Source organism: Martelella lutilitoris (genome assembly GCF_005924265.1).
Classification (GTDB): Bacteria; Pseudomonadota; Alphaproteobacteria; order Rhizobiales; family Rhizobiaceae; genus Martelella; species Martelella lutilitoris.
This window is the reverse complement of sequence record NZ_VCLB01000002.1, coordinates 400846-458516: the sequence shown is the minus strand read 5'-3', so window position 1 is coordinate 458516 and position 57671 is coordinate 400846. Positions and strand designations below refer to the sequence as shown.

Here is a 57671-nt window from a genome sequence, read left to right as displayed (position 1 = left end):
GCTGAAAACCGGCGGCAATATCGAGGCAATCCTGTCGTCACTGCCGCCCGTCACAAGATGGCCTTAATCTAAATCGTTATAGTTAATTTTTATTCAAATAACGGCCTTGTTTGCATTGCAAAAAGGGGGTCTACTAACCAAGTCGGAAGTAGACTTTACCCCCCTGAAACCAGTCCGAGAGGAGCGGGCAAATGGCAGACAAAGTCAAGACCACCGAATCCAAGGCTGCACGGAAAGATTACAAGCCCGGACCCGAAAAGGTCGCAGGCACCGATGACAGCAAATACGCCGCCGAGATGGCTTACCAGCACGGTCGTCCGTGCGAATCCTCTGCGGTGTTTGAAACCTGGGCCCAGCACTGAGGTTCAAAACCAGGCCCGCCCTCATGGCGAGGCTCTGTTCGACCGGCTGCGGACAGCATTTCCGCGTCGGCAGGTCCGGTTTCTCCGATCACGACCGCCCGGCGCGTCCTGCCGCCGGGCCGGCAATCGGTCTCTGGCGATAAAGCCAGTTGAAAAAAGCCGTCTCCCGCGCCGGTTTATTGCGAACAAATCATCCCTGCCGGCGTTTGACCTGAAGACGGAAAACAAAGGAGGAAAACATGAAACGTTTTGATTGCGGAACGCTCGTGCCCGGTTGCCCCTGGCACACCAGCGCAGAAGACGAAGCCGAAGTTGTCCGCCGCTCCGTCGAGCATCTGCGCACGACCCATGGCGAGACCACGATCCGCGAAAGCATGATCGACAACATCAAGGCGCGGATCAAGGACGAGGAAAAGGCCTGAGGGCTCAGCCCTGACCTTTCATCAACGCATCAATCCGGGCGGCGAGTGCTGCCCGGTTCAGTTCGAAATCGCTTTCCACCCATTGCCTTTCCAGGCTTGCCAGAATTCGCCCCACCTCGGGGCCCGCCGGAACGCCGGCCTTGACGATATCGCCGCCGGAAACCGGCATCTCCGGTTTTTCCCAGCTCTCGGCAACTTCGACCAGGCGCACGTAACCCGCCGCCTCGGCGATTGCGTCGGCATCGCCGCCTGCCGCCCTCGTCCGTGCACCGGCAAGCGAGAGCTTCAGTCGCATCAGAAGACCCTGCTTTCCATGCGTATAAATCAGCCGGCGCAACTGCGCCGCCAAGGTCGAGGCCGTGATGACGGGCGCAGAAGCGAAGGAGAGCATCAGGTCACGTTCGGCATTGGAAAATTTCAGCCGTTCGGCCATTTCCTTTAGCCGCACGTCATAAGGCGGCACGATCGCGGCAAGCCTCAAGAGCGGATCCGGCGTCCAGCCGAAATGCGTCTCTGCGTCGATCAACCCCGCAACCGCGTCGATCCCCCACTTCTCGGTTTCCGGCAAGACGATTGTCAAAACGCCCGTCTGGCGCATCCACAACAAGGCGCGCGAGGGATCATCGGCGGCGAGCAGCTTCTTCGTTTCCGCCCACACCCGTTCGGCCGAAAGCGACTTCAGCCCGTCGCGGTGGCGCACGCTTGCCTTCAACCCGGCCGCATCGGGCCTGCCGCCGCCATACCAGGCAAAGAAACGGAAGAAACGCAGGATCCTGAGATAGTCCTCGGTGATCCGGGTGTCCGCCTCGCCGATGAAGCGGACGGTGCGGGTCTCGATATCGGCAAGGCCTCCCACGAGGTCGATCACACTGCCGTCCCTGTCGGCATAAAGCGCGTTGATCGTCAGGTCGCGGCGTTCAGCATCCTCGGCCCAGTCGGTTCCGAACCGCACCGTGGCATGTCGTCCGAAGGTTTCAACGTCCGCGCGCAGCGTCGTGACTTCGAAGGGCTTGCCCTCGCACACAACCGTCACCGTGCCATGGTCGATACCTGTCGGCACCGGCTTCATTCCGGCTTTCTTCGCCCGCGCGGTCACATCCTCCGGCACAAGCGTGCTCGCCATGTCGATATCACCGACGGCCATGCCCATCAGCGCGTTGCGCACCGCGCCACCGACAACGCGCGTTTCGCCGCCATCGCCGTTGAGCGCGTCCAGAACCTTCTGAAGCCGGTGTTCCTGAAACCATGGATCGTCGCTGACCGTCTTCACGCATAAAGCCTTTCATAAATTGTCCTGACGATGCCGGCGGTAATGCCCCAGATCCGGTGATCGCCGTAATTGATCTCGTAGTAGTGCCGCGTCCTGCCGCCGAGCACGCCGCTGCGATGCTCGTGATTGGCCGGGTCCATGATGAAGCCGAGCGGCACTTCGAAGATGTGATCCACCTCATCCGGGTTGGCCGTGAGCGAAAAACCCGGCCGCACGACCGACAGGATCGGCGTGATCCTGAAACCGGTCCCGGCGAGGTAATCCGGCAGGCGCGCGACCGGCTGGACGAAATGGCGGTCAAGGCCGATTTCCTCCTCGCATTCGCGCAGCGCCGCATCCTCCGGCGAACGGTCTTCCGGATCGATCGAGCCGCCCGGGAAGGCGATCTGGCCGGAATGCTTTCTGAGCTTCGTGGTCCGGCGGGTGAAGATCACCCGCGCCTCGTCGCCATAGTCGACAACCGGAACCAGCACGGCAGCCGAACGCATGTCGAGATCTTCGTAATAGGCGAAGAGATCCGGGTTGAGCGCGTGGTCGCCATGATCGCGCCAGGCATGTTCCAGGGGCTTGCCGCGCTGCCTGAGGGCACGCTGGCGGAAGCTCGCCGCAGCGAAGTGGTGGGCTGATGCGTTCACAGTGCCTTCTCCAGCTTCGCCATTTCCATCACCGGGAAAAGCGCTCCCGCGGAGCGAACCGCAAACATCGCCCGACCGTCGATCTCGACCTCCTCGCCAAGCGCCACAAGGTCATAGGTGAGCGCGCGCGAAAACAGCGCCTCCAACCGCCCTCTGACCCGGACATAGGGCTTCAGCTCCGCATTCTCGCCGGAAACGTTGAAGCGCAGCGGGTGCCCGGCGCCGATTTCCACGACATCGCCCATATTTGTACGCACCGACAGAAGTTGTTCCTCACCCTTGCCCGAGACCGTCATCGTGACGGCGACAAAGGGGGCGTCCTCGACGCGGATGCGAACCTTCTCGACCGGCGTCACCAGATAGGTCTCGCCATCGTCGTCCTTGCGCAAGACCGTCGAGAACAGATGCGCGAGCGCCGCCCGGCCGATCGGCGTCCCTTGGTAGAACCAGGTGCCGTCGCGGCGGATTTCCATGTCGAGGTCGCCGCAAAATGGCGGATCCCATTTTTCCACCGGCGCGGGCGCGCGCTTTCCCCCGCCCTCAAGCTGGCGCGCGATCGCCGAAGCCAGGCCCGAAGCGCCTCCCGTCGATGGTTGTGTCCCGTCCGTCATCTTTCCGTCCCAGTTTCGGGTCGAATATTGTTCGCTCTCGAAATAGTCATTCCAAACCGGCTTGTCAGCCGCCAGCAGGTGATTATCCTTTTCGAATGACGAACCGGCAACCGCCCGGAAACCCCGAACTGGCCCGAGGCCGCGGAGACATGTGCATGGATGCGACTGACACGAATACGACTGAAGCAATCGTGGCAGAGGCCGAAAGGGCGCTTGACGACATCCAGAAGGTGAAGGCCGAAGTCTCCAAGGTCATCTATGGTCAGGAAAATGTCGTGGAAAGCGTGCTTCTGGCCGTGCTTTCCGGCGGGCATGCGCTGCTCGTCGGCGTGCCGGGGCTTGCCAAGACCAAGCTGGTGACCACGCTCGGCACCGTTCTCGGCCTTGCGGGCAACCGCATCCAGTTCACGCCCGACCTGATGCCGTCGGATATTCTCGGCTCCGAAGTGCTGGAGGAAAGCGAGACCGGACGCCGCTCCTTCCGTTTCATCAAGGGCCCGGTCTTCGCGCAATTGCTGATGGCCGACGAGATCAACCGCGCCTCGCCGCGCACCCAGTCGGCGCTTTTGCAATCCATGCAGGAATATTCCGTCACCATTGCCGGCCAGCATTACGACTTGCCGCGCCCCTTCCATGTGCTCGCCACCCAGAACCCGCTGGAGCAGGAAGGCACCTACCCCCTGCCCGAAGCCCAGCTTGACCGCTTCCTGCTGCAGGTCAATGTCGGCTATCCCGACATCGCCTCGGAACGGCGCATTCTGCTCGAGACGACGGGCGCCGCGGAGGAAACCGCAAGCCCTGTCATTACCGGCGAACGGCTGATGGAGATCCAGTCGCTGATCCGCAAGATGCCGGTCAGCGAGAGCGTGCTCGAAGCCATTCTTGACCTGGTTCGCGCAGCCCGCCCCGGCGAAGGGTTTGAGGAAACCGACCGCAATGTGGCCTGGGGGCCGGGCCCCCGCGCCGGCCAGGCGTTGATGCTGACGGCGCGCGCCCGCGCACTCTATCAGGGCCGGCTCGCGCCCTCGGTGGACGACGTGAAGGCGCTTGCCGCGCCGGTGCTCCAGCACCGCATGGCGCTGACCTTTGCCGCCCGCGCCGAAGGCATCACCGTCACCGACGTCATCGCCACCATCGCAAAGCGCGACTTCAACTGACAGGCAGCCGCCCTTGGCCCCGATCGGACAAACGACACCGCCAACCGCCCGCAATTCTGCCCTCGCCGAAGGCAAGCGGCGCGCAAGCCTTCTGCCCGACTGCCTGATCGAGGCGCGCCGGATCGCCAACACGGTGATTGCCGGCTGGCACGGACGCAGACGACGGGGACCGGGCGAGAATTTCTGGCAGTTCCGTCCCTACGCGCCGGGCGAATCGCTGATGCGGATCGACTGGCGACGTTCGGCCCGCGACGACCACACCTATGTGCGGGACATGGAATGGGAGGCGGCGCATACCGTCTGGCTCTTCGCCGACCTTTCGCCGTCCATGCAGTTCCGCTCCGAAGCGGCCCCGGTTTCCAAGGAACACCGCGCCCTCGTGCTGCTGCTGGCCATTGCCGAAACCCTGCTGCGCTCGGGCGAGCGGGTCGGCTATCCCGGACTGATGGAGCCGGTGGCCAGCCGCAACGGCGCCGAAAAACTCGCCCATCACCTGGCCGCGGCAACCGAAATCCCTGCGGTCCTTCCGGATACGCAGATGATGCGCGGCCCCTCCGAACTCATCGTCATCGGCGATTTCCTCGATGATCCGGAAGCGCTGTTTTCAAAGATCGCCCCGCTTTCCGAACGCGGGCTGAAGGCGCACCTTGTGGAAGTGGCCGACCCGGCTGAGGAGAATTTTCCCTATAACGGTCGCACCGCCTTTGCCGATCCGGAAACGGGCCGGGAACTCACGCTCGGCCGAGCCGAGAGCCTGCGGGAGGCCTATCTGGAGCAGTATCTCGCCCGCCGCGACCTGATTTCGCAGACGGCCCGGCGTTCCGGCTGGAGCTTTTTCACCCACCATACCGACAGGCCTGCCTCCGAAGCGTTGACGGCGCTGCATATGCGCCTTTCCGGCATCAGCGGGGGACAGCGCTGATGGGCGGCTTTGAATTCCTGAGCCCGTTCGTACTTGCGGCCCTCGTCGTCCTGCCGGCGATCTGGTGGCTCCTCAAGCTGACGCCGCCGCGCCCGCGCCGCGAGGTGTTTCCGCCGCTCGCCATCCTGCTCAGACTGGCAAGGCGCGACGAGACGCCGGCCAAGAGCCCGTGGTGGCTGACGCTGCTGAGGATGGCTCTGGCCACGTTCGTCATCCTCGCCATCGCCAATCCGGTGATCAATCCGGATCGCACCACGCTTTCGGCCGGCGGACCGCTGGCGCTCCTGATCGACAATGGCTGGGTAAGCGCCGAGGACTGGGAGGCGCGCGCGGCGGCGGCCGATGCGCTGATCGAGGCTGCGGGCCGCGCAGACCTGCCCGTAGCTCTCGCCTTCACCGCCGACAAGTCCGGCGATCCGCGACCGGTCTCGGCAAATGAAGCGCGCCAGAGGCTTGCCGCCGCCGAACCGCAGGCCGCCCGCCCCGACCGGCTGCCCGCAGCTACGGCGCTTGTCGAGGCTCTGGACGGAAAGACGCCCGGCACCATTGCCTTCCTTGCCGACGGATTGTCGGGACCGGATGACCGGGCCGCTTTCGACGTGCTGAACAGCACCGGCGCGGACGACCTTCTGGTGATGCGCGCAAACCGCGCCCTTCCCGCCGCCCTCACCGCGATCGACAATGGCGCTGCAGCAAGCAGGATCACGGCCGTGCGCGCTGAGACCGGGCCGCGCGCGGAACTTTCCGTCAATGCCTATGACCTGCAGGGACGCGTGATCGCGACCGGCCCGCTACTCTTCGAAGCCGGGACGAAGGCGGCGACCGCCGAGATCCGCGCGCCCTTCGAGGTGCGCAATGACTTTGCCCGCATCGCGATCGACGGCGCGTCCAATGCCGGCGCGGTTCATCTTCTCGATGACGGGTTCAAGCGCCGCCGCGTGGCGCTGGTCTCGGGAAGCCCGGCAAACGAAGCACAGCCGCTGCTATCGGCCGCCTATTACCTGCGCCAGGCGCTGTCACCCTATGCCGACCTGATTTCGAGCGACGCCGCCACGCTGCCCGAACAGCTCGACGCGCTGATCGAGCAGAATCCTTCCGTGGTGATCCTGAGCGATGTCGGGACGCTTGGCGAGGATGTCCATGCGCTGCTTCAGCAGTGGGTGGAGGGCGGCGGCACTCTGATTCGCTTTGCCGGACCGCGTCTTGCGTCCTCGGAGGAGGATGACACGCTGCTGCCGGTGCGGCTACGCTCCGGCGCGCGCGCCTTTGGCGGGGCGATGAGCTGGAGCGAGCCGCAAAACCTCGCGCCCTTCCCGCAGGAAAGTCCGTTCTACGGCCTGCCCGTGCCGGACGACATCACCGTATCCCGCCAGGTTCTGGCCGAACCGGCGCCGGACCTGTCCGACCATACCTGGGCGAGCCTCCAGGACGGCACGCCGTTGGTCACCGAAAGCGTCTCCGGTGAAGGGCGGCTGGTGCTGTTCCATACGTCGGCCGATCCCAACTGGTCGAACCTGCCGATTTCCGGCTATTTCGTCGAAATGCTGCGGCGGATCGTCAATCTCTCCCGGGCAAGCCAGGCCGTTGACGCCGACGGCGGGGCGGCGCGCCTTCTCGCCCCCTACCGCCTGCTTGTCGCCAACGGCACGCTTTCCACCGATGTGAGCGGCGCAAGCCCGCTTGCCGATGCCGGCGGACCGTTGATCGCCACGCCGGAAAACCCGCCCGGCCTTTATGGATCGTCCGATGGCTTCACCGCTGTCAATCTCTTCGGACCGCAGGACGCGCTGTCTCCGCTTGACGTCTCGGCGCTTGAGGGGAGCCGTCTGCAGCCGATCGGCGAGACCCGCGCCTTTAGCCTCAAGCCCTGGCTGCTTGCGGCGGCCATGTTGCTCCTGATCGCCGACGGCTTCATCATGCTGGCGATGAACGGCGCATTCTCAAACCTGAAGGCACGACGCTCAGCCTTGCCCTTTGTCCTCGCGGTGTTTCTTGCCGCAACCATGCCCTTTGCGCCCGGCCTTGCCGGCACGGCCCGCGCCCAGATGAGCGATGCGGAAATCACCGATCTGCTCTACGAGACCCATCTCGCCTATGTCGTCACCGGCGAGGACGAGGTCGACCGCATCTCGGAGCGCGGGCTGAAGGGGCTTTCCGACTACATTTCATACCGCACCGCGCTGGAGCCGGGCGATCCGGTCGGCGTCGACCCGGCGGAAGACGAGCTGGCCTTCTATCCTTTGATCTACTGGCCGATCTCGGCCTCCGCGCCGATGCCGTCGCAGCAGACGATTGCCGGCATCGAAGCCTATATGCGCAATGGCGGCACGGTGCTGTTTGATACGCGCGATCAGTATTCGCCGCTCGGCCAGGCCGCCGTTAGCGCCAATACGGCGCGGCTGAGGGCGATCCTCGACAATATCGACGTACCGCCCCTGGAGCCCGTGCCCGAGGGCCATGTGCTGACGCGCTCCTTCTATCTGCTTTCCGATTTCCCCGGCCGTTATGACGGTTCGCCGCTCTGGGTCGAGGCCCGTTCGGGAGCGAGCGCCGACATGGTGACGAGCGGCGGTGACGGCGTCTCGCCGATCATTATCACCGGCAATGATTTCGCCGGCGCCTGGGCCACCAATCCGGATATGACACCGATGCTGCCGACCGTGCCCGAAAGCCCGCTACAGCGCCAGTTCGCCTATCGCACCGGCGTCAACATCGTGATGTACATGCTGACCGGCAATTACAAGGCCGACCAGGTTCATGTTCCAGCACTTCTGGAAAGGCTGGGACAGTAATGGACCTGACTTTCACCCCGCTCTTGCCTCTGACGGCGCTCTTCGCCGCCCTTGCCGCCATTCTCGCGCTGATGGCGCTCGGCTACCTGACCCGCATGCGCGGCACGACGCTGCGCGCGGCGGCCGGGCTCCTTCTGCTTGCGGCGATCGCCAACCCGACCATTAGCCGCGAGGAGCGCTCGCCGCTTTCCACCATCGTGCCGATCGTGGTCGACCGCTCCCAGAGCCAGCTTTCCGAAGACCGCGCCGGCCAGACCGATGCCGCGCTCGAACGGCTTCAAGCGCGGCTCGCCGAGGACCCGACGCTTGAACCCCGCATCGTTGAGGTCGCGACCGCGAATGAAAACGGACGCGCCGAGACGTTGGCTTTTCAGGCGCTTGCCGATGCCGTGCGCGACGTGCCGCCGAGCCGGATGGGTGCCGCCTTCTTCATCACCGACGGCCAGATCCACGACATTCCGGAGGATGCTTCCGCCCTTCCCGCCGGCATTCCCGTCAATGCGCTGGTGACCGGGACGGCGGAAGAATATGACCGCCGGATCGAGATCAACGAGGCGCCGCGTTTCGGCCTTGTCGGCGAAAGCCTGCCGGTGGAGTTCACCGTGGTCAATGACGGACCGGTCAGCGAGGCGGAGGGCGGCGCGGGACCGGCGATGGTGACGGCAAGACTCAACGGCGCCATCGTCGCGCAGATGATGGTCGCGCCGGACATCTCGACCCGCTACGTCTTCGACCTCGACACTGGCGGCGAGAACATTCTCGAACTATCCGTCGATCCGGTGCCCGGCGAACTGACGCAAGTGAACAACCGCGCGGTCCAGATTGTCGAGGGGATTCGCGAGAACCTGCGCGTGCTGCTCGTCTCCGGATCGCCGCATTCGGGCGAGCGAACCTGGCGCAACCTGTTGAAATCCGATCCGTCCGTCGATCTCGTCCACTTCACCATTCTGCGCCCGCCGGAAAAGCAGGACGGCACACCGATCAACGAATTGTCGCTGATCGCCTTTCCGACGCGGGAATTGTTCATCGACAAGATCGACGATTTCGACCTGATCATCTTCGACCGTTACCAGAACCGCGGCGTCCTGCCGCTGCTCTATTATGACAATATCGCGCAATATGTGCTGAATGGCGGCGCGCTGCTGGTGGCCGCGGGCCCTGAGATCGCTGGTCCGGAATCGATCGCCGTGACGCCGCTTTCCGCCGTGCTGCCGGCAATCCCGACCGGCGAGCTGTCAGAAGGCGGGTTCTATCCGGACATCTCGCCGACGGGGGAGATGCATCCCGTGACCCGCGATCTGCCGGGCGGCACGGAAGATCCGCCGGCCTGGGGCCGCTGGTTCCGCTCCATCCCGGTCGGCGACGCGCGCGGCGAGACGGTGATGACGGCAGACGGCGCGCCGCTTCTGGTGCTCTCGCGCGAAGGCCAGGGCCGGGTCGCCGAATTCCTCTCCGACCAGGGCTGGCTGTGGGCGCGCGGCTTCGAAGGCGGCGGACCTTACGTGCCGCTCTACCGGCGCATCGCCCACTGGCTGATGCAGGAACCGGCGCTGGAGGAAGAGGCGCTGACGGCGACGACCGACGGCGAACGGCTGGAGATTACCCGCCAGACCATGGGCGACGCCCCGCGCGAAGCGACCGTCAGCACGCCATCCGGGCGATCGTTGACCGTTCCGCTTGATGAGGTTGAGCCCGGCCTTTTCCGCGGCTCGGCGTCGGTGAACGAAATGGGCCTGTTTTCGATCGAAAACGGCGACCTCACCCGGCTCGTCAATATCGGCGATCCCGATGCGCCGGAGTTCAAGGCAATGATCTCGACCACCGAGAGCCTTCAGCCGCTTGCCAACGAAAGCCACGGGCTGGTGCAACGGATCGCCGACGGCATGCCGCCTGTCAGGGTGACATCCGGGCCGCTCAGGGCCGGCAATGACAGTTTCATGCCGATCGTCGCAACGTCTGACACGCGGCTTGAAAGCATCCGTTCGCTGCCGCTCTTCAACGGGCTGCTCGGTCTTGCCGCGTTGCTGGCGCTGATTTCGGCCACCTGGTGGCGCGAGGGGCGAACAAAACCCTGAACTGGACCACCGGGCGGCCAAACTGAACCGCCCGGTAATAGAGCTTTTTGCTTTACGCATCGGGTTATCTAAAAACCGGATTCCACTTTTTCGCCCGGCGCCCTAATCGGCCCTGAACCGCATCATGCCGACGAGCCGCGCCTCCACGCCGTCCACCAGCGGATCGGCGAGGATGCGCTTCGGATCGACCGGGCCAGGCAGAAGCAGGGTCGGCGGCACGATGGGACGAAAGCCGAGCGGCCCGTAATAAGGCGCATCGCCGATCAGGATCACCACCTCGGAGCCGGCCCCTGCGGCGGCTTCGACGGCAATGCGCACCAGATTGCGGCCGATGCCCCGGTTCTTGTGGGAGGGGCGGACGGCGAGCGGGCCGAGCATGTGGCCGGCGGCCTTGCCGGCCCAGACCGGGGTCAACCGCACCGAGGCAATCACTGCGCGTCCATCCAGGCAGACGAAGGACAGCGCGCGATCATGCGGGCCCTGCTCGCGGATGCGGCTTGCCGTGCGCGCGAAACGCCCGGGCCCGAAAGCCTCGTCGTTGATCTCTTCGATGGCGTTTTCGTGGGAAACCTCTTCGGGGAGGTAGCACAGTTCGCTTGTCATGATTTTGAGCCTGTCGGAATTACGCAAATGAAAGCCGCCGGAGGGGTTCTCCGGTTCTCGATCTTCAATCAGCGTCGTCGCAGGATCCGCATGACAAATTCCAGTTTGTGGGTCGTTCGCCACTAGCAGGAAAACGCAGCCCCGTCCAGCACGCGGACCGCAAAAGCGAAATTTCCGTTGACCCGGAACACAGTGTCAAACGTTTCAGCACTGGCAAAGCTTTATCCGGGCCGTATGTAAAGGACAAAGAGAGGAATGAAAGGAGCATCCGATGGGCATGCTGGAAGACGGCGTCTGGAAGGACGTCTGGTACGACACGAAGAAATCCAAGGGCCATTTCAAGCGCGAAAGCTCGCAATTCAGAAACTGGATCACCGCCGACGGCTCTGCCGGCCCGGACGGCGAAGGCGGCTTTGAAGCCGAAAAAGGCCGCTACCACCTTTACGTCGCCTATGCCTGCCCCTGGGCGCACCGCACCCTGATCTTCCGCAAGCTCAAGGGGCTCGAGGATTTCATTGACGTCTCGGTCGTTGATCCCCTGATGCTGGAGAACGGCTGGGAATTCAAAAACCGCGACGGCGGCACCGATGACCCGATCAACGGCGCTGACTACCTCTGGCAGGTCTATACAAAGGCCGATCCGAAATATACCGGCCGCGTGACCGTTCCCGTCGTATGGGACAAGAAGCGCGAGACCATCGTTTCCAACGAGTCCGCCGAAATCATCCGGATGTTCAATTCCGCCTTCGACCACCTGACCGGCAACGACCTCGATTTCTACCCGGACAAACTCCGCGGCGAGATCGATGACATCAACGCCATCGTCTACGACACGGTCAATAACGGCGTCTACAAATCCGGCTTCGCCACGACGCAGGAGGCCTATTCGGAGCATGTGCAGAAGCTGTTCGAAACGCTCGAAATGCTGGAGAAACGGCTCGGCGAAAACCGCTATCTCGTCGGCGACGCTCTGACGGAAGCCGACTGGCGCCTGTTCACCACGATGGTGCGTTTCGACCCGGTCTATGTCGGTCACTTCAAGTGCAACCTGAAGCGCATCGCTGACTATCCCAACCTGTCAGGCTATCTGCGGGAACTCTACCAGATGGAGGGCATCGCCGAGACGGTCAATTTCGACCACATCAAGCGCCACTATTACGGCTCTCACAAGAACATCAATCCGACGGGCATCGTGCCCGAAGGGCCGATTCTCGATCTCGACGCGCCGCACGGACGAGACAGGGGCTGACGGCAGACAAAGGGGCGCGCCCGCTTGCGACGCGCGCCCTCGCCGTCTATGAGTTTTCCATGTTCAAGCTTGCACATATTTCAGACATTCACCTTGGTCCGCTGCCGCAGCTCTCGCCGCGCGAGCTGGTCTCCAAGCGCATTACCGGTTTCCTGAACTGGCACCGCAACCGCCGCAAGCATCTGGGCAAGAACACGCTTGAAAACCTGCTTCTGGCGATAGCCGACGAAGCGCCGGACCACCTTGCGATCACCGGAGACCTCGTCAATCTTGCGACGACCAAGGAAATCGAGAACGCCGCCGAATGGCTGAAGAGCGTCGGCCCGGCTAAGGACGTTTCTCTGGTGCCCGGCAATCATGATGCCTATGTCGGCGGGGCTTACGCCAAGGTCTCCAAGGCCTGGCACGATTACATGCAAGGGGATGCGGAGCGGCCGCTCAGCGAGACGTCGGATGCGCTGACCTTCCCCTATCTGCGGCGGCGCGGGCCGGTGGCGATCATCGGATGTTCATCGGCCATCGCCTCGCCGCCCTTCATGGCGATCGGCACGTTCGGAAAGAAGCAGGCGAGAGCCACGGCCGAACTATTGCGCCAGGCCGGCGAGGATGGGTTGTTCCGCATCGTGATGATCCATCATCCGCCAGTGCGCGACGCCGCCGCCAGACACAAGAGGCTGCTCGGCATAAGGCGCTTCCGTGCGGCCCTTTCGACAGGCGGCTGCGAGCTCGTGCTGCACGGACACACTCATCTCAACACGGTCAGCTTTATCGAAACGCCCTACGGCAAGACGCCGGTGATCGGCATTGCCGCCGCCGGACAGGGCACCGGTGGCAAGAAGCCGCCATCGGCGTTCAACATGATCACGGTCAGAGGCAAGCCGGGAAAATGGGAAATGCACTGCCAACGGCACGCGCTTGATGCTGCAAGCGGTTTGATCGAACCCGAAGCCGAATTCGCCTATTCCTATGCCGAGCCTGCGGCGGAATAGGCGTCAATCAACCCGTTGATGCTCAAGGACAGCGCTGTCCCCACCTTCGCGCATTCGCCGCCGCCAAGACCGTTCCAGCCCATGGCATTCTTCACGGCATCCGGACAGATCCGGAAATACATCGATTGCCCCATGATGGCGAAGCTGAGCACCCTGGTCTCCTCGGCGTCCGGGTCCCGTCCGCTCGCGCGGCCGAGCAACTGAGCGATATGGGTGTGCAGCGGCTCTGTAACCTGCGCGTAGAGCAGGTCGAAGGCTTCGCTGCGCTGGGTGATAAAGCGCATCATGAAGGCGGAAATCGCATCGGCGTCACTTCGCCCCTTGATCGGCGTCACCATGCGAAGCGCGATCTCGAGAAGTTCCTCGCGCGCGGCTTCGGGCGCAACCTCATCAGGAACCGGCTGGAGAACATCGCTTCCGAGCCGCTCCGAAATCGCCTCGATCACATAATGCGCGCAGGCGATCAGCAGTCCAGGCTTGCCGCCGAAATGATAGGCGATGCTGCCGATATTGGCGCCGGAACGCTCTGCGATCTTGCGTGTCGAGACGGCATTGTAACCAAATTCAGCGAACAGGCGCAAAGCGGTCGAAATGATCGCCTGACGCGTGGCTGCGGCTCCCTGCAGATTATCAGTCATGACCTGTTTGATTTGCCCTCGGTTGGGCGGTGAGCCGCCCGGTTTTCGTTATTCTTCTTCAACGCTATTGTTCACTTGATTGATCCATTCCGCAAGGCCCCGTTCTGCTCCAGCCACATTTCTGCCCCAATTTCTCCTCAGCGAGACCAGAATGCGATCCGACCATGATCATGCCCGAATAAGCCGGTTCGGAGTCGGTTCAGTCTTGGTTCGACAAAGTGAACCCAACCCCTTGTTTCCGGCCCTTACAAGGGGCAATATCCCGCGCGAACTTCGCGCTGTCAGACGTCAAGGACCGGATCCGGTCAAACCATTCTCATTTTCAAGGAAGCGATGGACATCTCCGTCAGAACCAACAAGTCCGGGAATATAGGTGGCAAGAAGCGCAGAAAACGCTGGCTTCCGGCCCTGGCCTGCTGCGGCTTTCTCGGCATCGGCATCGCCGTCGGCGCGACCCTGTCGCGCGATAGCTCCGGCGCTGCGGAGACGGTCGACCTGTCACTGGAACAGTCGACCGACTGGATCGACGATGTCTGCGCCAATTTCCGCATCTTCGGCCGGAAATACCAGCCGATCACGGATATCGGGCCGGAAGACACTGCAGCCGTCACCGATCTCGTCCAGCGCACGACCGGCCTCGACATGAACGTCCCGACATTCGAGGAAGGCGCACGGATATTCGAGGGTGCCCGCATCGTCGCGATCGATCGCACGCCGGGGGTGGAGCTGTTCTACCGCAACAGCGCGGGCGACCTGCTCTCGGTTTTCATCCTCGCGCGCCCGGCGACGCTCGACAACGAGATCACCGATGTTCAGGAGACAATCCGCGACAATCTCACCGTCGCCTGGTGGCAGGGCGAACGCGCGCTTGTCGCCATCGTCGGCCCGTCATCGGACACCGATATGCCGGCGCTCGCACAATCGGCCTATCTGAAACTGTAAGATTGCAATTGAGGGAACGGACGGCGCCAGCCCTGCCGGCGCCGCCATGATGCGGTTACGCGCGCTCGGCGAGGATTTGGTTCGCCGCCGAGACAATCGCCTCCAGCGACGCCGCGACGATATTGGTGTTGATGCCGGCGCCGAACATGCGGCCGCCGTCATACTTCACCTCGACATAGGCAATCGCCTTGGCATCCGAGCCATGGTGGAGCGAGTGTTCGGAATATTCCTCGACCGTCAGCTTGATGCCGAGATAGGCCGACAGCGCGTTGATGAAGCCGTCGACCGGGCCGTTGCCCTTTGCGTCGATCCGCTTTTTCTCGCCATTGTCCGTGATCTCGGCCGTCACAACGCGCACGCCCTTTTCCGCGCCTTGCGGATAGGTGTGGTGATCGACGAACTTGATCCGGCCGTCCGGCTGGTCGACATAGTGCTCCATGAACACGTCATAGATGCGCTTCGACGGCAGTTCGCGTCCTTCCTCGTCGGTGATCTTCTGGATCAGTTCGCGGAAGGCCACCTGCAGGCCGCGCGGCAGGTTGATGCCGTAGTCGCTCTGCATGATATAGGCGATGCCGCCCTTGCCCGACTGAGAATTGATGCGGATGATCGCCTCATAGGTGCGGCCCACGTCCTGCGGATCGATCGGCAGATAGGGCACTTCCCAAACCGGCTTGTTCGCCACGCGGATCGCCTTCATGCCCTTGTTGATCGCATCCTGATGCGAGCCGGAGAAGGCGGTGTAGACCAGTTCGCCGACATAGGGGTGGCGCTCAGGGATCGTCATCTGGTTGGAATATTCGTAGACGTCCTTGATCCGTTCGATCTCCGAGCAATCGAGTTCCGGATCAACCCCTTGCGTGAACATGTTCAGCGCCATGGTGACGATATCGACATTGCCGGTGCGCTCGCCATTGCCGAACAGCGTGCCCTCGACGCGGTCGGCGCCGGCGAGCAGGCCCATTTCGGCAGAGGCAATGCCCGTGCCGCGGTCATTATGCGGATGGACCGAGATCAGCAGGTTTTCGCGGTTGTCGAGATTGCGGCACATCCATTCGATCTGGTCGGCATAGATGTTGGGCATCGACATCTCGACGGTCGACGGCAGGTTGATGATCAGCTTGTTGTCCGGCGTCGGCTTCACCTCGGCGATCACCGCGTTGCAGACCTCCAGCGCCACGTCCAGCTCCGTACCGGTGAAACTCTCCGGCGAATATTCGAAGCGATAGCCGCCGCCGGCCTTTGCCGCCATGTCGGTGATCATCTTGGCCGCATCGACGGCGATCTGCTTGATGCCGGCGACATCCTTGCCGAACACCACGCGCCGCTGCAACTCACTCGTTGAATTGTAGAAATGCACGATCGGCCGGTGCGCGCCTTCCAAAGCCTCGAAAGTGCGGGTGATCAGTTCCGGACGGCACTGCACCAGCACCTGCAACGAGACGTCCTCGCCGACATTGCCGTTTTCAACACACCAGCGGGCAAAATCGAAATCCGTCTGCGAGGCCGAGGGGAAACCGATCTCGATTTCCTTGAAGCCCATGTCCAGCAACAGCTGGAACATGCGCGCCTTGCGGTCGTGACCCATGGGATCGACCAGCGCCTGGTTGCCGTCGCGCAGGTCGACGGAGCACCAGATCGGCGCCTTTTCGATGCGCTTGCCCGGCCACTGCCGGTCGGAAAGATCGATCTGCGGATAGGGCTGGTACTTGGTGGCGGCCAGCGGCATGCCCTTGGCATTGGTGGAATGTTTCGCGTCCATTGTGGTCCTCATATCCGGCCCGCCTTCTGCCGCCTTTGAGGCGCAGTCAGGCTTCGGCCATTCTCGTTGTCTTAAACTGTTCGGGAATGAAGGAGCGCTTGGTGCCAAGCGGCTTTCCGGCCGCCGGGCGCTCCTCAAAGGACCCGGCAACCGCTGTTAAGGCCGAGAAGAAGGAGCGAGTTTGGCGCGCGCATGACGGCGGCGGCGGCGCTTGCGCCACCCGAAAACCTGCCCTGCCGAAATGCGTTCAACGTAATCATGCCGATTTCCATAGCGGCAACAGCCGCCGATTGCAATTCAAAAAAACGCGTCAGCCGCCGGCATGCCTTCTCTTCGCCAGACCTTTGATGCCGGTGATGGCGAGCCCCGCCGCCAGCCCCCAGAAAGCGCCGGAAATGCCGAAAAAGCCGACGCCGGAGGCGGCAACCAGGAAGGTGATCGCGGCTGCCTCGCGCGCGTCCGGCTCCTTGAAGGCGGCAAGGGCGGCGGCGGCAAAAGCGCCGATCAGGGCAAGGCCCGCAACCGCCTCGATCAGAATCGGCGGCGCAAGCGAAACCAGCGCGACGACCAGCCCGCTCATCAGTCCGAAGACCACATAGCCGATGCCGGCAACGATCGCGGCCCAGTAGCGTCGTTTCGGGTCGGCATGGGCGTCCGGCCCCGCGCACATGGCCGCCGTGATCGCGGCAAGATTGACGCCGTGCCCTCCGAAGGGGGCGGCAACAAGCGAGAACAGGCCGGTCAGCGAGAACATCCGGCCGGCCGAAGGACGGTATTCGTTGATGGCAAGGATGGCGACCCCGGGGATATTCTGCGAGGCCATGGTGACGATGAACAGCGGAAGCGCCACGGAGATCGTCGCCTGCAGGCTGAAGGCGGGCGTGACCCAGACCGGCAACGGCGCCGCCTCGCGCCAGACATTGCCCCAGCTGCCGGCAGGAAGATCGACGCCCAAAACCAGAACCAGCACCAAGGCGCCAAGGGCGGCCGGCACGGCAAGAAGCCGGTTGAAGGCGCCGGCAACGACGAAGGCGATGATGATCGGCAGGCCCAGCAGCGGATCGAACTTCACCGCCTCGACCGGCGCAAAGCAGAGCGCCAGCAGGACGCCGGCCAGCATGGCATTTGCGAGCGGCGCGGGAATGGCGGAAATCGCCCGGCCGACCGGCTTCAGCAGGCCAGCGGCGATGATCAGGAGGTTGGCGACGATGAAGGCGCCGACCGCTTCGGCAAAACCGCCCGGCAGCGTTCCGGCCGTCGCAAGCAGCGCCGCCCCCGGCGTCGACCAGGCAATCGAGACGGGCATGCGCGTGACGGCAGAGATGACGATACCGGCGATACCCATGACAATCGACAGCGCCATGAGCCCGGAGGCCGATTGCGCCGGACTTGCGCCGATGCCCTCAAGTCCCTGCAGCACGACGGAAAACGAACTGGCAAAGCCAACAAAGGCGACCAGCAGCCCCATGAACAGGCTTTGCGCCGAAAAATCCTTGAGCATGTCCCCTCCGACCTGCGAAAGCCATTGCAGTATATAGGGGACCGGCCTCCAGGCAGCCGCCTTTCCCCTCTCCGCGCGTTACCCTCGGGTTCCGGTTTAGCCATCAGTCGCGTTTCCCTGATGGTCATTCTGCCCTCCACCCGCGTCATGCTCGGGCTTGACCCGAGCATCCAGGCGATTCAAGTCACTGAATTCAGGAAGAATTCTGCTGCCATTTGCCGTGCAGCATGGATCCTCGGGTCAAGCCCGAGGATGACGCATTGGGAGCGCGGTTGGCGTCCATCATGCGCCGGACCAAAGCCCGACGCCGGAATGGCGTCCCTTTCGCTCAGATCTCGTCCTGCGCGGTCACGATCCGCGACACGAGGCCGTATTCGATCGCCTCCTGGGCGGAGAGCCAGTAGTCGCGGTCGATATCCTTGGCGATCTTTTCCGAGGGCTGGCCAGTGGCGTCGGAGAAGATCTTGATCAGGCGCTCGTTCATCTTGATGATCTCGCGGGCCTGGATCTCGATATCGGATGCCGGACCGCGGGTGCCGCCGGAGGGCTGGTGCAGCAGGAAGCGCGTGTTCGGCAGGCAGATTCGCTGCTCCTTCGGCGCGGCGGCATAGATCAGCGCGCCGGCGGAGGCGACCCAGCCCGAACCGATCATGACCACCTTTGGCTTGATGAACTTGATCATGTCGTGGATCGAATCGCCCGATTCCACGTGACCGCCCGGCGAATTGACGAAGACGCGGATGTCCTCGTCGGAGACAGCGGCCATGGCCACGAGCTGCGAGCAGACGCGCTGGGCGAGTTCCTGCGTGATCGGGCCGTAGATGAAGATCGACCGCGACTTGAACAGATTGGCTTCGGCTTCCTTGCCCAGGGGCATTTCGGTCTTCTTGTCGTCTTCTTCGTCGCTCATTCGGCATCTCCAGAGGTAAATGTTCTGCTACCCGACTTAATGCGAATGTCGCGGCAATACAATGTCCCCTTCCCTTGCGGTCGCCCCGCAAATCTTTCGGCCGCCTTGAAAGGCTGCCGGGCTGTCACCACGTCAGTTCGGTCAATTCGATATCCGGGCTCTGCGCCCGGCGCATTTCTCTTCGGTTTTCCCAAGCGCAGCCGGACGCCGGCAACCGGAAAGCCGTCAATCACATCAAATGAAAAGGCAGGACCATGCGTTACAACCGACTTGGGAATTCAGGCCTGAAAGTGTCCGAACTCTGTCTCGGCACCATGACCTTCGGCGGCAAGGGCTTCTGGACCGCGATCGGAGAGCTCGATCAGGGAGCCTCGGAAGAACTGGTCAAGGTCGCGATCGATTCGGGCATCAATTTCATCGACACCGCCAATGTCTATTCGGAAGGCCTGTCGGAGGAGATCACCGGACGGGCGCTCAAGAATCTCGGCATACCGCGCGACGAGGTGGTGATCGCCACCAAGGTGTTCGGCGGCATGGGTGAAGGGCCGAACGGCCGCGGCTCGTCGCGTTACCACATCATGGAACAGGTGAAGGGCAGCCTTTCTCGGCTTCAGACCGACCATATAGACCTCTACCAGCTCCACGGCTTCGACAACACGACGCCGATCGAGGAAACGCTCGAGGCCCTCGACACGCTCGTGCGCCACGGCCATGTGCGCTATGTCGGCGTCTCCAACTGGGCGGCCTGGCAGATTGCCAAGGCGCTCGGCATCTCCGAGCGCAAGGGGCTCGCCTCCTTCCAGTCGCTGCAGGCCTATTACACCATAGCCGGCCGGGATCTTGAACGCGAGATCGTACCGATGCTGAAATCCGAAGGCGTCGGGCTGATGGTCTGGTCTCCGCTTGCCGGCGGGTTCCTCTCGGGCAAATATGACCGCAACAACCAGTCTGACGGCGAGGGCCGTCGGGTCAATTTCGATTTCCCGCCGGTCGACAAGGAACGCGGTTTCGCAACAATCGACGTGATGCGCGAAATCGCCGAAGCCAAGGGCGTTTCGGTGGCGCAGATCGCGCTTTCATGGCTGCTCTACCAGCCCGCCGTCACCAGCGTCATCGTCGGCGCCAAGCGGACGGACCAGTTAAAGGACAATATCGAGGCGACCGACGTGGAACTGACGGCGGAAGAGATGGAACGTCTCAACGACGTTTCCGCACTGCCGCGCGAATATCCCGGCTGGATGCTGGAGCGTCAGTCCGGCGGCGAGACCGTTTCGCCGCCGCGCGTGCCGAAATAGGCGACGCGCCGACCTTCCTGAACCTGAGGCCGCCCCGCTTTCGCCGGGCGGCCTTTCCGTTATCGGCCTGCTACGTCATTTTCCGTGTGGACACCGGCCAATCGGCGGCGATAGTCTGAACCCGTTGATTTCATGCAGCGCCTCTGGCGCACTCACCAAAAGAGGGAACAATGTTCAAGCGCATCGCCAAAAGCGCCGGCCTGTCCGCCGGTCTTCTTCTCGCAGCCGCAGCACCGGCCTTTGCCCATCTCAATCCCGCCGAGCACGGCTCCTTCATGGCCGGTTTCTCGCATCCGCTTTTCGGCGCGGATCATATCCTGGCAATGGTTGCAGTCGGCATCTGGGCTGCGATGATCGGCGGACGCGCGATGCTCGTGGTTCCGGCATCCTTCGTCATCACCATGAGCATCGGCTTTGCACTGGCGCTTTCCGGCGTGTCGCTACCCTTCGTCGAGCCGGCCATTCTAGCCTCGGTCGTTGGTCTCGGCCTGCTGGTGGCGCTTGCGGTCAAGGTTCCGACCCCGGTTTCGGCCGCTGTCGTTGCCGTGTTCGCGCTGTTTCACGGCTTTGCCCACGGCACGGAACTCGGCGGCGCCGGCGCCATGACCTTCGGCCTCGGCTTCATGGCCGGCACAGCGCTTCTGCATGCCGCAGGCGTCGGCCTCGGCATCGGTCTCAACCGTTTCGGCGGCATGACGCTGTCGCGCCTCCTCGGTGCTGCCACAGCTCTTGCCGGCCTTGCGATGATGGCCGGCTGAGACGACAAAGTGGCTGGACAGAATGCCGAGCGGCCGGGTCTTTCCCGGCCGTCTTGCGTTCAGTCGATCCGCACCCGCACCCCGTGCGGCTTGACGCCTTCCGGCTCCACATGGATGGCAAGCGTTGAACCCGGGATTGCCTTCTTGATCGCCCCTTCCAGCCGGTCGCAGATATCGTGCGCCTCGCCGACGGTCATGTCTTCGCTGACCACCAGGTGAAAATCGATGAAGGCGGCGGAGCCCGCGCGGCGGGTCTTCAGGTCGTGGACGTCGGATGAACCATCGGCATTGTCGAGGATCGCCTTGCGGATCGCGTCCTCCTCGTCGCCCGTCAGGGCCGCATCCATCAGCCCGCCGACGGATTCGGCAATCAGCTGCCAGCCGGCAAAGAGGATGTGCGCGGCAACGGCGAGCGCGATCAGCGGATCGAAGATCGGATAGCCTGTCGCAAGCGCAATGCCAAGGCCAATGACGACGCCGACCGAGGTGACGACGTCGGTGCGGATGTGCTTGCCGTCGGCCACCAGCGCCGGCGAGCGCATCGACCGCCCGGCCGAAATCAGCACATAGGCCCAGACACCGTTGACGAGGCTTGCGAAAATGTTGACGCCGAGGCCCAGGCCGACATCAGTCGGCATGGACGGGTCAAAGAGTTCGCCGATGGCTTCCTTGAAGATCAGGAGCGCGGCAACGACAATCGCCACGCCCTCGATGACAGCGGAGATGTATTCTGCCTTGTGATGGCCGAATTGATGATCGTGGTCAGCGGGCTTGGCGGCATAGACGATCGCAACGAAGGCGGCGATTGCGGCCACCACATTGACGATCGATTCCAGCGCGTCCGACAGAAGCGCCACGGAGCCGGTCAGATGCCAGGCGAGAAGCTTGATCCCGAGCACGAGAAGAGAGAGCGGTATCGTCCAGAATGCCAGTGTCCGCGTACGACCTGCGCCGCCGCCTTTTGCTTGCCCACCAGTCATCGGAAATTCCCGTCTTGCTCAACGACAGGCCGGATCAGCCGTCCGGCGCTGTCGATCTGCTACCCCCTCTACGCGACAATGGCAAGACAGACTTCAGCCTGCCGCCTTTTTGCTCCCCAGAGCTTCGCCGGAACGGTCTACCAGCTTGCCCACCACGTTCTCGATGATGCGCATGCCGGCATCGCCGCCAAGCGTCATGATCGATTCGGGATGGAACTGCACGGCGGCAACCGGCTCATGCGCGTGCTCGATGCCCATGACGATGCCGTCATCGGTCTCCGCCGAGATGGCGAATTCGCTCGGCAGTTGCACCGCATCGGCGAAGATCGAATGATAGCGGCCGACGGTGATCTCCTTCGGCAGGCCATCGAAAAGACGCCCCGGTTCGAGGATACGGATCCGCGACGGCTTGCCGTGCATCGGCACTGCAAGCTGCCGCAATGTGCCGCCATAGGCTTCCGCCAGCGCCTGCAGGCCGAGGCAGACGCCAAAGATCGGCAGGTTGCGGCTGCGCGCCTTCTTGATCGTCTCCTTGCAATCGAAATCTTTCGGCATGCCCGGTCCCGGCGACAGGACAACGAGGTCCGGCGCGATCCGGTCGAAGGTTTCATCTGCCACCGGCGAGCGCACGGTCGCAACCTCCGCCCCGGTCTGGCGGAAATAATTGGCGAGGGTGTGGACGAAACTGTCTTCATGATCGACAAGCAGGATCTTCAGCCCCGCGCCGATCTTCGACACCGACCGCGCGGCAGGTTCAAGTTTTTCTGCATCCGCCTCGCGGATGGCCGCAAGCATGGCTGAAGCCTTCAATTCGGTCTCCGCTTCTTCCTCATGGGGATCGGAATCGTAAAGCAGGGTCGCCCCGGCGCGCACTTCCGCCGTGCCGTTCTTGACCCGGATCGTGCGCAGCGTCAGACCGGTATTCATGTCGCCATTGAAGCCGACCATGCCGATGGCCCCGCCGTACCAGGCGCGCGGGCTCTTCTCATGGTTCTCGATGAAGCGCATCGCCCAGAGCTTGGGCGCGCCGGTCACCGTCACCGCCCAGGCGTGGCTGAGAAACGCATCGAAGGCGTCCATGTCAGGGCGCAGACGCCCCTCGATATGGTCGACCGTGTGGATAAGACGCGAATACATCTCGATCTGGCGGCGGCCGATGACCTTGACCGAGCCCGGCTCGCAGACCCGGCTCTTGTCGTTACGGTCGACATCGGAACACATGGTCAGTTCGGATTCGTCCTTCTGCGAGTTCAGCAGCTTGAGTATCTGCTGGCTGTCCGCAATCGGGTCCTCGCCGCGCTTGATCGTGCCGGAGATCGGGCAGGTCTCGATCCGACGGCCGGTCACGCGCACGAACATTTCCGGCGATGCGCCGATCAGATATTCCTGGTTGCCGAGATTGATGAAGAAGGAATAGGGCGACGGGTTGGTCGTCTTCAGCCGCTTGGAGATCGCCGAGGGCTTGCTGGCGCAGCGTTCCATGAACTGCTGGCCGGGCACGACCTCGAACAGGTCGCCGCGCACGAAGCTTTCCTTCGCCTTGGTGACGAGTTCGGCATATTCGCCCTTGTGGTGGTCGCTGCGGGGCGGCAGGCTGTTGGAGGGGCGGAACGGATCGGACGCGATGTCCTCGCCCTTGCCCTCCGTTGCAATCCCGTCCTTTTCAAAGTCATAGCGGTCGATCCAGGCCTTGGCGGCGTGGTTGTCGACCATCAGCACCTCGTCGGGCAGGAATAGCACCATGTCGCGCTGGTCGGCCGGGCGCTCCAGTTTCAGCTTCACGGCGTCGAACTGGAAGGCAAGGTCGTAACCGAAGGCGCCATAGAGCCCGAGGCTCGCATCCTCATCGGAATGGAAGAGATCGACGATGGCGCGCAGCACGGTGAAGACGGTCGGGGCCTTGGAGCGCTCTTCCTCGGTGAACTGACGGTCGGGTTCCGCCACCTGAAGATCGATCCGGCGGGCCGTGCGGCCGGTTATCGTCACCGGTTCCAGCGCTTCCACGACCGGGAGGATGAGCGCAAGCAGGGCCTCGCCGCGTCCGTTGAAGGCCTCGATCCACATGGTGCGGCCATTGCAGGAAATGGCGGCCGGCGGATCGATGACGGCGGTGTCCCAGCGCGTATAGCGGCCCGGATATTCGTAGTTGGACGAAAAGACCGCGCCGCGACGCTCGTCCAGCCTGTCGATATAGCTCGATACGGAATCGCCATAGGGCACGAAACGGCGGGTGCGCGTAATCGTCACGCCGCCCTTCGTCTCGTAGCTTTCCCCGCCATCCGGCCGTTCATGAAGGCTCATTGTCCCTGCTCCACCTTTTGTGTCGCGAAACGGCGCTCCGCGCGTTTCGCAATCTCATTCGTTGAGCCCCGCAAAGGCGGCGACAATACGAAAAAAGCCGCCTCGGTTTGAGGGCGGCTTTGTCAGATCATCCGGACATGCGTGATCGTGGCCGCCTTTAGCGAGCCCACCACCAGTTAGCAATGGTCGTCGTCGTGATCATCATGGGCTTTTTCTACCCCAGCTTGGGCCGACTGGCAAGCGGCAAGAAAAACGCCGTTCAACGCCTTCCGCCAGGCGTGTCCATACGTCCATGGATGAAAAGCGCTTTTCACCGGACGACGCTTGCCCTCGCGCCCGCGCGGACTTAATCCGGGAGCAGAAACGCATTGAAAAACAAGCATCAAGGGAGGCAAACATGCCGCAGCCCGCACAAAGCAAGCATTGGTGGAAAGAGGCCGTCGCCTACCAGATCTATCCGCGATCCTTCGCCGATTCCAATGGCGACGGCATCGGCGACATTCCCGGCATCATCGGAAGGCTCGACCATATTGCGAACCTTGGCATCGATGTCATCTGGCTGTCGCCGCATTTCGACAGCCCGAATGCCGATAATGGCTATGACATCCGCGACTACCGCAAGGTCATGAAAGAATTTGGCACCATGGCCGATTTCGACCGCCTGCTTGCCGAAATAAAGAAACGCGGCATGCGGCTGATCATCGACCTCGTGGTCAATCACACCAGTGATGAGCATGAGTGGTTCGTGGAAAGCCGGTCCTCACGCGACAGCGCCAAGCGCGACTATTACATCTGGCGCGACGGTTCGAAGGGCGTTCCCAACAATTTCGTCTCCTATTTCGGCGGTTCAGCCTGGGAGAAGGACGATGCCACCGGCGACTACTACCTGCATTATTTCGCCAAGAAACAGCCGGACCTCAACTGGGACAACGAGAAGGTCCGCGCCGAGGTCTATGATCTGATGCGCTTCTGGCTCGACAAGGGCGTGTCGGGTTTCCGCATGGACGTGATCCCGTTCATCTCGAAGAATTTCGCCTTTCCGAACCTGACCGAGGAGGAGATGAAGGATCCGGGCCGGGTCTACGCCTCCGGGCCGCGTCTGCACGACTATCTGCAGGAGATGAACCGCGAGGTGCTGTCGCATTATGACTGCATGACGGTCGGCGAGGCCGCCGGCGTTTCGGATGCGCAGACGCCGCTTTTCGTCGACGAGGCCCGCAACGAACTCAACATGATTTTCAACTTCGCCGTGGTCATGCTCGATCGTGACGGCTGGCGCTGGAAGCCGCGCAAGCTCACCGACATGAAGGCCACCTTCGACCGGCTCGACAAGGCTGTCGGCATGACCGGCTGGAACACCGTCTTCCTCGGCAATCACGACCAGCCGCGCACCGTCAGCCATTTCGGCGATCCTTCGCCCGAATGGCGCGTGCTCTCGGCCAAGGCGCTGGCGACGATGATGCTGACCATGCGCGGCACGCCCTTCATCTATCAGGGCGAGGAGATCGGCATGGTGAACTACCCCTTCACCGATCTCGACCAGTTCGACGATATCGAGGTGCGCGGCCTTCGCCAAGATTATGTGGAGACCGGAAAGGTCAGCGCCGGGGACCTTCTGGAGAACCTCAACAAGGTGAGCCGCGACCACGCCCGCACGCCGATGCAGTGGGATGCGTCGGCGAATGCCGGCTTCACGACGGCGGAAAAGCCCTGGCTTGCGGTCAACCCGAACTATCCGGAGATCAACGCCGAGGCAGCGCAGGCGGACCAGGGCTCGGTCTATCATCACTATCGCAAGCTGATCGCGCTGCGCCATGAAACGCCTGCCCTCGTCTACGGCACTTACGAGGATCTGGCGCCCGACCACGACGCAGTATTCGCCTTCGAGCGCAAGCTTGATGACACCCGCCTGGTGATCGTCATCAACTTTTCGCGCGAGCCGGTGGAATGGCGCCAGGCGGAGATCAAGGGCGCGGAGGTTATCATCAGCAATGATCCGACCCGTGACGCGAAGATGGCCGAGGACACACTGGCGCTCTCGCCATGGGAAGCGGTGGTGCTGAAGCCCTCCTCCTGACGCATCAGGAGAAGCAGGATGCAAAGCGGCGGCGTGCGCCCGAAGAGATCGCAGGCCGCCGCCCCGGCAAAGCGCACTGCCTCACGTCATCAAGCCTTCGCCGGCAGCACCCGCGCCATGGTGCGTTCGATCACGTCGACCATCACCATCGTCTGGTGATCGACCTCGATGTTGAGCCGGTCGCCGGCATTGTAGCGGGAAAAGGTCGTCTGGCGCAGGGTCTCGGGGATGAGGTTGATGGTGAAGAGGTTGTCTTCGACATCCGCGACCGTCAGGCTGCAGCCGTTGACCGCCAGGAAACCGCGCGGAAAGATGTATTTTGCCCATTCCTCCGGCACGCGGAAGCGAATGAAGGCCTTGTCCTCGGCGGTCGAAATCTCTTCCAGCACCGCCGTCGTCGCCACATGGCCGGCAATCGGGTGGCCGCCGTTCTCATCCGTCATCTTGGCCGATCGCTCGACATTGACAGACTGCCCCGCTTCAAGATCCCCAAGATTGGTGCGCTCCAGCGTGGCGTTCATCGCGTCGAAGGTGACGTTCTTGCCATCAATCCCGGTGACCGAAAGGCAGGTGCCCTCGATATTGACGCTGGCGCCGAGCTTCAGGTCGACGAGCAGGTCATCCGTCAACCTGACGGTAAAGGTCTTGCCGCCCGGATAGGCAGTGATATCCGCAAGCGGACGGACGGCCTGGACGATGCCGGTGTACATGGGTGGAGCCTCCAGTCAGCAATTGGCGTCAGCGATGGCGGCAATATGGTCGGCGGGGCCAACGAAGACAAGCCTCGCTCCGGACACACACTGTCTACCTCCAATGGCCTATGGTTTTGGCGGCAAAGAGAAGGCGTTTGCGAGCGCGATCGATACCCACTCGTCGAAAACCGGATCCGGCAGATCGTCGGCATCAAGGTAATAGAAGCCGGTCATCTTCCGCCCGCCATGGACCATCGGCTGCGGGTGTCCAAGCCGCACGGCGGCGTCAGCATTGTTTTTGCCGATACGAAAGAGAAAACGCCCCTCGCCGGCCTTGCTGCGGCTGGCGGCAGCGACCATGTGGCCGTTGACGAGGAAGCAGAGCCCGCCGAACATCTTCTTTTCGCTCACACCTTCAAGGCCCTCCAGCCTGTGGCGCAGCCGGGCCGTCAGTTCCTCGTCGATCGCCATGGCTTCAGTCTTTCAAATCCTTCGGCGTGCCGGACAGAAAATCGATGAAGGCGTGATGGTAATCGGGATGCCAGCGCGACAGTGGCGGTCGGTTTTCAACGATGTCGCCCATCGCCCACATCATACGCTTTTCGTCCGTCTTCCTGTCGACCTCGCCATCCGGGCAGAGAATGTAGAAATCGCCGGCCTCCAGGCTTTTCAGCATGAAATCGACCGTCTGCTCGGGCGTCCATGCGCCTTCCGGCTTTTCGGTGCGTCCACCCGCCGTCAGCGGGGTGAAGACGAAGCCGGGGATCAAAAGATGCGCCTCGACCTTGCAGTTCTCCCGGTTCCTCAGATCATGCTGCAGCGCTTCGGTGAACGCCTTCACGCCGGCTTTCGAGACATTGTAGGCCGGATTGCCGGGCGGCGTGGTGATGCCCTGCTTCGAGCCGGTATTGATGATCAGCGCCGGTTCGCCATGCGCGATCATGCCGGGAGTAAAGATACGCGTGCCGTTGATGACGCCCAGAAGATTGACGTCGATGATCCGGTCCCAGGGCATCTGCTTGCCGAGAATATCGGTTGCGGGCTGGATGCCGGCATTGTTCATCAGCACATGCACCTTGCCGAAGGCCTGGACGGCGGCGCATTCGAGCTCTTCCAGCGCAGAAAGGTCGGAGACGTCTGCTGCCTGCGCCAACGCTTTCACGCCCTTCTTCTCGGCGAGGACCGCCAGTTCCGCGCCCGCTGCCTTCAGCTTCTCGCTCTTCATGTCGGCGATCATCACATTCATGCCGAGATCGATGAAAGCCTTGGCTGCGGCGAACCCGATGCCCGAGGCTCCACCGGTGATGACGGCGGAATTGCCCTCCTTCAGCGCGGGGTGCTGCGCATTTTTCTGGCTCATGGTCATCCTCCCATTGTCGTCAGGCAGCCTTTGGCCACCCCCGAACCGACGCCCTATCAACAAGGGCCCGGTCCTTTTTTGCGCGCGCCGGCTTCGCCGAAACACGCGTCGGTTCTCGGCTAACTGTTTTCGAGATGAACCGCACTGTCAATCTGCAAATTCGCCCAGACGACAAGTGCAAAGTCGCCTTCCGCACGGGTTTTCCTTGCGTGGCGCTTGAAAGCCGCTAAAACGGCTCGAAACATGCCAAACAGCAGATGGACTTGATTAAGACAATGGCTACGCACAAAGACGTCAAGAAGGTCGTGCTCGCCTATTCCGGCGGCCTCGACACCTCGATCATCCTCAAATGGCTCCAGACCGAATTCGGCGCTGAGGTCGTGACCTTCACCGCCGACCTCGGCCAGGGCGAGGAACTGGAACCGGCCCGCCTGAAGGCGGAACAGGCCGGCGTGAAGGAAATCTTCATCGAGGACGTGCGCGAGGAATTCGTCCGTGATTTCGTCTTCCCGATGTTCCGCGCCAATGCCGTCTATGAAGGCGTCTACCTGCTCGGCACCTCGATTGCCCGTCCGCTGATCTCCAAGCGCCTGATCGAGATCGCCCGGGAAACCGGCGCCGACGCGATTGCCCACGGCGCCACCGGCAAGGGCAATGACCAGGTTCGTTTCGAACTTTCGGCCTATGCGCTGAACCCGGACATCAAGATCATCGCGCCCTGGCGTGACTGGACGTTCAAGAGCCGCACCGACCTTCTGGAATTTGCCGAACGGCACCAGATCCAGATCGCCAAGAACAAGCGCGGCGAAGCGCCTTTCTCCGTCGATGCCAACCTGCTGCATTCGTCTTCCGAAGGCCGCGTGCTGGAAGATCCGGCCATCGAGGCGCCGGAATATGTGCATATGCGCACGGTTTCGCCGGAAGCGGCCCCCGACAAGGCGACGATCATCAAGATCGGCTTTGAGAAGGGCGACGCCGTTTCCATCAATGGCGAGCGCCTGAGCCCGGCAACGCTGCTCGCCAAGCTCAATGATTACGGCCGCGACAACGGCATCGGTCGTCTCGATCTGGTCGAAAACCGCTTCGTCGGCATGAAATCACGCGGCGTTTACGAGACCCCCGGCGGCACGATTCTTCTGGCCGCGCATCGCGCCATGGAAAGCATCACGCTGGACCGGGGCGCCGCGCACCTCAAGGACGAGCTGATGCCGAAATATGCCGAGTTGATCTATTACGGCTTCTGGTTCTCGCCCGAGCGCTACATGCTGCAGGCCGCCATCGACAGGAGCCAGGAACATGTGGAAGGCGAAGTGACGCTCAAGCTCTACAAGGGCAATGTCATCGTCACTGGCCGCGAGAGCGACAAGTCGCTCTACTCCGAAGCGCTCGTCACCTTCGAGGACGACCACGGTGCTTACGACCAGAAGGACGCCGCCGGCTTCATCAAGCTGAACGCCCTGCGGCTCAGAACGCTCGCCAAGCGCGACAACGGCTGATCGCAAAGCCGGATTGCCAGAAAGTCAGAGAGGCGGGGCCATAGGCTCCGCTTTTTTCGCAATGATCAGACGATCTCTTCCAAAGTTAGGTAAGCTTGGCAAAGCGCGATCGCGAAATAGACCTCCGCGACCAGCCCCAAAATGTTTCCGAACAGGCCGGAAGCCAACCAGTCGAGCCAGGCGACGTGGTCTGGCGCGAGCGCGCCGGCCAGCCATGGAAGCAGTAAGGCAAGTGCGGCAATAGAAATATTGAGCACGAGAAAACGGAAAGACAGCGAACCGAAGCTGTTTCGTCCGCGCCTGAGCGCCGCCGAGAATTCCGTGTTTTGACCATAGAGATAGGCCGGAAGCCAAGTGCCGAGATAGGCAAACGTCAAGGCTTCGAATACGGCCGCGGCCAAAAGACTGGTGATGATAAGGGCGATGCCGGCTTCGACCGAGGTTACCGAAAATGTCGTCGTCAGAAAGGCCAGAAGGGTGGGACCGGCAATGGAGATCGTTCCGAGTGCCATGCTTCTCAGCGAAAACCCGATGCATTCACGGATGTCGACCGCCTCCCCCTTGCGAAAGGGGTTGAGCGCGCCGCGCCGCAGCAGACGCCGGTAAATGAGGTAGTCGACAACAGACCCCGCAACAAAGAGGACGAGCCCGACGAGAAGGGCAAAGGGGATCGAAGCATCGGCGGCCCAGTCGAGAACGGCATAGGCGACCGCAACAAAAGCAAAAAAACCAAAATTGTTGCCTATGAAACTGATTGTGTTTCGAAACATCGTCATCCTCCCGCCGATCAGGATCACAACTTATACGCGAAGAACCATCTCAGGCAAGCGGTTCGGAGGCCTGGATGTCGCCTCTCGGAGCTTCGTGTTCGACCGCAAGATGCGGACGCTCGGCAATGCAGAGCGAGACATAGCTCAAGACCGCTATCGCGCCCATTGTCGGAACGATGACCTGAAGGGCGAAGACAGGCGAGCCGATGGCCGCGGCAATGATGCCGGTGACAAGGCCTGCGCCCATCTGCATGAAGCCCATCAGCGCGGAGGCCGAGCCGGCGATTGACGGAAACGGCAGCAATGCCGCGTTCATCGTATAGGGCATGACGAAGGCGATGCCGAAGGCAAAGCTTGCGACCGGAAGCATGACCGAAAGATAGCTGATCGGCAGAAGTTCGACCGACACGGCAATTGCGGAAGCGCCGAGAGCGATGAAGAGCAGCCCGACCCTGACGAGGGAACGGGAGGAAAAACGGCCAAGGACAAAGCGGAACACCACGGAGCCGACGAAATAGGATCCGGTCTGCAGCAGCATGCCCACGCCGTATTGCGACGGCGTCAGGCCTGCAACCTTGATCAGCACAAAGGGCAGGATCGAGGCCAGCGCATAAAGCGTGCCGGCCGATGAGGCAATCAGAAGCGATGCGGCCATGAACCGTCCGCTGGCGAGAAGGCGGCCATAGGCCTTGAGCAAAGGCAGTGGCCGCGCCTTTTCTCGATCGGGCACGACGGTTTCCGACATCATGGTGACGAGGATGGCGGTAGAGGCCGCGCCGAAACCCGCCATTGTCAAGAAGATCGCCTTCCAGTCGAAGACGGACAGGATGAGGCCGCCAACGGTGGGCGCGATGGCAGGCCCCACGGCGAGCACGATGCCGATCATGTTCATGATGCGGGCCGCGGGCTCGCCGGTAAACTGGTCGCGGACAATGGCGCGCCCGACCGTCAGCCCGGCCGAGGCGCCGATCCCCTGGACCAGCCTTCCGAGAAGCAGCGAGTTCACGTCCCAGGCGAAGACGGCGAGGAGACTGCCGATCATGTAGACCATCAGAAAACCGATCGCCGTCTTCCTGCGCCCGAAGGCGTCGGCGAGCGGACCGGCAACCAGCATCGCGAAGGCGAACCCGCCGAAGAAGACGGAGAGCGACAGCTTGATCGCGGCATCCGTCGTGTCGAAAGCGATCGCAAGCGTCGGCATGGCTGGGGTATAGATGGCGAGCGAAAACGGGCCGAGCATGGTCATCATCGCGCCGATCAGGCTGGAGCGCCGCTCGCTCATCTTCGGCGTTGGTTGGGTCATTCCGTCGGTCATGGTCATTCCTGCAAGCGCCGCGAGAAATTGCCGCGCATGGTCTTCAGCGCGGTTCGCAGCATCTGTTTTTCTTGCTCGGAAAGGCCCTCCTCAACCTCTTCGATCAGTTCATCGGAGTGGCGCCGGATCGCGGAAAGGACCGCGCCCGCGCGCCTGGTGATGTGAATGCATTTCGCCCGGCCGTCGCTTGGATCGGACCGCCTTTCGATCAGCCCCGCTTTTTCCAGCCGATCAAGGTAACGCGAGAGCGTCATCGGCTCGATGCCAAGCTCCTCGGCGATCCCGCTTTGCCTGGCGCCCTTGCGCGCGGCAATGCGCGACAGCGCCCGCGCCTCGCCCGGCGTGACGCCAAGGCCCGCGGCGCCGATCCTGCGCTCGAAGGCGGCGCGGAACAGGCGTGCGACATCCGTCAGGAGGAAGCCAAGGCGGTCGGCGTTGAGCTCGTTGTCCATCAAAAATCCGGCAATTGCAATTTAATAAGTCTTGCTTACTATTTCCTCTGACGATCATCAAGCCCTGCTTTTTTCGGTCGCGGCAAGACAGCCCCTTGTCAGAAGACCGGCGATGGCTCACACATCGAAAAACCGCGCTTGCGGACAGGCATGAGAACGGGAATGACGGCTATGGCAGATGCAAAAGAACGCAATCCGGCACTGACAACCTGGGACGGGGCTTTGGGCCTGCCGCATTTCGACCGGATATCGGACGACGACTTCGCGCCCGCCTTCGAGCGGGCCATGGCCGACCATCTAGCCGAAATCGATGCGATCGCGGACAATTCCGAGGCGCCGAGCTTCGTCAACACGGTGGAGGCCCTGGAAGTCGCAGGCGACGCGCTTTCGCGGGTCGCGGCCATCTTCTTCACCCGCGCCGGCGCCGACACCAACCCGGCAATCCAGGCGCTGGAGCGCGAGATCGCGCCCAAGCTCTCCGCGCATTATTCGAGGATCGGCGCCAACAAGGCGCTGTTCTCCCGCATCGACGCGCTCTGGCGGGACCGGCAGTCGCTTGGACTGACCGAAGAACAGGCAATCGTGCTGGAGCGCCACTGGAAGGGGCTTGTGCGCAGCGGCGCGCAGCTTGCCGGGGACGAGCAGCAACGACTTGCCGCCATCAACGGACGCCTTGCCGAGCTCGGCACCCGGTTCGGCCAGAACGTGCTTGCCGACGAGAGCGAATGGGCCATGTTTCTGACCGAGGACGACGAGCTTGCCGGCCTTCCCGATTTCCTCACCGACGCCATGGCGGGCGCCGCCGCCGAGCGCGGCCGACCGGATGCCCATGCCGTGACGTTGTCGCGCTCGATCGTCGAGCCGTTTCTCACCCTTTCATCACGGCGGGACCTGCGCGAAAAGGCCTTCCGCGCCTGGACGGCGCGCGGCCTCTCCGGCGGCGAACATGACAACCGCGCCGTCATGAAGGAGACGCTGGCGCTTCGGGCCGAAAAGGCGAAGCTGCTCGGCTACGAGAATTTCGCGGCCCTGAAGCTCGACAACACCATGGCGAAGACGGCGGACGCGGTGGACACGCTTTTGATGGATGTCTGGGAAAAGGCCGTAGGCGCTGCGGGCGAAGACGAGAAGGAGCTTCAGGCGCTGGTCGCCGAAGAGGGCGCCAACCACGAGATTGAGGCCTGGGACTGGCGCTATTACGCCGAGAAGCTCAGGACCCGAAAATTCGCCTTCTCCGAGAGCGAGGTGAAGCCCTATCTGCAGTTGGAAAAGATCCTTGATGCCTGTTTCGCGGTGGCCGGGCGTCTCTTCGGCATCTCTGCCGTCCACCGTCCGGATATCGTCGCCTATCACCCCGATGTCCGCGTTTATGAGATCCGCGACGACAAGGACGAGGCTTTCGCGATCTTTCTGGGCGACTATTTCAATCGCGCCACCAAACGCTCCGGCGCCTGGATGAACGCGCTGCAGAGCCAGCACAGGCTGATGCTTCCGAACGGTAACAAGGGCGAACTGCCGATCGTCATCAATGTCTGCAATTTCGCCAAGCCGGCCGAGGGCAAGCCGGCGCTGTTGTCCCTCGATGACGCGCATACGCTGTTTCATGAATTCGGGCACGCGCTGCACGGCATGCTGTCCGATGTCACCTACCCATCCGTCTCCGGCACCGGCGTCGACCGGGATTTCGTCGAACTCCCTTCACAGCTTTACGAACACTGGCTGACCGTGCCCGAGATCCTGCGCGCCTACGCCCTCAATTACCGCACGGGTGAGGCCATGCCTGACACCCTGATGGAGAAGGTGCTCAAGGCGGCCAACTTCAATCAGGCCTTCGCGACTGTGGAATACACCGCCTGCGCCCTCGTCGACATGCATCTGCACACGGCTGCAACGCCGCCGGCCGACCCCGTTGCCTTCCAGGACGGCGTGCTCAACGCGATCGGCATGCCCAAGGCGATCGCCATGCGCCATGCCATACCGCACTTCCTGCATATCTTCGCCGGCGACGGCTATGCGGCCGGTTACTATTCCTACATGTGGTCGGAAGTGCTCGACGCCGATGCCTTCGAGGCGTTCGAGGAGACGGGCGACGTCTTTGATCCGCAGAAGGCCGAGCGCCTCAGAAAGGAGATCCTCTCCAAGGGCGGATCGGTTCGCGCGGAAGACGCCTATCGCGGTTTCAGGGGTAAAATGCCAAGCCCGGATGCCATGCTGCGCGGGCGCGGCCTGACAGGCTGAGAAACCAGGCTATGCCCCAGACGCAGCCGTCAGGGGCGCGGCGCTATCGGCAGCGGATAGCAGCAGCTGGTCGAACTCGACGCCGAAAAGCCCCAGCAGAATGATAACAACGACCAGGGCAACTACAATCCAGAATGGCTTGCGGTTGTAGATGGGCGTAGGCCTGAAACAGTAGGAACAAGTCTTGGTCCCGAACCTCAACTCATGATGGCATTCACATTCGAACAGTCTAAGATTCTTCAACGTCTGCAAAACCCAATTGTTGCCTCACCCTTCCTTAGACGGTGGCGGCATTTTCATCCCTTAGCTGAATACATGGCTTTCATACGCACGGTTTGTTGTCAGCACTACTCAACTTTGAATGGTCATTTATGAACGAAACCTGAAACGCCCGCCTACCACGTTTGGTTCCCAGAAAAAAAGCAAAAATTATCGTATGACAACAAAGGCTTCCTTGTTAGCGCTAACGAGAGGCCATCTGAACGTAAGTCTTCATTTTCGCTTCCGCACACTTGCTGCAATGCATACTAAATACACACCGGAGATTGAATGCACGGCCTTTCATGATCGAACGTGAATGCCTGACCACGCGCAACTAATAAAACATAAACGATAGCTTTTTGTAATATTGCTGCTCTCGCCGCACGTCTATCGAATTTCCGCGCTGCGAAAAGAGCGATCACGTCGCCCAGAATCGGGATCTTCACAAATGCGTGATTAAATCGGATAGGCGAGCTTTTTCCCGGAAGGGTGGAATGCGACGAAAATCCTGTCATTCGCCATTCTGAACCTACCGCTGATCGGGTATAGGTCTTTGCAACAGGCAGCGCCGCTGTCGTCTCTTTATTCTGGTCAGGCAACAAGAACATGAACGCCTCCCCGAAAAAACGCCTTGTCATTGGAATCAGCGGCGCTTCCGGCATCATCTACGGGCTTCGCGCCCTTCAGATCTTGCGCGGGCTTGATATCGAGACGCATCTCGTGATGACGGCATCGGCAAAGGTCACGCTCGGGCACGAGACCGAACTGAGCCTCGACGCCGTCCATGCCATGGCCGACGTCGTCTACGCCCCGGATGATATCGGCGCGGCAATCGCCAGCGGCTCTTTCCGCACGATGGGCATGCTGGTCGCCCCATGTTCGGTCCGCAGCCTGTCCGAGATCGCCACGGGCGTGACGGCCGGGCTCCTGAGCCGCGCCGCCGACGTGATGCTGAAGGATCGCCGCCGGCTGGTGCTGATGGTGCGCGAGACCCCGCTCCACCTCGGCCATCTGCGCGCCATGACCCAGGCGACAGAGGCCGGCGCGATCATCATGCCGCCGGTGCCCGCCTTCTACGCCCGACCGGAAAGCCTCGATGACATGGTGACCCAGACGGTGGCCCGCGCGCTCGATCTCTTCGGCATCGACAACGATCTGGTTCGACGGTGGGGCGAATGAGATAACGATGTCGTGCGCGAGAACGCCGAGCGCCCGTTCGGTCTCACAAAGGACGCCGTAACCTCTTGAATCTACGCATCGGGCTTTCCATGCCCTCGCGCCGGTCGTATGCTCCTGCCGGAAACCCGGCGTGAGAGAACGACGGGCCCAGAACAGGACACCACCGCCATGCAGCCCGAAATTCGCGTCCTGGACCTTGCCGAAATCGAAACGCTTCTTGACTGGGCAGCCGCCGAAGGCTGGAACCCCGGGCTCGGCGATGCGGCTCCGTTCCAGGCGGCAGACCCAGAGGGTTTCTTCGGCTGTTTTGTCGAGGGGGCCATGGTCTCCGGCATTTCAGCCATTGCCTATAGCGACGCGTTCGGCTTCATCGGCCTCTACATCACCCGAAAGGATGTGCGCGGCAAAGGCTATGGGCGGCTCGTCTGGGAACGCGCAATCGCCTATCTCTGGGGCCGCACGATCGGGCTTGACGGCGTGCCGGAGCAGCAACCGAACTACGCCCGGATGGGGTTTGTCGCCGACTACGGCACCGCGCGCTGGAGCGGCGTGATCGATGCCGCGCACTGCGCCGGTCATGCCGAAACCCGCAAGGCCACCGAGACGGACCTGGACCGCATCGCCGCTTTCGATGCGGCCTTCTTTCCCGCGCCCCGCAAGGCCTTTCTCGGCGCCTGGCTTGCGGCGGCGACGAGCGCGCGGCTGATCGAGAAGGACGGCGAAATCTTCGGCTATGGCGCTGCGCGAGCCTGCCGGGACGGCTCGAAGATCGGCCCGCTCTTTGCCAAGACACCGCAGGCCGCCAAGGCGCTTCTGGCGGGGCTTGTCGCCGATATCGGCAGCGGGCGGGTCGATATCGACGTACCGCTCATCCAGCTTGGCTTCATCGCCTGGCTGGAGGCTGCCGGCCTTGCCCGCGGCTTCGAGACCGCGCGGATGTATCGCGGAACGGCCCCGGCGCTGCACATGGCCGGCGTCTTCGCCGTCACCAGCCTCGAGCTCGGATAGGCCTCCAACAAACAGAAGGGCGACGACCGCTTCACCAGTCGTCGCCCCTTCTTGGGCTGGGGCCGGAATGGAACCCGCGCCTACCAGGCCGTAAAGCCGCCGTCGACGACGACGTTCGAGCCGGTCATGTAGGACGAGGCATCGGAGGCGAGGAAGCGGATCACGCCGTTGTATTCATCGACCTCGGCCTGGCGACCGAGCGGCACGCGCTCCAGGAAGGCATCGATGAATTCCTTGTCGTAGGAACCGGTCTTCACGCCGCCAAACGAGATGATGTTGCAACGGACCTTCTTGGGCGCCCAATAGGTCGCAAGATAGCGCGTCAGGTTCAAAAGACCCGATTTCGATGCCGCATAGGAAACGGCCTTGACGAAGGGCACGCCGTCGCGCTCCAGCCGGTAGGCGTAAAGCGCCTGGTTGGGCGAGACCATGCCGTACATCGAACCGACATTGATGATCGAACCGCGTTCCTTTTCAGCCATCTTGGTGCCGACGACCTGGCTGGTCAGCATCACGCCGGTGAGATTGGTATCGATGATCTCGTCCCAGTATTTCTGCGGATACTCCTCGAAAGGCGCATTCTGGTCGGCGGCGCCATCGGGCTTGGAATCGATGCCGGCATTGTTGACGAGCACATGCGGCACGCCCCAGTCGGCGATCAGCTGGTCGGTCGCGGCCTGAAGCGCCGCCTTGTCGGTGACCGAGGCCTCGTAGACCCTGATCCGGTCCTCAAGGTCGGGGAACTTTTCCGCGATCTGTTCTTTCGAGAACGGGCGTCGGGAGTAGATCGCAACCTTGGCGCCGGCTTCTGCCAGCGATTTCGAAAACTGGGTGCCGAGCTGGCCCAGTCCGCCGGTGACGACGATGATACGACCTTCAACGGAGAACATCTTGTCCATGGTTTTTCGTCCTTTCAGAAGGGTGGTGTTTGAATTGGCGGCGCACCCGCCGGGATGGATTTATTGCGGGTTTTGCACCGCGTCTTCTTCGCCCGGCGCGCCGCGCCGGAAATAGAGGATCGAACGGATGGCGGTCGCAACCAGGATGAGGCCGACGACCACGCCGAGGAAGGCGGCGATGGGACGTTCGAAGAAGCCGAGAAGATTGCCGCCCGATATCTGCATCGACATGATGAAATTGCGCTCCAGCACTGGCCCCAGAACAAGGCCGAGAATGACCGGCGCGATCGGAAAGCCGTTGCGCTCCATCAGATAGCCGACGACGCCGGCAATCAACATGACCCAGACGCCGAACAGCGTGTTGTTGACCGCATAGGAGCCGAGGAAGCAGCACACCAGAATGATCGGCACGATCACCGAGCGCGGGATCGAGAGAACATGGCGGGCGAGCTTGATCGCGGCATAGCCGAGCGGAAACAGAAGCAGGTTCGCGACAAAGAAGCAGAGGATGATCGCCGTCGGCATTGACGGGTTTTCGACAAAGAGCCTCGGCCCCGGATTGACGCCCTTCATGAACAGGACGCCGACGGCAATGGCGGTGACGGCGTCGCCCGGGATGCCGAAGACGAGCGCCGGGATCCAGGCGCTGGAAAGCCCGGCATTGTTCGACGAGGTCGACTCGATCAGTCCCTCCGGATGACCGGTGCCGTATTTCTCCGGTGTCTTGGAGAAGCGCTTGGACATGCCATAGGCAATCCAGGCCGCCAGATCGCCGCCGATGCCCGGCAACGCGCCGACGGCCGTGCCGAGCGAGGCGCCGCGCACGAAGGAGAACGGATATTTGCGGAACAGGCCGAATATGCCCTGAAACGGCACGATCTTTCCAAGCTTCGGCATTTCCGCGCCGCTGCCGGTCTGGCCGGTGGTGAAGCCGCGCAGGATTTCCGAAAAGGCGAACATGCCGATCATGACGGGGATGAAGGAGACCCCGCCCATCAGTTCCATCTGGCCAAAGACGAAGCGCGGCGCGCCGGTGGTGATGTCGAGCCCGACCGTGGAGATCAGCAATCCGATCAGCAGGGAGGTGAAGCCACGCGTCGCATCGCTGCCGGAGACCAGCGCGCAGGTCAAAAGACCGAGCACGGCCAGCCAGAAGAACTCGAAACTGGAGAAATTGAGCGAGATCTTCGCCAGCAGCGGGCCGGTGACGAGCAGGACGGTGGCGCCGACAAGGCCGCCCATGGCGGAAAAGAAGAAACCGATGGAAAGCGCGGTCGAAGCCTTGCCCTTCAGCGTCATCTGATAGGATTCGTCGGTATAGGCGGCGGAAGCCGGCGTTCCGGGAATGCGCAGGAGCGTGCCCGGCATGTCGCCGGCCGATATCGCCATGGCCGTCGAAGAGACGATCAGCGCGATTGCCGGCACCGGCGCCATGTAGAAGGTGACCGGCACCAGAAGTGCGGTCGACATGGTCGCCGTCAGCCCCGGCAACGCGCCGATGAACAGCCCGTAGACGGCGCCAAGCAGGATGGCGAGCAGCACTTCCGCCTGGAAGACGATCGAAAGGGCCTGAAGAAGAGTTTCGACGCTCATGATAATATCCCTCCCAGAAGGCCGGCGGGAAGCGGCACAAGCAGGCCTTTCGAAAAGCCGACATAGAGAAGAAGCACGACGGTGGGGCTGACGATCACCGTGACCAGCCAGGGTGCGCCCATCAGCAGCATCAACACGGCCATGTAGACGAAGGCGTAGAGCGGAAAGCCGACGCTTTCGAACAGGAAGATGCCGAGCACGAGGCCGGCAAGCGTCCAGAAGGCAGCCAGCTTCTTGCGCGTCGGCACATGCCATTCGGAAAGGTCGACAAGCTTCTGCCCGCCGCCGGCGATGAAGGCGCCCATGCTGATGGCAATGCCCAGCCCGATAAAGCCGATGCCCACGAGCATGGGCATGAGGTCCGCACCGAAGCGCACGCCCGGAACCGTGGGGAGCTGCGTTGCCCCCACGATCACGGCCGCTCCGAAGAGCGACAAAGCGGGCCCGGTAATCCGGTCGCTGATTTTCATGTCAGTTCACTCCGACGGCGTTACTTCGCCAGACCCAGAACCTTCATGGTCTCGGCGAGACCTTCATAGTCATTGTAGACCGTCTGCTTGAAGGTCGCGGCGTCCTGGTAGGCGACCGAGAAGCCGCGCGACGACATGAACGTCTGGAAGTCGGCGTCATCGCAGATTTCCTGAAGCGCCGCTTCGAGCTTCTCGACGGTTTCGGCCGGAAGACCGGCCGGCCCCGCAAGTCCGCGGAACGGCATCGGCGACCACTGGACGTCAAGCACTTCCGTCGTGGTCGGGATATCGGGGAAGAGCGGGCTGCGTTCGTCGGCGATCAGCGCCAGCGTCGCCACTTCGCCGGCCTCGACCAGCGAACGGGCTTCCGCAGGCGATGTGGAGACCACGTCGATGGCGCCGGCGGCGAGTTGCTGCAGGGCGGGCGCCGAGCCGTCGGAGGCAACCCAGGGGCTCGCGTCCGGCGCAATGTCGAGCTTGTTGAGAAGCCCGGCCCAGGCAAGATGCGAAAGACCGCCGCGATTGGCGCCCGACGCGGTGATCGTGCCAGGATTGGCCTTGACGTCATCGATCAGCGCCTGCACGCCGTCATAACCGGCGTCCGCCTGCACGTTGATGCCGATCGCATCGGCGTTGTAGCGCCCGATATAGTCATAGCTGTCCGGATTGACGCCCGGCAGGCCCTGGGTTTCGTACATCGTGCTTTCGATAGTGATGACGCCGATCGTGTAGCCGTCCGCCTTGGCGTTGGCGATGGCCGAGTGGCCGACAAGGCCGCCGCCGCCGGTGCGGTTGACGACATTGAAGGGCTGGCCGAACTTTTCTTCCAGGTCGGCGGCAACGGCGCGCGCGGTGGCGTCGGTTCCGCCGCCGGCCGACCACGGCACGATCACGGTCACGGCGCGCTCCGGCCATTCGGCATGGGCCGCGCCCGCAAGCCCGAGAAGGGCCGCAGCGGCAACCGTTGTGTGGACAAGTGTCTTCAGAGTGGATTTCATATCTACCTCCCGTTGTGAGTCTTTCTTCGAACCCGCTTTTTTGGGCGACCCCGCAGTGACATAACACTTGACTTATGACTCATGACATAAGTATTGTCAACCGAGCGAAAAGGAAACGGAACGCATGATGAGAACCGAAGCCGAAAAGGCGAATGGCGGACTGCTGAAACGACGCGAGCGGCTGCATTCGGAAGTATCGTCCATTCTCGAGAGCCGCATCCTGAACGGCGATCTCAAGGTCGGCGACCGGCTCGATTCCGAAAGCGCCATCGCCAACGAGTTCGGCGTTTCCACCCGGTCCGTGCGCGAGGCGATCCAGGTGCTGGAGACCAAGGGCCTGGTGCGCCGCCGCCATGGCGAGCGCACGGAAGTGGTGCGTGACGACGTCGACGGCTATCTCGAGACGCTGGCCGTCACCGTGCGCCAGCGCTTTTCGACCGATCCCGACTATCTGCTCCAGCTCATGGCCGTGCGCCGGATGATCGAGGCCGAGGTTCTGGAAATCCTGACGGACCTTGAGAGCCCGGTGACGCCGGAGATCGAGGCCGCTCTTCAAGCCATGCGCACCGCGCGCGACGATGGCGATTTCTCCGGCTTCGTCAATGCCGACGCAGCCTTCCACCTGGCGCTGGTGCACGCGACCGACAACCAGGTGCTTCAGCACATCTATGACAATCTTTCCGGCCTCATCAACGAGGTGATGCACATCTCGAGCCGCGTGCCGACCAAATCACTCGACGAGGCCTATGCCGAACACGCCAGCATTTTCGACCTGATCATGGCCCGCGACAAGGCCGGATCCAAGGCGCTGCTGCGCGCGCAGATCGATAATTCCGCGGACTACCTGCGGCAGGCGATCGAGAAATCAAACCAGAAAAAAGCCAGAAAAGAGGAATGAAATGGCCGACTTCGATTATTCGGACACCGACTGGGAGGCGATCGAACGTCTGAAGAAATGGTATTCCGGCGATATCCATGACAGCATGGAAGCGCTCGGACTGTGGGGCTGCCTGGAAGGCATCTCGCTGCTTGGCGCGCTGGAACCGGGCGACGTGGTCTGCGGCCCGGCCGTCACAGTCCTGTTCGAGCCGTCCGACCGCAAGGGCGAGCCACAGGACGTCTATCACAACGCCATCGACAATGCGCCCAAGGGCGGCATCATGGTCTGCGACGCCTCCTGCGCGCCGGGCTCCTGCTCGGGCGAACTGATGAGCACCGGCGCCAAGACCCACGGCTGTGCTGCGACCGTCGTCAACGGCACGGTGCGTGACCTCGCACAGGTACGCGCGCTCGGCTATCCGCTGTTCGGCACCATGCCGAGCCCGATCGGCGTGACCGGCAAGAAGGAACCGAAAAAAAGCCAGGTGCCGCTTAAGATCGGCAAGGCGACCGTCAAGCCCGGCGACGTGATCTTCGGCGACATCGACGGCGTGGTCGTCATTCCGAAGGAACACGTCAAGGCCGTTGCCGATCAGGCAGACGCACTCGGCAAGGAAGAGGCAACCAATCGCGACCGCATTCTTGCGGGCGAAAAGCTGCAGGCCATCTGGCCGGCAGAATAAGAAAAGTCTCCCTCCCCCACTGGCCCCGCAACGCGCATGCATTGCCGTTTCGGGGCCTTTTCCGTGGGAAGGGACGCTCTGTTTCAGGCAGGTTCCCGGCCGGCGTCGTCCCTGCCGCTGCGCGGCAAGATCTTCTCGGGATCATCGGGCAGGTCCGCCACGATCGTATAGATCACGCCGGTCGGACGGTATTCGATCCTGGCCGTTCCATCCATGGAATGGGCGACGATCTCCTCGATCATGCGGGAACCGAACCCGCGTTTCTTCGGTGGCTCGACCGGCGGCCCGCCCATCTCGCTCCAGTGAAAATGCAGCGTGCGGTGACCGTTCTTGACGATTTCCCAATGGATCGTCACCGAACCGCCGGGCACTGAGAGCGCGCCGTATTTGGTGGCGTTGGTCGCCAGTTCGTAAAGCGCCAGCGATAACGCGGACACCGCCTGTTCGTTGAGGATGACGCGCGGTCCGCCGACCTTGATATCAGCGCCCCTGAACGGCTCCATCACGTCGCCGACAAGCGCCCTCAGTTCGGCCGAGTTCCAACCCTCCTTGGTCAAAAGGTCCTGCGCCGTCGACATGGCCCGGATGCGGCCGAACGCGATGCTTTGCGCCTCCTCAAGTGATTTGGCTGACTTCAGCGATTGTGCAAAGATCGACTGAGCGATCGCCAGCGAATTCTTGACCCGGTGATTGAGCTCGCGGGCAAGCAGCTTCCTGTGCTCCTCCGCTTCCTTGCGCTCGGTGATATCCTGGGTGATGCCGCTGATGAACTGGTGGCCGCCGGGCGCGCCGGAGAGTTGGCCGCGCGCCTCCAGCCAGCGCAACTCCCCCTTCGGCGTGCGGATCCGATAGACCAGATGGAGATCCTCCTCGCCGCGGATCGTGCGTTCAAGCCCCTTGCTCCAGGTTTCGAAATCCGCCGGATCGACCGCCTTGCGGGCATCGTCGAAGTTCAACCTGTCGGCCGGCGCGAGGCCGTAATTGGCCTTGGCCTGGGCAGAGGTGATCAACCGCTTTGTCCCGAGCTCGAGCGTCCACGACCCCATCTTGGCAGCCTCCAGAATGAAGCGCAGCCGGTTTTCGGAGGCTCTCAGGTCATGGATGCGCTGCTCGATCTGCTCTTCGAGCTCCTCCTGCGAGACATGCATCTCGGCGATCCGCCGCCGCTCCGGCGTAACGTCAAACTGCGAGGCGAAGAAATAGGTGAGCTCGCCTTCATCATCGAAGACCGGCGAGATCAGCACGCGGTTCCAGAAACTCGTGCCATCCTTGCGATAGTTGAGCAGGTCGATCTCGATCGGTTCCTGCCGCGCAATCGCGTCGCGCACTTTGGTCACATCATCGGAATTGGTGCCCGTGCCCTGCAGGAACCGGCAATTCCGGCCCAGGATCTCATCCCGCCCATAGCCCGTCAGCCGCAGAAAGGCGTCGTTGGCGAAAACGACCGGGTTGTCAGGCTGCGCCGGATCGGTGATCAGCATCGGCATCCGAGTGGTGCGGACGGCTGCAGCAAAAGGATCGTTTGAGGCCGCAACACGATGGATTTCATGTTCGATCCGGGCTTCGTCTGGTTGGTTCATCTATTGCTTCTGACATGGAAAAGGCGGGTGTTTACCACACCATAGCCGCAAGGCTATCGCCCCGCCATTATTTTTGAGGGCAAGGAAAATTTTCCTCGGCCGACCGTCCTCTTGCCGCCGAAGCCTTTCATCCGGCCCCGTTTCAGATGGTCGTCTTGAAGCGTTCCGTGAATTCGTCCATCGGTACCGGCCGGCCGAACAGAAAGCCCTGCCCTTTCCCGCAGCCCATTTCCAAAAGGACGCGACGCTGCGCCTCGGTCTCCACGCCCTCCGCGAGACATTCGAGGCCAAGCTTTTCAGCCATGGTGACCATCACCGAGCAAAGCGAGCGAGCCGCCGTCTCTTCGGACAGGTGGCTGACGAAGCTGCGGTCGATCTTCACCACATTGATCGGCAGCGTGTTGAGGTGACCGAAGGAGGAATAGCCCGTGCCGAAATCGTCAAGCGAGACGTGAAAGCCGAGGCGAGACAGGAGCGCGACCTGGCGGATCGCGACGCGTCCGTGCATGGCGATCGCCTCGGTCACCTCGAATTCCAGCCTTCGCGGATCAAGACCCAGTGCGTCCGTCCGGCGACAGAGCCATGCGGCAAAGCCCGGCACGTTCAGATCGGCCATGGACAGATTGACGGCAACGCGCAGCGGCTCCGCGTCCTCACGCATATGGGTCCGGGACCAGTCGGCAACCTGCCGCAGCACAAACCCGGTCAACGCCCGCGTCATGCCGGTGCGCTCGGCGATCGGAATGAACTCGGCTGGTGAGATCGCCTCGTCACCGAGTTGCCAACGCAACAGCGCCTCCGCGCCATACACCCGGCCCGTGTCGAGAAAGACCTTCGGTTGAAGGGCGACGGAAAAGCCCTTGCCGGTTTCCACGCTGACCTTCAGCGCTTCCTCCAGCCGCCCTTGCCTTTCCCAGGCGCGACGCTCCGCCTTGCCGTAGCGCACATGCGCGCCATCCTCGACGCTTCTGATGTGGATCAGCGCGGCTGTTGCGACGCTGACGGCGCGCGAACGGTCTTCCGGCAGATCATCCATCGGGATCATTACGGACGTCGGACGCGGCGCGAGCTCGATGCCATCCACGAGATAGGCCTCGTCGAGCACGCGAGAAAGACCGTGGGTGGAAAGTACGCTCCCAGGATCAACGATCCCGAATGCCCCTTCCGAGATCAGAGCGATCGTGCATTTTCCCTGGCAGATCTGATCCAGACGCGCATAGGCTTCCTGCATCACCTTGTTGGCGACAGCGCTGCCGAAGGACGCAACCATGCTCTGGTAATCGCAGACATGCACCTTGACGATATGGCCGTCACGAGAAAGATCGAGGGCGGCCTCAAGCGCGTGCTCGAACGCATTGAGATTGGGAAGGTCCAGAAAGGCATCACGGAACGCCAGGCGGTCCAGTGCCTCGATCAGGGTGAGATTGCGAAAGCCGACTGCGATATTGCTCGAAAAGAGCCTGAGAAGGTCGAGTTCGGGATGCCCCACGGGGCGGTCGGTCTCCATCGCAGCGAACAGGACGCCGTCATCACCATTGTCGATCCGCAGGCCGAGATAATCACGGGCAAAGACCGGCTCCTCGCTTGCCTGCGCCCTTTCGAACAGGTCTGTCATTTCCCGCCCCGCCTCCGTCAGCGGCAGTTGGCCAAGGCTGGAGAACCGACCGGTACCGGCCACCACGCGCATCTCGCCGGATGATTTTTCCCGGGCGCTCACCAGACCGTTGGCCTCCACCCTGAGGAGCGCCGCAATCTGGATCAGAACGCCCTCGGCGAACATCTCAAGGTCGTTACGCCGGAAAAGCTGCCGCGCGCTTTTGACGATCAGCTCCAGGCCCTCGCGGCTGCGCGACATGGCGCGAATGCTGTCAAAAGCGCGAATGGAGGTGGTCAAAAGCGAGATCAGCCGTGTCCGCGTCAGTTCGTCCTTGGTGTGATAACCGTCGATCTCGTAATTGGTCACCACTGAAAGCTCGGGCGCGTAGCCGGGATAGCCGGTGCGAAGCACCACGCGCATATCCGAAAACCCCATGTCTCTCAGCGCCTTGACGAGCTTCATCCCGGCATCGTCGGTCTCCATCACGACATCGATCATCGAAACCGCGATATCCTCGTGCTCTCTGACACGCATCATCGCCTCTTCGACGGAGTGCGCCGAGACGGTTTCGAGCGGTCGGCCGAAGATCGAGACATCCTGCAGCGCATAGTCTGTTGCCGCATGAACGTCCGGGTTGTCGTCGACCACCATCACCTTCCACGGACGGCAGCCAACCGCGGCACCGCTTTCGATCGTGTCGTCGAAGAGTTCGAGCTCCAGATCATCGTTCATGGGCCGTGCTCCTTCGTCTGATAGGCATTCGAGTCGATACCGCGAAGCGGTGAGACGAGCGGGATCAAGAGCGTGATCCGCGTCCCCGCGCCCGGCGCGCTGTCGACGGTGATGTCACCGCCGAGCACGCCGGTGACGATGTTGTGGACAATGACAAGGCCGAGCCCGCTGCCGCCCTTGCCAAAAGAGGTGGAGAAAAACGGATCGAAGATCCTGTCCCGGTGCTCCGGCGCGATACCGCAACCATCGTCGGCAACGGTGATGGCCACGCGGCCACCGTCCTTTCCCTCGGCCGTCACGGTAACGGTGCCGGCAGCGCCGTCGGGGAAAGCATGGAGGCGGGCATTGTTGATGAGGTTGGTCACCGCCTGGCCGAGCGGACCCGGGCAGCTGTGCATCCGCACATCGTCCATCGGCCCCGACACAAGCCGCACATTGCCCTTTGAGAATTGCGGCTGGAGAAGCGAAATCGTGTCGAGCAGGTAGCGCTCGAGCGAAAAACGCCGACGACGGTCGCTCGCCTGATCAACGGCGATCTGCTTGAAATTGCCGATGATCTCCGAAGCGCCTTCAAGCGCCTCTCGGGTCATCCGGGTGCCGTGACGGATGTCATCGAGCGCCCGGGCGAAGGCATTGCGACCGACCCGCCCCTCCTGCAGGGCCTCCTGAAGGCTTTCCGCACGCCGGTCAATCGTTGTCGCGACCATCATGGCGTTGCCGATGGGCGTGTTCAGCTCGTGCGACACGCCGGCCACCAGACCGCCGAGGCCCGCGAGCCGGTCAATGCGCACCATGCGCTCTTCCGCCGCCCGGACCCGCGCCTCAGCCGCCCGACGATGGTTAATCAGCCGGCTGGCGAGCGCGGCAAACACTGCCGAGGCGAGGAAGAGGACGGCGAAGCCCGGCAGGTTTTCCGATGACACAAAGGCCGGCGCGCGCGGATAGGCGACCAGCAGATACCAGGGCGTATCCGCCGTCTCCACACGTTCAAACCCGGCGTCTTCGGCGATCGTCTCGCCGAGCGGCAGGCCGGCGAAAACATAGCGCTGCGCCCCGCCCTGGTGCTCGACGCCGGCCTTCATGTCGGTAAAGAGCTCTGGCGCGCGTACAGCGAGCGTCGTCTCCTTATCGAACATGAAGCCCCAGCGATCGCGCCGCGCCACCCCGCCCATCCAGTAGCCATCCGCGTTCAGAAGCTGGATCCGTCTGACGAAGGGAGAGGCGAGCAAATCGAGCTTCACCAGGATGCTTGACGCATCGAGATTGACAACGAGCACGCCGCGTCGAACGCCGTCCGCTGTGAAAACCGGCGCCGCCAGGCGAAGCACCGGCTGCCAGGGTTCCTCGATCATGCCCCCCTCGACATTGAGATCCAGCGGCGAAAGATAGAGCGATCCGGCCGGCAGGCTATTGGCCGCCTGAAAGTAATAGCGCGCGGATTTGTCCTGCAGGTCGGATTGTCCGACCGGGACGATAGCATCTCCGACGCGATCGACGCGGACCTGCTCCATGCCGTCGGCGGCGATGTAGCGCAATTGCGCGATATCGGGCTTCGCCCGCACCCAGGCGGAAAAATCCTGGACGAGCGCTGCGGTTTCGACTTCACCTTCAAGGCGCCCCTTGAAGGCATAACCGTCTTCAATCACGTTGAGAAACTGCGCATAGTCGGCAATGAAGCCGCTGACCCAGATATCTGCAAGACGCAAGGCGCCTTCGGCCTGCAGCCGGCTGCGCTGTTCCTGAAGGCGCTGCTCGACTGAATAGGAAACGTACCAGATGAGGAGAATGATCGTGAAGGCGGCAGCAAACAGCGCCAGCATGAGCCGCCATTCGTCCATGGTCGGCATGCGTACAATTCTGCCCAGGAAACTCCGGAGTGTGCCTCGCATATCATGTTTCCGCGTCATTGGTGGCGTCGTCGATGTCTAACATCAGCCTCTACTAATAAGAGTATCGCCAAATTCACGAATTTGTAGCTACCACACGTTGAATCTCCGACTTCAGCGTTCAATCTTCATTGAATTCGAATATTGCTTGAAAAGTATCTACTTGTTTTATTAACTTAAACATAAAGCTGAATTGCGGTTTTCGACGGGTTCGTCTTGCCTGCAGAGCGGTGTCGGCATGCACCAATAGGTAACGATCGCGAGAAAACTAAATCGTTACAGCTCCCGTATAAGGCTGGCCATCCGTTCGCTCTCGCAGGACCGGCATGAGCGTGTCCGGCCCTTACCTGCGCGCGGGCAACCCTTTTTCCGGAATGGCAAACAGCAGGCGGTAGCGGGCAAAGATCACGGCCACCAGCACCGCGATCCATGCGCCGTAGAAAAGTCCGGTCGAGATATCGCTCGGGTAATGTGCGCCGACGGCGACGCGGGCATAGGCGAAGAAGATGGCCACGCTGGCAAAAACCGGCCCCATGCGGGGAAACAGCAATGCCAGCGCGGCAAAGACGGCGCCGGATGTCGTGGCATGGCCGGAAGGAAAGCTCGCATAGTCATAGGCCCAGCCGCCGAACTGGAAATGGAAGTCGCCGACATTGTCGAACAGCGACGGACGCGCCCTGCCGATCAGCCGCTTCACGACATTGACCGAGGCGCTGGCGAGCGCCACGCTGGCGAAGACATAGAATGCCTGATGGGCGACATGAACGGCACGGTATTTCACCGCTGTCCTGTCAGCGAAGGCAAGAGCCGCAAGCGCGCCAAGCGTCACCGCCCCGCTGGTCACCAGGATCCAGGGCGAAGTGGTCAGATCCGTCAATCGCGCGGCAAGGTCCTGGAATGACGCCGACATCGCATCGCGGGCGGAGGCGACCGGACCGTCAAGCGCCGCAAGAGACAGAAGCGCCATGGTCGCGGCCGGAAGAAGAAACCATGGCCAGCGCGTGGCGGAAAGCGAGAACGGTTTTCGCGCCGGTTTTCGTTTCCAGAAGAGGCGTAAACTGGATCGGCCTGGCGCAGGAGGGAGCGGGCGTGTGTCTGTCATCCGCTTCCATCTAGGGCGTCATGCGGAAAAGTGGATAGTTTTTCCGCGGCAGCGGTTCAGCCGGCAGAGGTTCGGCGCCGACCCGTGAAAGGCCGGCGCCCGAAAGCATCAGGCGGCAAGTTTCGTCGCAAGGGCGGCAAGCACGGCGTCGCCCATTTCAGCGGTGCCGACCTTCCGGCACCCTTCGGCCATGATGTCGCCGGTGCGGTAGCCCTGTTCCAGCACGTCGGCAATCGCCGCTTCCAGCGCTTCGGCCTCGGCGATCATGTTGAAGGAATAGCGCAGGCACATGGCGAAGGAGGCGATCATGGCCAGCGGATTGGCAATGCCCTGCCCGGCGATATCGGGCGCAGAGCCATGGACGGGCTCATACATCGCCTTGCGCTTGCCGGTTGCCGGGTCTTCCGCGCCGAGCGAGGCCGATGGCAGCATGCCGAGCGAACCGGTCAGCATGGCGGCGACGTCGGAAAGCATGTCGCCGAAGAGATTGTCGGTGACGATCACGTCGAACTGCTTGGGCGCGCGCACCAGCTGCATGCCGCCGGCATCGGCCAGCATGTGGGAAAGCTTCACATCGGGGAACTTCTCGTCGTGAACGCGGGTGACGACCTGGTTCCAGAACAGGCCGGACTTCATCACATTGCGCTTTTCCATCGAGCAGACACGATTGTCGCGGGTGCGGGCAAGCTCGAAGGCGACGGCGGCGATGCGCTCGATCTCGTAGGTGTCATAGACCTGCGTGTCGATGGCGCGCTGCTGGCCGTTGTCGAGATCGATGATCTCCTTCGGCTCGCCGAAATAGACGCCGCCGGTCAGTTCGCGCACGATCAGGATGTCGAGCCCCTCGACCAGTTCCGGCTTTAGCGAGGACGAGGCGGCAAGGGCCGAATAGCAGATGGCCGGACGCAGATTGGCAAAGAGCTGCATGTCCTTGCGCAGGCGCAGCAGGCCGGCTTCGGGGCGCACGTCATACGGTACATTGTCCCATTTCGGGCCGCCGACGGCCGCGAGAATAACCGCGTCGGCCGCCATGGCACGCGCCATGTCGTCATCGGAGATCGCCACGCCGTGTGCGTCATAGGCCGACCCGCCGACAAGGCCCTTTTCGACCGTAAAACCCGCGCCGGCCTTCTCGTTCATGAAGGCGATGATCTTTTCGAGTTCCGCGGTGATTTCCGGACCGATGCCGTCGCCGGGCAGAAGAAAGAGTTTACGCTGGCTCAAGGAGGCCTCCCGTGTTGCTGAAAACCCGCGCGCCCGCTCAACCCCGGGAAGCGCATCAATGGCTGTCCGATCATGATCGCAACCGCCGTGTTGGCGCCGGTTCTAGACCGCATATGCCCGGTTTTCAAGCCGGTTCGGCAGCTTGCGGTACGCCCGGAGGCGGCCTATTCGCGAGCGCGCGAAAGGCGCGCCATCAGCGTTTCGGGCTCTTCGTCGGCTGGCTTGCCGTATTTGACCGTCACCACCTTGTAGCCCTCGGTTTCCAGCCGGTTCAAGAGCGGTCCGATCGCGCGCGCCGTACGCCCCTGGAGGTCATGCATCAAAACGATGCCGCCGCCGCGCCTGGCAAGGCCGGTCATGATCCGGTTGACCAGAACATCGGTCGAGGCCTGTTCATAGTCGCGCGAATCGATGTCGATGCCGACCGGGATCATGCCGCGCTCCTGCAGCGCGCGATCAAGAGCTGTGGTCTCCGCCAGATAGGGGAAGCGGAAGAAGCGGGGCTTCACGCCCGTCGCCTTTTCGACAGCGGCGATGCCGCGATCGATATTGGCGACCGCGCCTGCATATGACAGACCCGGCAAATGCGGGTGCGAATAGGTATGCGTGCCGATGGTCTGATCGCTCTCGACAACCAGTTCGGCGATTTCCGGATGGTAGTGCGCCATCTCGCCGACCATGAAGAACAGCCCCTTGACCCCGTGATCCGCAAGCGCCTGGAGCACGGCCGGCGTCTTTGACGGCACCGGACCGTCATCAAAGGTCAACACGACCTCCTTGGGAGCCAGCGTGATGTCTCGGGTCTCGTCAAGATAGAGGGTGCGCCCGGCGAGCGGATAATCCCTCACCGGACTATTCGCGACAAGGCGGATAGGGCGGATGGGGCCTACCGCATCCGCGCCCTCTACGATCCGCGAATGGATCGAGCTGATCTTGAGCGGGGCTTCTTCTGCCGCCGTCGCCTTCTCGATTGAACCCGTCATCATCACCTCGATGGCCTTGGGACTGCCCGAAGCGCGCTCTGCCGGCCTCTCCGTCGCCACGAGCGCCGTCTGAAGGGTCGTTGTATCACGTTGTCCGGTGGAAGCGCAGGAGGCGAGCGCGAGAACGCCAAGGCCGAAAAGGCCGTTCAGCAAACGGTGCATTGGTAATCCAGTTCAGCCAGTGACTCGAGAAAGCGAACGGCGCATCACGCCGCCCGGCTCTTGGTCAAAAAATGTGGCAATATGGTTACCAAACGGTAAAGTACCGCGCGCATAGGCGCTCTATGGTTGCATTTTTCCGTTCGCAAACGGCCCTGACGGACTACAGGACAAGGATTGCCCTGAAATCATTGACATTGGTCAGGGTGGGGCCGGTAATCACCTGATCGCCGAGCGCCTCGAAGAACCCGTGGCCGTCATTGTTCTCCAGCGACGCCCGCGCATCGATGCCGGCCTCGCGCGCCCGCTTCAGCGTATCGGGGTCGATCACCGCGCCGGCAACTTCCTCCCGCCCGTCCACGCCGTCCGTATCGCCGGAAAGCGCATGGACGCCCGAAAGGCCGTTGAGATGGACCGCAAGCGACAGCAGGAACTCGACATTGCGTCCGCCGCGCCCGTCGCCCTTCACGGTCACGCTCGTCTCCCCGCCCGACAGGACGAGCGCCGGGCGGGCAATCGGGATATCGTGGTGATGGATGGCCTCGGCGATGCCGGCATGGACGATGCCGACCTCGCTTGCCTCCCCCTCGATCGTATCGCCGAGCACAAGCACGTTGAGCCCGGCGGCCCGCGCCTTGTCGGCCGCCGCTTCGAGCGACATCAGCGGCGTCGCGATGATATGGTTCTCGGTCCTTGCCAGGCGCGGGTCGTCGGGCGACACGCATTCGGCAAGCCGCGAATCAAGATGCTGCGCGACATGATCCGGCAATTCGATGCGGTAGCGCTTGATGATCGCCTTTGCATCCTCGGCCGTCGTGGTCTCGCCAACGGTCGGACCCGAGGCGATGATGGCCGGATCGTCGCCCGGCACGTCGGAGATCAGCAGCGCGTGGCAGCGCGCCGGATGGATGGCGGCGGCGAGCCGCCCGCCCTTGATGGCGGAGAGGTGCTTGCGCACGCAATTGACCTCGTCGATCGATGCCCCGCATCTGAGCAGCGCCTTGTTCACCGAAATCTTGTCTTCGAGCGTCAGTCCGTCCGGCGGCAGGGACAGAAGCGCCGAGCCGCCGCCGGAGATCAGCACGATGACGAGGTCGTCCTCCGTAAGGCCGGAAACCAATTCCAGAATGCGCCTGGCCGCGCGTTCTCCGGCGGCATCCGGCACGGGATGGGAAGCGGAGAGAATTTCGATCTTCTCGCACGGCGCCTCGTGGCCGTAGCGGGTGACGACCACGCCTTCGAGCGGACCGTCCCAGCAGGCTTCGAGCGCCTCGGCCATGCGCGCCGACCCCTTGCCGGCGCCGACGACAACGGTGCGGCCTTTCGGCGGTTCGGGCAGATACCGGGATACCTGTTCCATCGGGTCGGCGGCGGCCACCGCCACGTCGAAAAGCGAACGCAGAAAGCCTGCCGGATCGTCATTGAACTGCATGATTATTCCTGTAGGGCATGGACGGTGGTTCGCATCTTCCACATAAATCGAGGCATCTCAAGTTTCTTGGGAACCATTGCGCGACTGATGCGTTAAATTAACGCGGGGCGTGCGCCCGGCAGTTTCTTCAGTCTGGAGGTTTCGCTTCAGTCGCCCATCATGTTTGATAGAGAAACCAACCGCTGCGCGATGTCGCCCGACGTATTGCAAGGAAGGATCCATTATGGCTCACATAAACGAGTCCGATAAATTTCCCAGTATCGCTCTTGTTTCCACTCACGGCTATGTTGCGGCCGATCCTCCGCTCGGTGCCGCCGATACCGGCGGCCAGGTCGTCTATATTCTGGAGCTTTCGAAAAAGCTTGCCCAGCTCGGCTTTTCTGTCGACATCTACACCCGCCGGTTCGAGGACCAGCCGGAGGTCGACGAGGTCGACGAACGCGTGCGCGTCGTGCGCATTCCTTGCGGCGGCAAGGAGTTCATTCCCAAGGAATATCTCTACAAGCATCTTCTGGAGTGGAGCGAGAACGCGCTGCGCTACATGCGCGAGCATGATCTGAACTATAATTTCATCAACTCGCACTACTGGGACGCCGGCTATGCCGGGCTGAGGCTCGCCGAGGCGCTCTCCATCCCCCATCTGCACACGCCGCATTCGCTGGGCCTGTGGAAGAAGCGGACCATGGAGACCGATTACCCGGACCAGAAGGAGCAGTTCGAGAAGGACTTCAATTTCACCGAACGGATCAAGCACGAAAACAAGATCTACCGCGCCTGCGACAGCGTGATCGCGACCACGCCGATCCAGGTCGACATGCTCGTCGAAGACTACGGCATTCGCGAAGATCGCGTCTACATGATCCCGCCGGGTTACGACGACAACCGGTTCTACCCGATCTCCGCCGCGTCGCGAAACATGCTGCGCGAACAGTTCGGTTTCAAGGGCAAGACCGTGCTCTCGCTCGGCAGGCTTGCCACCAACAAGGGCTATGACCTGCTGATCGAGGCCTTTTCCGTCATGGCCGAACGCGTGCCGGATGCCGAACTCCATCTGGCCGTCGGCGGCGAGGACATGGACGAGCTTGAGACCCGCATCCTCAACGAGTTGAAGGACCAGGTCAAAAGACTTGGCCTTGAGGACAAGGTGCACTTCTCCGGCTATGTCTCGGACGAGGCCCTGCCGGATATCTATCGCGCTGCCGACATGTTCGTATTGTCAAGCCGCTACGAGCCCTTCGGCATGACGGCGATCGAGGCGATGGCCTCGGGCACGCCGACGGTCGTGACCACCAATGGCGGGCTTTACCGCGCCATTTCCTTCGGCCGCCACGCGCTGTTTGCCGATACGTTCGACAAATACGACCTCGGCATCATGATGATGAAGCCGTTCAAGCACCAGCGGCTCTATAATCGTCTGGCCCGCATGGGCGCCCACAAGGCGCGCAGCCTGTTCACATGGACCGGCATCGCCCAGCAGCTGATCTCGCTCGTCGAGGGCCGACCGATGCGCCAGTCGCTGACGGACAGTGACTGGGCGGAACCGTGGAATGACGGCGACTGATGATGGCGATCAGACTGTTTTCCTCCGATCTCGACGGCACGCTTGTCGGCGACAATGGTTCAACGGCGCGTTTCCGGGAGGCCTTCGAGGCCATCCCGGAGGAGCGTCGGCCGATCCTCGTTTATAACAGCGGCCGGCTTGTCGACGATATCCGCGCGCTGATCGGCACGGTCGGGCTGCCGGAGCCCGATTTTCTCATCGGCGGCGTCGGCACCATGGTGCACGACCACAGGGCCGACAGCCCCGTCGATGGCTTCCATGACCATATCCGCGCCGGTTTCGACGCGGCAAAGGTCGCGCGGGTCCTGGGCGATGTGCCGGATCTCAACTACCAGCCGAAGCGCTATCAGCATGATTTCAAGTCGAGCTGGTATCTGAACGATGCCAAGGAGAGCAGGCTTTCGGCGATCAGGGATACGCTGGCGACCGAGGGCCTGGATGTGAAGCTTGTCTATTCGTCGGGCCGCGACCTCGATGTCCTGCCGCGCGCCGCCGACAAGGGCGCCTGCCTGTCATGGCTGTGCGACAGGCTCGGCATCGCCCATGAGGAGGTCGTGGTTGCCGGCGATACCGGCAATGACGCCGCCATGTTCGAGGTTCCGGGCGTGCGCGGCATCATCCCGGCCAACGGCTTCGACGAATTGCGCGAAATTGCCCGAGCCAGCGGCAATATCTACGAGGCAAAAGGCGAGATCGCCGACGGCGTGATCGAGGGCCTTCGCCACTTCGGCGTGCCGATTTGACAGAAGATGCGGTGCCGGATGAGCGCCGCATCAGCCGTGACCAAAACCTATTGTTTGATGGTCAATGGGCAGAGCTCGGTGGATTTGATTGTAATCGTGGCTCGGCTTCCGAGACAGTCATAGTAGCAAATTTTGTTGAAACCGCTGACCTCTTGCCCCCTGCCAAAACACGTCACCGCCAAAAGGTCCGGCGCACCTGAGAGCGTCGGCTGCGCACCCTGAAGCTGCGACGGACCGGTGGACGCAAACGACATGAGCCCGATCACACCGACCGGAATTATGAGCATGCGGTACTTCATCCTGCCCTCCCATAAGCAGACCACCACACAATGCTACCAAAGATTGATTACATGTAAATTTATTTCTGAGGGTTGTGCTTATTTTTGAGTTGGAGCAGGTCCGGTAACTGAAAAAGGCCAGTCGCTGGACTGGCCTTTTGAAGGAGAAAACTGATGTCTCAGGCAATCACGCCCAGGGGCGCTCGGCGGCCAGCTTGTCTTCGTAGCTTGCGATGCTGTCGGCCTTTTCCAGCGTCAGCGAAATGTCATCGAGACCGTTCAGCAGGCAATGACGGCGGAAGGCGTCGATCGAGAACTTGACCGAACCGCCGTCCGGACCGGTGATTTCCTGGTTCTCCAGATCAACCGTCACAACTGCATTGGATCCGCGCTCGGCGTCGTCCATCAGCTTGTCGAGTTCGGCCTGCGATACGATGATCGGCAGGATGCCGTTCTTGAAGCAGTTGTTGTAGAAGATATCGGCAAAGCTCGTGGAGATGACGCAGCGGATACCGAAGTCGGCCAGCGCCCACGGCGCATGCTCGCGCGAGGAGCCGCAGCCGAAATTGTCGCCGGCAACGAGGATCTTGGCATTCCGGTAGGCCGGCTGGTTCAGCACAAAATCCGGATTTTCCGTGCCGTCCTGATTGTAGCGCGCCTCGGCGAACAGGCCCTTGCCGAGACCGGTGCGCTTGATCGTCTTGAGGTAATCCTTGGGAATGATCATGTCGGTGTCGACATTGACCACGGGCAGCGGCGCGGCGACGCCGGTCAGCTTGACGAATTTTTCCATGATTGATCCCTCAGCGCGATTGAAGCTTGTTTTCGCGTTTTGATCTAAAGCGCTTTTCCGGCGATTTCAATGAAAAACGGTACCTCGGGGTACGCATGTCACAAAAGGCGGCGCGAGGCCGCCCGGAATTTTCACGATCAGCGTCGACCGTTACAGATCGATGATCTTGCCGCGACCGTCGTCCCAAACGCGCATGCCATCACGCTTGCGGCAATCGCGGGTCTTCACCGGCACGGGAGCATGGTTGAGTTTGAAGGCGATCATCCGCGCGACCGTGAGAACGGCGAGCACGGCAATCAGGGCAAGGCCAATGGAAGCAGCAAACACAGTCACGAACGCCACGGCGGCCAGACCGACAATTGCCATGAATACGGTGCGGATTTTTTCCATCGTCAAATTCCTTTCACATTTGCTAATCTGGCGCTTCGCCGGGGCTTTCGCAAGAGGGCCGAAGCCATTTTGTCTCATTGATTGCCGGAACGAATTTTGAAAAGCTTCAATTTGATGTGACTTAAATTAGAATGAGTCCGGATATTGTTAGGAATAAGGCCGTGAAAGAGATCAAGCTTTGGCGCTCCGCCCTGTCGGTACCCGCCGTGAACCGCCGCGCACTGGAGAAATCGAAGACACTGGCCGCCGACGCCGTCATCTACGACCTTGAGGATTCCGTTGCCCATGGTCGCAAGGCGGAGGCGCGCGAAAACCTGGAGCAGTTCTTCACCCAGAGCCGCCCCGCCAACGTCACCACGGCAATCCGCATCAACCCGCTCGACACGGAAACCGGCCAGGAAGACATGAAGACGGCGCTTGCCTGCCAGCCGGATGCGATCCTGCTTCCCAAGGTTGAGACCGTCGCCAATGTCGCCGCCGCCAGCGCCATGCTGACCAGAAACGGCGCACCGCTGCGCATTCGCCTCTGGGCCATGCTGGAAACGCCGGCGGGCATCGTCAATGCCGCCGCCATTGCCGGGGCCTATTCGCAGGCATCGGCCGGCGGCAGGCTCGAGGCGCTGATCGTCGGCGTCAACGATCTGAGATCGGCAACCGGCGTTGCCCC

The 57671-nt window shown here is 62.2% G+C and carries 52 protein-coding genes (2 of these 52 only partly in view); 22 read left to right on the top strand and 30 right to left on the bottom strand.

Going from position 1 to position 57671, the window contains the following annotated elements; genetic code table 11:
• The 3 genes from hemF to FF124_RS04865 all read left to right on the top strand — a co-directional run.
• Positions 1-67, top strand: partial view of an oxygen-dependent coproporphyrinogen oxidase gene (gene hemF / locus FF124_RS04870; protein WP_138747351.1) — the 3' end only. The gene continues 845 nt to the left of window position 1, outside the view; 67 of the gene's 912 nt are visible here — the last part of the coding sequence; the start codon falls outside the window, past its left edge; it ends in the stop codon at positions 65-67.
• 124 nt (positions 68-191) lie between these two features.
• A complete protein-coding gene (locus FF124_RS20510) occupies positions 192-362 on the top strand; it encodes a hypothetical protein (RefSeq protein ID WP_187326810.1) in 171 nt (56 codons plus the stop codon).
• A 239-nt stretch (positions 363-601) separates the two neighbouring features.
• Entirely contained in the window at positions 602-784 is a 183-nt protein-coding gene (locus tag FF124_RS04865) for a DUF1059 domain-containing protein (RefSeq protein ID WP_138747350.1), read from the top strand.
• A 4-nt stretch (positions 785-788) separates the two neighbouring features.
• On the opposite strand, the gene FF124_RS04860 is transcribed toward FF124_RS04865, so the two are convergent.
• The 3 genes from FF124_RS04860 to FF124_RS04850 are packed head-to-tail and all read right to left on the bottom strand — an operon-like array spanning position 789 to position 3300.
• Positions 789-2054 (bottom strand): CCA tRNA nucleotidyltransferase, encoded by a 1266-nt coding sequence (locus FF124_RS04860; protein ID WP_138747349.1) that lies wholly within the window; start codon positions 2052-2054, stop codon positions 789-791.
• Positions 2051-2689 carry a CoA pyrophosphatase gene (locus FF124_RS04855; protein ID WP_138747348.1) on the bottom strand — a complete coding sequence of 213 codons (639 nt, stop codon included), beginning with the start codon at positions 2687-2689 and terminating at the stop codon, positions 2051-2053. Before FF124_RS04855 ends, FF124_RS04860 begins: the two co-directional genes overlap by 4 nt.
• A complete protein-coding gene (locus FF124_RS04850; protein WP_138747347.1) occupies positions 2686-3300 on the bottom strand; it encodes a DUF1285 domain-containing protein in 615 nt (204 codons plus the stop codon). The genes FF124_RS04855 and FF124_RS04850 overlap by 4 nt, the downstream gene beginning before the upstream one ends.
• Positions 3301-3455: 155 nt before the next feature.
• Here FF124_RS04850 and FF124_RS04845 point away from each other — a divergent pair, with 155 nt between their 5' ends.
• The 4 genes from FF124_RS04845 to FF124_RS04830 are packed head-to-tail and all read left to right on the top strand — an operon-like array spanning position 3456 to position 10246.
• Positions 3456-4457 carry an AAA family ATPase gene (locus FF124_RS04845; RefSeq protein WP_138747346.1) on the top strand — a complete coding sequence of 334 codons (1002 nt, stop codon included), beginning with the start codon at positions 3456-3458 and terminating at the stop codon, positions 4455-4457.
• A gap of 13 nt (positions 4458-4470) precedes the next feature.
• Positions 4471-5379 (top strand): DUF58 domain-containing protein, encoded by a 909-nt coding sequence (locus tag FF124_RS04840; protein ID WP_138747345.1) that lies wholly within the window; start codon positions 4471-4473, stop codon positions 5377-5379.
• Complete coding sequence (locus tag FF124_RS04835) at positions 5379-8171, top strand: DUF4159 domain-containing protein (protein WP_138747344.1); 2793 nt, start codon at positions 5379-5381, stop codon at positions 8169-8171. Before FF124_RS04840 ends, FF124_RS04835 begins: the two co-directional genes overlap by 1 nt.
• The gene (locus FF124_RS04830) at positions 8171-10246 is read left to right on the top strand and encodes a hypothetical protein (RefSeq protein WP_138747343.1); all 2076 of its coding nucleotides are present in this window, start codon (positions 8171-8173) and stop codon (positions 10244-10246) included. Before FF124_RS04835 ends, FF124_RS04830 begins: the two co-directional genes overlap by 1 nt.
• Before the next feature lie 102 nt (positions 10247-10348).
• Here the strand turns inward: FF124_RS04830 and FF124_RS04825 are convergent, their stop codons facing one another.
• A complete protein-coding gene (locus tag FF124_RS04825) occupies positions 10349-10849 on the bottom strand; it encodes a GNAT family N-acetyltransferase (protein WP_246072173.1) in 501 nt (166 codons plus the stop codon).
• Between the two features lie 271 nt (positions 10850-11120).
• Here FF124_RS04825 and FF124_RS04820 point away from each other — a divergent pair, with 271 nt between their 5' ends.
• A complete protein-coding gene (locus FF124_RS04820) occupies positions 11121-12098 on the top strand; it encodes a glutathione S-transferase family protein (RefSeq protein ID WP_138747342.1) in 978 nt (325 codons plus the stop codon).
• Between the two features lie 59 nt (positions 12099-12157).
• Positions 12158-13087 carry a metallophosphoesterase family protein gene (locus FF124_RS04815; protein WP_138747341.1) on the top strand — a complete coding sequence of 310 codons (930 nt, stop codon included), beginning with the start codon at positions 12158-12160 and terminating at the stop codon, positions 13085-13087.
• Here the strand turns inward: FF124_RS04815 and FF124_RS04810 are convergent.
• The gene (locus FF124_RS04810) at positions 13063-13725 is read right to left on the bottom strand and encodes a CerR family C-terminal domain-containing protein (protein ID WP_138747340.1); all 663 of its coding nucleotides are present in this window, start codon (positions 13723-13725) and stop codon (positions 13063-13065) included. The two genes, FF124_RS04815 and FF124_RS04810, sit on opposite strands and share 25 nt — an antisense overlap.
• Positions 13726-14058: 333 nt before the next feature.
• Between FF124_RS04810 and FF124_RS04805 the strand changes: the two genes are divergently transcribed.
• Entirely contained in the window at positions 14059-14667 is a 609-nt protein-coding gene (locus FF124_RS04805) for a hypothetical protein (RefSeq protein WP_138747339.1), read from the top strand.
• A gap of 55 nt (positions 14668-14722) precedes the next feature.
• Here the strand turns inward: FF124_RS04805 and leuA are convergent, their stop codons facing one another.
• The 3 genes from leuA to FF124_RS04790 form a co-directional block, all read right to left on the bottom strand.
• On the bottom strand, positions 14723-16429 hold the full coding sequence (gene leuA, locus FF124_RS04800; RefSeq protein ID WP_138747338.1) for a 2-isopropylmalate synthase: 1707 nt from the start codon (positions 16427-16429) through the stop codon (positions 14723-14725).
• Positions 16430-16739: 310 nt separating this feature from the next.
• Positions 16740-17930 (bottom strand): benzoate/H(+) symporter BenE family transporter, encoded by a 1191-nt coding sequence (locus tag FF124_RS04795; RefSeq protein ID WP_138747337.1) that lies wholly within the window; start codon positions 17928-17930, stop codon positions 16740-16742.
• Positions 17931-18258: 328 nt separating this feature from the next.
• Positions 18259-18840: an ATP-dependent Clp protease proteolytic subunit gene (locus FF124_RS04790; RefSeq protein ID WP_138747336.1), complete on the bottom strand. Its 582-nt coding sequence runs from the start codon at positions 18838-18840 to the stop codon at positions 18259-18261.
• Between the two features lie 254 nt (positions 18841-19094).
• On the opposite strand from FF124_RS04790, the gene FF124_RS04785 reads away from it, so the two are divergent.
• The gene (locus tag FF124_RS04785; RefSeq protein ID WP_138747335.1) at positions 19095-20135 is read left to right on the top strand and encodes an aldo/keto reductase; all 1041 of its coding nucleotides are present in this window, start codon (positions 19095-19097) and stop codon (positions 20133-20135) included.
• A 182-nt stretch (positions 20136-20317) separates the two neighbouring features.
• Positions 20318-20893, top strand: a complete 576-nt coding sequence (locus tag FF124_RS04780) for a HupE/UreJ family protein (RefSeq protein ID WP_425462507.1) — start codon at positions 20318-20320, stop codon at positions 20891-20893.
• 59 nt (positions 20894-20952) lie between these two features.
• Here the strand turns inward: FF124_RS04780 and FF124_RS04775 are convergent, their stop codons facing one another.
• Both FF124_RS04775 and FF124_RS04770 read right to left on the bottom strand, forming a co-directional pair.
• The gene (locus FF124_RS04775) at positions 20953-21873 is read right to left on the bottom strand and encodes a cation diffusion facilitator family transporter (protein WP_138747333.1); all 921 of its coding nucleotides are present in this window, start codon (positions 21871-21873) and stop codon (positions 20953-20955) included.
• Positions 21874-21966: 93 nt separating this feature from the next.
• Positions 21967-24174 (bottom strand): anthranilate synthase, encoded by a 2208-nt coding sequence (locus tag FF124_RS04770; protein ID WP_138747332.1) that lies wholly within the window; start codon positions 24172-24174, stop codon positions 21967-21969.
• Between the two features lie 397 nt (positions 24175-24571).
• Between FF124_RS04770 and FF124_RS04765 the strand changes: the two genes are divergently transcribed.
• On the top strand, positions 24572-26251 hold the full coding sequence (locus tag FF124_RS04765; RefSeq protein ID WP_138747331.1) for an alpha-glucosidase: 1680 nt from the start codon (positions 24572-24574) through the stop codon (positions 26249-26251).
• Between the two features lie 89 nt (positions 26252-26340).
• Here the strand turns inward: FF124_RS04765 and FF124_RS04760 are convergent, their stop codons facing one another.
• The 3 genes from FF124_RS04760 to FF124_RS04750 form a co-directional block, all read right to left on the bottom strand.
• Positions 26341-26961, bottom strand: coding sequence for a riboflavin synthase subunit alpha (locus FF124_RS04760; RefSeq protein WP_138747330.1), 621 nt, complete (start codon positions 26959-26961; stop codon positions 26341-26343).
• A 108-nt stretch (positions 26962-27069) separates the two neighbouring features.
• On the bottom strand, positions 27070-27414 hold the full coding sequence (locus FF124_RS04755; RefSeq protein WP_138747329.1) for a TfoX/Sxy family protein: 345 nt from the start codon (positions 27412-27414) through the stop codon (positions 27070-27072).
• Between the two features lie 4 nt (positions 27415-27418).
• Positions 27419-28303, bottom strand: coding sequence for an SDR family NAD(P)-dependent oxidoreductase (locus FF124_RS04750; RefSeq protein ID WP_138747328.1), 885 nt, complete (start codon positions 28301-28303; stop codon positions 27419-27421).
• Between the two features lie 275 nt (positions 28304-28578).
• Here FF124_RS04750 and FF124_RS04745 point away from each other — a divergent pair, with 275 nt between their 5' ends.
• Positions 28579-29799: an argininosuccinate synthase gene (locus FF124_RS04745; RefSeq protein WP_138747327.1), complete on the top strand. Its 1221-nt coding sequence runs from the start codon at positions 28579-28581 to the stop codon at positions 29797-29799.
• Positions 29800-29864: 65 nt separating this feature from the next.
• Here the strand turns inward: FF124_RS04745 and FF124_RS04740 are convergent, their stop codons facing one another.
• The 3 genes from FF124_RS04740 to FF124_RS04730 are packed head-to-tail and all read right to left on the bottom strand — an operon-like array spanning position 29865 to position 32336.
• Positions 29865-30596, bottom strand: coding sequence for a hypothetical protein (locus FF124_RS04740; RefSeq protein ID WP_138747326.1), 732 nt, complete (start codon positions 30594-30596; stop codon positions 29865-29867).
• A gap of 22 nt (positions 30597-30618) precedes the next feature.
• Positions 30619-31884: a multidrug effflux MFS transporter gene (locus FF124_RS04735; RefSeq protein ID WP_246072172.1), complete on the bottom strand. Its 1266-nt coding sequence runs from the start codon at positions 31882-31884 to the stop codon at positions 30619-30621.
• Between the two features lie 2 nt (positions 31885-31886).
• Entirely contained in the window at positions 31887-32336 is a 450-nt protein-coding gene (locus FF124_RS04730; protein WP_138747325.1) for a MarR family winged helix-turn-helix transcriptional regulator, read from the bottom strand.
• 171 nt (positions 32337-32507) lie between these two features.
• Here FF124_RS04730 and FF124_RS04725 point away from each other — a divergent pair, with 171 nt between their 5' ends.
• Positions 32508-34574 carry a M3 family metallopeptidase gene (locus FF124_RS04725; RefSeq protein WP_425462504.1) on the top strand — a complete coding sequence of 689 codons (2067 nt, stop codon included), beginning with the start codon at positions 32508-32510 and terminating at the stop codon, positions 34572-34574.
• A 527-nt stretch (positions 34575-35101) separates the two neighbouring features.
• Here FF124_RS04725 and FF124_RS04720 read toward each other — a convergent pair.
• Positions 35102-35443 carry a hypothetical protein gene (locus FF124_RS04720; protein WP_138747323.1) on the bottom strand — a complete coding sequence of 114 codons (342 nt, stop codon included), beginning with the start codon at positions 35441-35443 and terminating at the stop codon, positions 35102-35104.
• Between FF124_RS04720 and FF124_RS04715 the strand changes: the two genes are divergently transcribed.
• Together FF124_RS04715 and FF124_RS04710 are read left to right on the top strand one after the other, a co-directional pair.
• Positions 35442-36014, top strand: coding sequence for a UbiX family flavin prenyltransferase (locus FF124_RS04715; protein ID WP_138747322.1), 573 nt, complete (start codon positions 35442-35444; stop codon positions 36012-36014). The genes FF124_RS04720 and FF124_RS04715 overlap by 2 nt on opposite strands.
• A 168-nt stretch (positions 36015-36182) precedes the next feature.
• Positions 36183-37022, top strand: coding sequence for a GNAT family N-acetyltransferase (locus FF124_RS04710; RefSeq protein ID WP_138747321.1), 840 nt, complete (start codon positions 36183-36185; stop codon positions 37020-37022).
• A gap of 80 nt (positions 37023-37102) precedes the next feature.
• On the opposite strand, the gene FF124_RS04705 is transcribed toward FF124_RS04710, so the two are convergent.
• From FF124_RS04705 to FF124_RS04690, 4 genes are read right to left on the bottom strand one after another with little or no spacing between them, the layout of a single operon-like run.
• Complete coding sequence (locus FF124_RS04705) at positions 37103-37921, bottom strand: SDR family oxidoreductase (protein ID WP_138747320.1); 819 nt, start codon at positions 37919-37921, stop codon at positions 37103-37105.
• Positions 37922-37981: 60 nt separating this feature from the next.
• Positions 37982-39514 carry a tripartite tricarboxylate transporter permease gene (locus tag FF124_RS04700; RefSeq protein ID WP_138747319.1) on the bottom strand — a complete coding sequence of 511 codons (1533 nt, stop codon included), beginning with the start codon at positions 39512-39514 and terminating at the stop codon, positions 37982-37984.
• Positions 39511-39984, bottom strand: coding sequence for a tripartite tricarboxylate transporter TctB family protein (locus tag FF124_RS04695; protein WP_138747318.1), 474 nt, complete (start codon positions 39982-39984; stop codon positions 39511-39513). Before FF124_RS04695 ends, FF124_RS04700 begins: the two co-directional genes overlap by 4 nt.
• A 20-nt stretch (positions 39985-40004) precedes the next feature.
• On the bottom strand, positions 40005-40982 hold the full coding sequence (locus FF124_RS04690) for a tripartite tricarboxylate transporter substrate binding protein (protein WP_138747317.1): 978 nt from the start codon (positions 40980-40982) through the stop codon (positions 40005-40007).
• A 124-nt stretch (positions 40983-41106) separates the two neighbouring features.
• Between FF124_RS04690 and FF124_RS04685 the strand changes: the two genes are divergently transcribed.
• Together FF124_RS04685 and FF124_RS04680 are read left to right on the top strand one after the other, a co-directional pair.
• Positions 41107-41880 carry a FadR/GntR family transcriptional regulator gene (locus FF124_RS04685; protein WP_138747316.1) on the top strand — a complete coding sequence of 258 codons (774 nt, stop codon included), beginning with the start codon at positions 41107-41109 and terminating at the stop codon, positions 41878-41880.
• A 1-nt stretch (position 41881) separates the two neighbouring features.
• On the top strand, positions 41882-42544 hold the full coding sequence (locus FF124_RS04680; RefSeq protein ID WP_138747315.1) for an RraA family protein: 663 nt from the start codon (positions 41882-41884) through the stop codon (positions 42542-42544).
• Between the two features lie 83 nt (positions 42545-42627).
• Here FF124_RS04680 and FF124_RS04675 read toward each other — a convergent pair whose 3' ends face one another.
• The 7 genes from FF124_RS04675 to FF124_RS04645 all read right to left on the bottom strand — a co-directional run bounded on the left by FF124_RS04675 (position 42628) and on the right by FF124_RS04645 (position 53239).
• Positions 42628-44124 (bottom strand): PAS domain S-box protein, encoded by a 1497-nt coding sequence (locus FF124_RS04675; protein ID WP_138747314.1) that lies wholly within the window; start codon positions 44122-44124, stop codon positions 42628-42630.
• A gap of 142 nt (positions 44125-44266) precedes the next feature.
• A complete protein-coding gene (locus tag FF124_RS04670; protein ID WP_138747313.1) occupies positions 44267-46453 on the bottom strand; it encodes an EAL domain-containing protein in 2187 nt (728 codons plus the stop codon).
• On the bottom strand, positions 46450-48300 hold the full coding sequence (locus FF124_RS04665) for a sensor histidine kinase (protein ID WP_187326809.1): 1851 nt from the start codon (positions 48298-48300) through the stop codon (positions 46450-46452). The genes FF124_RS04670 and FF124_RS04665 overlap by 4 nt, the downstream gene beginning before the upstream one ends.
• A gap of 382 nt (positions 48301-48682) precedes the next feature.
• Positions 48683-49306: a phosphatase PAP2 family protein gene (locus tag FF124_RS04660; RefSeq protein ID WP_187326808.1), complete on the bottom strand. Its 624-nt coding sequence runs from the start codon at positions 49304-49306 to the stop codon at positions 48683-48685.
• Between the two features lie 243 nt (positions 49307-49549).
• A complete protein-coding gene (gene leuB / locus FF124_RS04655; RefSeq protein ID WP_138747310.1) occupies positions 49550-50665 on the bottom strand; it encodes a 3-isopropylmalate dehydrogenase in 1116 nt (371 codons plus the stop codon).
• Between the two features lie 164 nt (positions 50666-50829).
• On the bottom strand, positions 50830-51810 hold the full coding sequence (locus FF124_RS04650) for a polysaccharide deacetylase family protein (protein ID WP_138747309.1): 981 nt from the start codon (positions 51808-51810) through the stop codon (positions 50830-50832).
• Positions 51811-51970: 160 nt separating this feature from the next.
• On the bottom strand, positions 51971-53239 hold the full coding sequence (locus tag FF124_RS04645) for a glycerate kinase type-2 family protein (RefSeq protein WP_138747308.1): 1269 nt from the start codon (positions 53237-53239) through the stop codon (positions 51971-51973).
• A gap of 223 nt (positions 53240-53462) precedes the next feature.
• Between FF124_RS04645 and FF124_RS04640 the strand changes: the two genes are divergently transcribed.
• A complete protein-coding gene (locus FF124_RS04640) occupies positions 53463-54800 on the top strand; it encodes a glycosyltransferase family 4 protein (RefSeq protein WP_138747307.1) in 1338 nt (445 codons plus the stop codon).
• Entirely contained in the window at positions 54800-55543 is a 744-nt protein-coding gene (locus FF124_RS04635) for an HAD-IIB family hydrolase (RefSeq protein WP_138747306.1), read from the top strand. Before FF124_RS04640 ends, FF124_RS04635 begins: the two co-directional genes overlap by 1 nt.
• A 465-nt stretch (positions 55544-56008) precedes the next feature.
• On the opposite strand, the gene leuD is transcribed toward FF124_RS04635, so the two are convergent.
• Entirely contained in the window at positions 56009-56614 is a 606-nt protein-coding gene (leuD, locus tag FF124_RS04630) for a 3-isopropylmalate dehydratase small subunit (RefSeq protein ID WP_138747305.1), read from the bottom strand.
• A gap of 150 nt (positions 56615-56764) precedes the next feature.
• A complete protein-coding gene (locus tag FF124_RS04625) occupies positions 56765-57004 on the bottom strand; it encodes a hypothetical protein (protein ID WP_138747304.1) in 240 nt (79 codons plus the stop codon).
• 131 nt (positions 57005-57135) lie between these two features.
• On the opposite strand from FF124_RS04625, the gene FF124_RS04620 reads away from it, so the two are divergent.
• Positions 57136-57671, top strand: partial view of an HpcH/HpaI aldolase/citrate lyase family protein gene (locus tag FF124_RS04620; protein ID WP_138747303.1) — the 5' portion only. The gene runs 373 nt beyond the window's last position; 536 of the gene's 909 nt are visible here — the first part of the coding sequence; the start codon lies at positions 57136-57138; its stop codon lies beyond the right edge, outside the window.

Bases quoted from the DNA above. Each gene is read 5' to 3' on its own strand.
- FF124_RS04675 (WP_138747314.1), bottom strand. From the start codon at position 44,124: ATGAACCAACCAGACGAAGCCCGGATCGAACATGAAATCCATCGTGTT.
- FF124_RS04725 (WP_425462504.1), top strand. From the start codon at position 32,508: ATGGCAGATGCAAAAGAACGCAATCCGGCACTGACAACCTGGGACGGG.
- FF124_RS04690 (WP_138747317.1), bottom strand. From the start codon at position 40,982: ATGAAATCCACTCTGAAGACACTTGTCCACACAACGGTTGCCGCTGCG.
- FF124_RS04730 (WP_138747325.1), bottom strand. From the start codon at position 32,336: ATGGACAACGAGCTCAACGCCGACCGCCTTGGCTTCCTCCTGACGGAT.
- FF124_RS04805 (WP_138747339.1), top strand. From the start codon at position 14,059: ATGGACATCTCCGTCAGAACCAACAAGTCCGGGAATATAGGTGGCAAG.
- FF124_RS04830 (WP_138747343.1), top strand. From the start codon at position 8,171: ATGGACCTGACTTTCACCCCGCTCTTGCCTCTGACGGCGCTCTTCGCC.
- FF124_RS04820 (WP_138747342.1), top strand. From the start codon at position 11,121: ATGGGCATGCTGGAAGACGGCGTCTGGAAGGACGTCTGGTACGACACG.
- FF124_RS04825 (WP_246072173.1), bottom strand. From the start codon at position 10,849: ATGACAAGCGAACTGTGCTACCTCCCCGAAGAGGTTTCCCACGAAAAC.
- FF124_RS04785 (WP_138747335.1), top strand. From the start codon at position 19,095: ATGCGTTACAACCGACTTGGGAATTCAGGCCTGAAAGTGTCCGAACTC.
- FF124_RS04845 (WP_138747346.1), top strand. From the start codon at position 3,456: ATGGATGCGACTGACACGAATACGACTGAAGCAATCGTGGCAGAGGCC.
- FF124_RS04670 (WP_138747313.1), bottom strand. From the start codon at position 46,453: ATGAACGATGATCTGGAGCTCGAACTCTTCGACGACACGATCGAAAGC.
- FF124_RS04735 (WP_246072172.1), bottom strand. From the start codon at position 31,884: ATGACCGACGGAATGACCCAACCAACGCCGAAGATGAGCGAGCGGCGC.
- FF124_RS04765 (WP_138747331.1), top strand. From the start codon at position 24,572: ATGCCGCAGCCCGCACAAAGCAAGCATTGGTGGAAAGAGGCCGTCGCC.
- FF124_RS04865 (WP_138747350.1), top strand. From the start codon at position 602: ATGAAACGTTTTGATTGCGGAACGCTCGTGCCCGGTTGCCCCTGGCAC.
- FF124_RS04850 (WP_138747347.1), bottom strand. From the start codon at position 3,300: ATGACGGACGGGACACAACCATCGACGGGAGGCGCTTCGGGCCTGGCT.
- FF124_RS04815 (WP_138747341.1), top strand. From the start codon at position 12,158: ATGTTCAAGCTTGCACATATTTCAGACATTCACCTTGGTCCGCTGCCG.
- FF124_RS04790 (WP_138747336.1), bottom strand. From the start codon at position 18,840: ATGAGCGACGAAGAAGACGACAAGAAGACCGAAATGCCCCTGGGCAAG.
- FF124_RS04775 (WP_138747333.1), bottom strand. From the start codon at position 21,873: ATGACTGGTGGGCAAGCAAAAGGCGGCGGCGCAGGTCGTACGCGGACA.
- FF124_RS04710 (WP_138747321.1), top strand. From the start codon at position 36,183: ATGCAGCCCGAAATTCGCGTCCTGGACCTTGCCGAAATCGAAACGCTT.
- FF124_RS04665 (WP_187326809.1), bottom strand. From the start codon at position 48,300: ATGCCGACCATGGACGAATGGCGGCTCATGCTGGCGCTGTTTGCTGCC.
- FF124_RS04755 (WP_138747329.1), bottom strand. From the start codon at position 27,414: ATGGCGATCGACGAGGAACTGACGGCCCGGCTGCGCCACAGGCTGGAG.
- FF124_RS04715 (WP_138747322.1), top strand. From the start codon at position 35,442: ATGAACGCCTCCCCGAAAAAACGCCTTGTCATTGGAATCAGCGGCGCT.
- FF124_RS04705 (WP_138747320.1), bottom strand. From the start codon at position 37,921: ATGGACAAGATGTTCTCCGTTGAAGGTCGTATCATCGTCGTCACCGGC.
- FF124_RS04750 (WP_138747328.1), bottom strand. From the start codon at position 28,303: ATGAGCCAGAAAAATGCGCAGCACCCCGCGCTGAAGGAGGGCAATTCC.
- FF124_RS04810 (WP_138747340.1), bottom strand. From the start codon at position 13,725: ATGACTGATAATCTGCAGGGAGCCGCAGCCACGCGTCAGGCGATCATT.
- FF124_RS04640 (WP_138747307.1), top strand. From the start codon at position 53,463: ATGGCTCACATAAACGAGTCCGATAAATTTCCCAGTATCGCTCTTGTT.
- FF124_RS20510 (WP_187326810.1), top strand. From the start codon at position 192: ATGGCAGACAAAGTCAAGACCACCGAATCCAAGGCTGCACGGAAAGAT.
- FF124_RS04660 (WP_187326808.1), bottom strand. From the start codon at position 49,306: ATGGCGCTTCTGTCTCTTGCGGCGCTTGACGGTCCGGTCGCCTCCGCC.
- FF124_RS04745 (WP_138747327.1), top strand. From the start codon at position 28,579: ATGGCTACGCACAAAGACGTCAAGAAGGTCGTGCTCGCCTATTCCGGC.
- FF124_RS04650 (WP_138747309.1), bottom strand. From the start codon at position 51,810: ATGCACCGTTTGCTGAACGGCCTTTTCGGCCTTGGCGTTCTCGCGCTC.
- FF124_RS04760 (WP_138747330.1), bottom strand. From the start codon at position 26,961: ATGTACACCGGCATCGTCCAGGCCGTCCGTCCGCTTGCGGATATCACT.
- FF124_RS04720 (WP_138747323.1), bottom strand. From the start codon at position 35,443: ATGTTCTTGTTGCCTGACCAGAATAAAGAGACGACAGCGGCGCTGCCT.
- leuD (WP_138747305.1), bottom strand. From the start codon at position 56,614: ATGGAAAAATTCGTCAAGCTGACCGGCGTCGCCGCGCCGCTGCCCGTG.
- FF124_RS04835 (WP_138747344.1), top strand. From the start codon at position 5,379: ATGGGCGGCTTTGAATTCCTGAGCCCGTTCGTACTTGCGGCCCTCGTC.
- leuA (WP_138747338.1), bottom strand. From the start codon at position 16,429: ATGGACGCGAAACATTCCACCAATGCCAAGGGCATGCCGCTGGCCGCC.
- FF124_RS04680 (WP_138747315.1), top strand. From the start codon at position 41,882: ATGGCCGACTTCGATTATTCGGACACCGACTGGGAGGCGATCGAACGT.
- FF124_RS04625 (WP_138747304.1), bottom strand. From the start codon at position 57,004: ATGGAAAAAATCCGCACCGTATTCATGGCAATTGTCGGTCTGGCCGCC.
- FF124_RS04795 (WP_138747337.1), bottom strand. From the start codon at position 17,930: ATGCTCAAGGATTTTTCGGCGCAAAGCCTGTTCATGGGGCTGCTGGTC.
- FF124_RS04685 (WP_138747316.1), top strand. From the start codon at position 41,107: ATGATGAGAACCGAAGCCGAAAAGGCGAATGGCGGACTGCTGAAACGA.
- FF124_RS04700 (WP_138747319.1), bottom strand. From the start codon at position 39,514: ATGAGCGTCGAAACTCTTCTTCAGGCCCTTTCGATCGTCTTCCAGGCG.
- FF124_RS04635 (WP_138747306.1), top strand. From the start codon at position 54,800: ATGATGGCGATCAGACTGTTTTCCTCCGATCTCGACGGCACGCTTGTC.
- FF124_RS04645 (WP_138747308.1), bottom strand. From the start codon at position 53,239: ATGCAGTTCAATGACGATCCGGCAGGCTTTCTGCGTTCGCTTTTCGAC.
- FF124_RS04695 (WP_138747318.1), bottom strand. From the start codon at position 39,984: ATGAAAATCAGCGACCGGATTACCGGGCCCGCTTTGTCGCTCTTCGGA.
- FF124_RS04770 (WP_138747332.1), bottom strand. From the start codon at position 24,174: ATGAGCCTTCATGAACGGCCGGATGGCGGGGAAAGCTACGAGACGAAG.